Here is a 56,194-nt window from a genome sequence, read left to right as displayed (position 1 = left end):
GTGTTGACCATCGCCCAGGGGATGACCGGCGCCCGCGACTCCAGGGCGAGCCGGGCGACGCCGGTCTTGCCCTTGTAGAGGCGGCCGTCGGGTGAGCGGGTGCCTTCGGGGTAGATGCCCAGGACGTTGTCTTCGCCCAGCACCCGCAGGCCGGTGTTGAGCGCGGCCTCACTGGCCTTGCCGCCCGAACGGTCGATCGGGACGGTGCCGACCCCGGAGAAGAAGGCCCGGCTGACCAGGCCCTTCAGGCCGGAACCGGTGAAGTAGTCGGACTTGCCGAGGGAGATGACCTTGCGGGGCAGGAACAGCGCCCCGAAGAAGTGGTCGGCGAACGACAGGTGATTTCCGGCCAGGATGACCGGCCCCTCTTTCGGCACGTTGTCCACCCCCTCCGCCCACGGGCGGAAGACGAAGTGGAGGAAGGGCCAGAGGATGGCCTTGACCACCCAGTAGAACACTCAGGGGCTCCTTCTCTCGGCATTGCCTGTGCCATCTGTTCGTGTCATCTTGCCACGCCCTCTCCTCTCGCACGACTACGGCTTAACGTGCGACTATCGGGCATATTTCCCATCGGGAGGTGCCATGCCGTTGTTGCCGGGCGCGGAGCCCTACCATCACGAGGGCGGACCGGTCGGGGTGCTGCTCTGCCATGGCTTCACGGGGACGCCACAGTCGCTGCGCCCGTGGGGTGAACACCTCGCGGAAGCCGGGCTGACGGTCTCACTGCCCCGATTGCCCGGCCATGGAACCACCTGGCAGGAAATGAACCGCACCCGCTGGGAAGACTGGTACGCCGAAATAGACCGGGCCTTCACGGTGCTGAAGTCCAAGTGCGCGGACGTTTTCGTGATGGGCCTGTCGATGGGCGGCTGCATGGGCCTGCGGCTGGCCGAGGTGCACGGCCCGGCCGTGCGGGGCCTGGTGCTGGTCAACCCGTCGGTGGTGAACGACAACCCGGCGCTCAACTTCGCGCCCGTCCTCAAGTGGGTGCTGCCCTCGGTGGCGGGGGTGGCCAACGACATCAAGAAGCCGGGGGCGACCGAGCTGGCGTACACGAGGACGCCCGTGAAGGCGGCGGCCACGCTGCCGAAGTTGTGGCGGCTCACCCAGGCCGGACTCTCCAAGATCACGCAACCGGTGCTCGTCTACCGGTCTCCGGAAGATCATGTGGTCAAAGCGGCCAGCGTGGCGTTCCTGCGCGACAGAATGGGAGAGAACCTGGAAATCCGGGAGTGCGCCGACAGCTATCACGTGGCGACGCTCGACAACGACGCCCCGCTCATCTTCTCGGGGAGCCTCGACTTCGTCCGAGCGCACGCCTCGGTACCCTTGACCAAAGACCTGTGACCTGGGATCGATGTGACGCCGCAGAGTGACGAAGACGAGGTCTGGCGTCAAATCGTCGCCTCATTCAACGAGAGCGCCGGAGACGATCCGGCCGACCGGCCCTGGCCCGACCGGGAGAACGTCCCGGACGGCGAGGAGCCGACGTCCAAGCCCACGCCCGAGGAGCTCGACGAGGCCGCCGAGGAGACGGGCGACGAACCGGCCGAGGCCGTCGACGACGACCACGACCACTACGTCCCGCCGCCCCCGCCGCCGCTGCCGAAGGCCGACCTGGTGACCCGGGTGGCCTGGACCGCGCTGTTCGGCGGGCCCGCCTACCTGCTGCTGGCCGCGATGCTGAAGCTGCCGATGGATCCGTGGATCGTCTTCACGGCGGTGGCGTCGTTCATCGGCGGGTTCGTGGCGCTGGTGGTCCGCATGGGCGACGGCCCCCCGAACGACTCGGGCTGGGACGACGGGGCCGTGATCTAGAGGGTCAGCGGACGGTCGAGCCGGCCGCCGGGCCGAAGGTCTCGACCAGATCGCTGTAGTGGTCGTCGGCGAGCACGTGGCCGACGGCCATCGTCACGTCGTCGGCGCGCACGACCGCCTGGAGCCGCACCGACCGGTCGCCGGTCCCGGCGTCGCCGCGCAGCGGCTTCCACTTCCTGTCGGTGTAGCGGAGCAGGAACGCCTCGCCGGGGCGGTCGGCGTCGTAGCCGGACGCCCAGTAGCCGCCCTTGCCGTCGCCGGTCACGCCGTAGAGTTCGGCGTCGCCGTCGGGCAGGGTCTCGCGGTGCCACTTCTTGCCGTCCCAGCGCAGGATCAGCGGGAGGGTGGTGCCGTCGTCGGTGAAGACGCCGCCGACCGCGACCGCGCGCTTGGCGCTGGTGATGTAGACGTCACGCAGGTAGCCGCCCTCGACGCCGGGCAGGTTCACGGGCTTCCACGACCCGCCCGACAGCTTCATGATCAGCGGCTCGTCGCCGTTGTTGCCGACGGCCCAGCCGTCCTTGCCGCGCAGCGCGACGCCGTGGAGCACGCCGTCGGGGCCTTCGTGCACCTTCCAGGCGGGCCCGCTCGTCACCACGAGCACCCGGCCGCCCCGGCTGCCGACGATCACCGCCTTGCCCGGTTCCGCCGCCACGGCGCGCAGCCAGTCGCCCGCCCTGACCTGCGGCACGACGACGCGGTCGATGCCGCCACCGCCGCCGCGCCCGACGTAGGGCACGCCGTCGTGGCCGTCGCCGACCACCCAGACCTCGTTGTCGGAGGCCGCGCTGACCGAGCGCAGCGGCCCGGCCCCGGTGGCGTCGCCCCGCGTGGGCACCTCGGTCCAGGAGGCCCCGTTCCAGCGGGTCACGATGCCGCGGTTGCGCCAGACGTCCCAGAGCCCGGTCTGGCCGACGGCCCAGACCGCCGTGCCGGACACCCCGCTGACGTCGGCGAGCGCGGCGTCCCGGCCCAGGCGCGCCGACGACGCCTGCCGCACGACCTCTTCGGGAACGGTGGCGGACCAGGCGGAGGCGGTGGACACGTGCGCGAGCGATGGTGCGAGCGGGAGCTGGCCGGCCAGCAGACCGGCGAGGAACACACACAACGGCACCGCACACCGCATCAAGCGGCGGGGCATGAACAAATCGTACGGGGAGGCACGGCCCTCGCGGGCGATAGGACGGAAATCCCCCGGTCAAGACCACCCCCGAGGGCCCCCATCGGTCCCTAGATCACCCACCCCAAACCCCCGAACCGTCCAGGGCGGGGCAAGGACTCCGGCAAACGCCGGACGAATGGGCGGCCCGGCGCCCCGGCCTTTATCCGTCATTCGCCGCAACGACGTTCGCGAATACCGCCAAAATAGGACGTAACCAACCGAAGAGGCCTGGTCAGCGGCCCAGGCGCCATATTCGCCGCAACCTGGTCTCCGTTTATCGAATGGGATCGGTGCTCCCCGCGTTATCCGGGTCACTACCATTTACTCGTGCTTCCTGATAAATATCCGACAAAAGCCGTCTTTCTCGATCACAGCGGCCGTCGCCGCCGGTTGATGACGATGGTGTCGATCGGGTCGAGCGTCCCGCTCGTGGCACTGCTCGCGGTCGTCGTCGGGGGCCTGCTGTCCGACACGAGACTCTCCGTGCACGGATGGCCGGGTGAACCACGGGGAGGGTCGGCCGACCTGGCCTCCTCCGGTCCCGCCATGGAGGCCCGGCCGAGCCGGCTCGACCGGCCGTCGCCGTCGGTGACGCGCTCGGCGGTCCGCCCGGCCGTCAGCATCGCCCGCCCGGCCTCGCCCGCGGCGAGCCCGAGCCCGGAGCCGTCACTCAGCCCGGAGCCCTCGCCGAGCCCGGTGCCGGGCCGGGCGGCCGAACCGGCGCCCGCCTCCCCCAGCCCGTCGGCGCCCGAGCTCACGACCGCCCCGACGGCCGAATCCACCCCCGACGTGACCCCCGACCCCGGCGGCGGCGGCCTGATCGACCTGAACCTGACGATCCGATGACGCCGACCGGTTCCGGACCAGGGGGCCGGACCCGGCCGCCGCCCAGAGGCCGCTCACCCCGCCGGCGCGACCGGCCGCAGGCGGCGCGCACCACCACGTCCGGAGCGCCGTCGGGCCCGCGCGGGCACTGGCTGCTGTTCGCCGCCGGCCTGGTGCTGGTCGCCGTCGCGCTGACGCTCAACGGCTACGCCACCAACGTCGTCGGCGAGACCCGGCCGGGCCCGTCCGCCGCCGACCACTCCTCCGCCGAGTCGGCCGAGGTCCGGCGCGGGGGTCCCGTCGTCAACGTCACGGCAGGCCGGCCCGCCAGCCTGCGCCTTCCCGACCGGACCGTCGCGCTGACCTTCGACGACGGCCCCGATCCCGTCTGGACGCCGCGGGTGCTCGACGTGCTCGACGAACACGGCGCGAAGGCCACGTTCTTCGTGGTCGGTTCGAAGGTGGCCGAACACCCCGATCTGACGCGGCGCATCGTCGCCGAGGGCCACGAACTGGGCAACCACACCTACTCCCACGCCGACCTGAGAGAGGTGCCCGGCTGGCGGCTGCGGCTGGAGTCGTCGCTGACGCAGCGGGCGCTGGCGGGCGCGACCGGCCTGCACACGACGCTGGCCCGGCCGCCCTACTCCGGCCCGGCGGCCGAGACCACGGCCCGCCAGTGGGAGGCCATGAAGGAACTGGCCGCCGAAGGCCACCTGATCGTCCTGAGCGACCTCGACGCGAAGGACGGGGACGTGACGGCGGCGCTGCCCGCGCGGAGCGAGGGCGCGGTCGTCACGATGCGCGATTCGGGCGGCGACCGGCAGGCGACCGTCGAGGCCCTCGACCTCGTCCTCGGGATCCTGCACGACCGCGACTACCGGGCCGTCACGGTGACCGAGGCGATCGGCATGCCGTCGGCGCACCGGAAGGCCGGCGGGGTCGACCGGTTCTTCGGCGGCGCGCTGAACCTGGCGCAGCGGGCGTCCGGGACCTTCGTCGACGTGCTGGGCTGGGCGCTGTTCGCCGCCGGGGCGCTGACCCTGGGGCGGTTCGGCTTCTTCATCGTGCTCGCGGCGGTGCACGCGCACCACACCCGAGGGGGCACCCGGCGGAGGCACTCCGTGCGCGTCTGGCCGGGCCCGCCGCCGGTGACCGTGATCGTGCCCGCCTACAACGAGGCGGCGGGCATCCAGGCGACGGTGCGCTCGCTGGTCGCCACCGGCTACCCGGGCGAGGTCGAGATCCTGGTCGTCGACGACGGCTCGACCGACGGCACCGCCGACCTGGCGGCGGGCTTCCCCGGCGTCCGGGTGATCCGCCGCCCCAACGGCGGCAAGTCGGCCGCGCTGAACACCGGCATCGCGCACGCCTCGCACGAGCTGCTCATCATGCTCGACGGCGACACCGTCTTCGAACGGGCCACGATCGGGCGGCTGGTCCGGCGGCTCGCCGACCCGGCGGTCGGCGCGGTGAGCGGCAACACGAAGGTGGGCAACCGGCGCGGCGCGATCGGCCGCTGGCAGCACATCGAGTACGTCATCGGCTTCAACCTCGACCGCCGCGCCTTCGAACTGCTCGACTGCATGGCGACCGTGCCCGGGGCCGTGGGGGCGTTCCGGCGTTCGGCGCTGGAGGCGCTCGGCGGGGTCAGCTCCGACACCCTGGCAGAAGACACCGACCTGACGATGGCGTTGTGCCGGGCCGGCTGGCGGGTGGTCTACGAGGAGAACGCGGTGGCCTGGACCGAGGCCCCGGCGACGCTCGGCCAGTTGTGGAAGCAGCGCTACCGCTGGTGCTACGGCACCCTCCAGGCGATGTGGAAACACCGGCGCGCCGTCCTCGACCGCAACCCGTTCGGCCGCCGCTGCCTGGGCTACCTGGCGCTGTTCCACGTGCTGCTGCCGCTGCTGGCGCCCGTCGTCGACCTGATGGCGGTCTACAGCATCGCCGTGGACGACCCCCTGCCGGTCGTCGCGGCCTGGGCCGGCTTCGTCACGGTGCAGATGGCGATCGGCTGGTACGCCCTGCTGCTCGACGGCGAACGCGCCTCGGCGTTGTGGATCCTGCCGCTGCAGCAGTTCGTCTACCGGCAGCTCATGTACCTGGTGGTCATCCAATCACTGGTGACGGCGCTGCTGGGGGTGCGGCTGCGCTGGCACGGCATCCGCCGGGAGGGCACGTTCAGCGAGCCCGGACGCACGCCGGAGGCTCAGATAGAGCGCAGGTCTGCCACCACGGGCCGGTGATCGGAGGCGGCGTCCAGGTCGGCCTCCCGCGCGGCGGCGACCCCGCGCGCCACCGCCACCATGCCCCGGCCGGTGAAGATCGCGTCGATGCGCTTGCCGGCGAAGGTCGCCCCGTCGCCGCCCTCGGCGTAGCGGGAGGCGAGGTGTTTCCACGCCGCCGCCCCCGGCAGCTCGTTCAGGTCGCCCGCCAGCACCGGGACCGCGTCGAAGCGGGCGGCCACCGACTCGACCCGGCGCACGATCTCCACCGCGTGCGCGAGCCGGGCCCCGGCGTGCAGGTCGAGGTGGAAGGAGGCGGCCGCCACGCGCAGCCCTTCGGCCTCGACGACGGCCATCGCGATCGAGCGGCGTTCGAGGCCGGGGAACCAGCGCAGCCGCCGGTGCTCGGCGTGCAGCACGTGGACGCCGGGCCTGACCAGCACCGCCACCCCCGACAGGCGGGCGTGGCAGGCGAGGTCGAGCCCGGTCAGCCGGGTGACGGCCGCCCCGAGGCCGCGTTCCTGGACGCACAGCACGTCGGCGGCCAGCGCGCGGATCACCCGCGCCAAAGCGGAGCGGGAGTCACGCAGGCCGTGGAGGTTGTAGGTGGCGACCCGGATCAGGGCAGCCGGGCCAGGTCAGCCGCGCCGACCACGCCGGCGGAGGCGCCCAGTTCGGCCAGCCGCACGTCGGCGACGGGGCGGTGGCCCCGGCCGGTCAGGCGTTCGGCGAAGGATTCGCGGGCCCGGTCGAGCCAGAGGTCGGCGGCGTTGGAGACGCCGCCGCCGAGGATGAAGCAGCCGGGGTCGAGGATGGACGCGAGGTCGGCCAGGCCCTGGCCGATCCAGTCGGCCATGTGGGCGAACGCCTCGAGGGCGACCGGGTCACCGGCCCGGCCGGCGTCGGTGATCTCGCGGCCCTCGATGCTCTCGGGGGTGCTGCCTGCGAGCTTGAGCATGGTCGCGGCCCGTTCGGGCTCGGCGGCGGCCATCCGCTGCGCGTCGCGGACCAGGGCGTTGCCGCTGGCGTACTGCTCCCAGCAGCCGAGGTTGCCGCAGCCGCACCGCACCCCGCCGGGCACGGTCTGCATGTGGCCGAGCTCGCCGCCCATGCCCCAGCGGCCCCGGTAGACGGAGCCGCCGAGGATGAGGCCGCCGCCGATGCCGGTGCCGACCGTGACGGCGATGAGGTGGCTCTCGCCCCGGCCCGCGCCGAAGCGGAACTCGCCCCACGCCATCGCGTTGGCGTCGTTCTCGACCACGATGGGCAGGCCGGTCATCTCGGTGAGCTTGCGCTGGAGGGGCTCCTCGCGCCAGGCGAGGTTGGGGGCGAACCGGACGACGCTGCGGGTCTCGTCGATGAAGCCGGCGGCGCCGACGCCGACGGCCTCGACCTCGTAGGAGTCGGCCAGTTCCTTGATCGCCTCGGCCACGGTCTCGGCGACCTTGGCGGGGTTGTCGGCCGGAGTCGGCTTCAGGAGACTTTCGACGATCAGGCCGTGGGCGTCGACGACGCCCGCCGCGACCTTGGTGCCGCCGATGTCGATGCCGATGGTCAGCGCCATGTCGTCTCTCCCGTCAGGCTCAGCCCAGATCTATGTGCTCTACCTTCGAACCACCCGCCGGGTCAGCCGGCCCGCGCGGAGACGGCGGGCGCTGCAGGGAGTCGACCGCCTGCCGGAAGGCCGCGAGCAACTCGCTTCCCGCCGCCATCAGATGGTCACTCACGTCGCCGCCGGCGTCCCGGCGGGCCGCGATCACCCGGCAAACCGGGCAGGCCCGGCAGATGTACTCCTCGTGATCATGCCCTGAAACCGCCTCGCTCCACACATCCTGAGGGGCGGAAGTCGTGCGGGGGCGCTGGGCGGTGCCGGCCACCCCGGAGAAGGCGCCCTTCACGAAGCCCTTGCCGAGCTCCCGGCCGACCCGCTGCTGCAACGCGTCGAGCAGCTTCAGCGCCTCGTCGGCGGCCGAGCCGAAGGGGTCGGGACGTTCGTTGCTTTCCGTCATATCTCGAACCGTACCCGGAGGCGGCCGTCGCGGAGCGCCGCCTGCGCGACCTCTCTGCGGGCCAGCGCGGCGGGCAGCGCGATGACGCGGCGGTAGGGCCCGGCGGTGATGATCAGTTCGTCGGCCTTGCGGCCCAGATCGATGTCGTTCCGGTCGGCCAGCGGCAGCGCGAGCACGACCTCGTCGGCGGTGAAGCGCAGCGGCGGCTCGCCGGTGACCGGTCCGAACGCGTCGGCCGTGCCGTAGAGCTCCTCGGCGACGGCGGCCAGCGCCTCGACGCCGACCGGCTCTTCAGGAAGGTAGGGCACCGGCAGGATCGGCAGCGGCTCGAACGACTCGCGCACCGTCTCCATCTGGCGGGCCTGCGCCTCGACCCATTTGGCCCGCCAGGGGTCGGCTCCCCCGTCGGGGAAGACGCGGTTGGCGATGACGGCGTCGACGCGGTATCCGTACAGGGACAGGGAGGTGAGGGTGCGCCGGGCCTCGGCGACCACCACCGCCTCGGGGGTGAGCACCAGCCTGACCGACGCGTCGTCGCCGGTCAGCAGCGCGCGCACCTCCATCAGGCCCTTGTGCAGCCGCTCGCCGGCGTTGAGCACGCCCTCTTCGGGCGCGCTGACCTTGGCGACGGCGCGCATCACCGGGGCGACGGCGCGCATCACGCGGCGGCCGATCGGCAGCAGCCGGGTCACGTGCCAGTCGAGCGCCTCGGGCAGCGCCAGCAGGCGCAGGGTCTCGGCGGTGGGCGCGCAGTCGACCACGACGACGTCCCAGCGGCCGGTGCGGGCCTGCTCGCGCAGCTCCAGCAGCGCGATGATCTCCTCGGCGCCGGGCAGCACGGTCACCTCTTCTGAGGTGATGGCGTCGAGGCCGAGCTCGCTGAACAGGCCGCGGGCGTATTCCTGCAGGTCGCCCCAGTGGCGTTCCATCGCCTTCTGGGTGTCGACCTGCTGCAGGTAGAGGCCGTGGGCCACCTCGGCGGGCTCGCCCGAGGGGGCGGCCGCGAGCGCGTCGGCCAGCGAGTGGGCCGTGTCGGTCGAGACGACCAGGGTCTTGAGCCCGCGCCGGGCGGCCAGCGTCGCGGTGGCCGCGGCCGCCGTGGTCTTGCCGACGCCGCCCTTCCCCGTGAAGAGGAGGGTCCTCATGCCGATTCGACGCGCTTCTTCAGCCCCTTGAGGGCCGTGTCGATGATGACCTTCTCGGCCTTGCGCTTGATCATGCCGATCATCGGGACCTTCAGGTCGACCGCCAGCTCGTAGGTGACCTCGGTCGAGCCGCCCTTGTCGGCCAGGCGGTAGCTGCCGGTCAGGCCGGACACCATCTTCCCGGCCTCGGCGATCCGCCAGCTCACGACGTCGTCGGTCCAGCTGTAGGCGAGCACGTAGTCGTCGCTGATCACGCCCGCGTCGAGGACGAACCGGACGGTCGCCGGCAACCCGTCGCCGCCGGTCGTCAGGACCTGCGCGGACTTCACCTGACCGGCCCACTCGGGGTAGGAGGGGAAGTCGGCGATGACGGCCAGGATTGTCGACCGGCTCGCGCCGATCACGATGCTCGACGTGGTGCGATCAGCCATGCAGCCGACCTTAGCTCACAGGTCCAGGGTGAACGGTGTCCCGCGGCCCCGGAAATGCCCGACATTCAGGCATTCGGTACGCCCTATTCGTGTCCTGGGCGCCAGAGGTTGGTGGACGTGCCCGAAGAGGGCGTACCGGGGCTGGTGGGTCCGGATGTAGTCGAGGGTGGCCTCGCTGCCCCGCTCGAACCGTTTCGCCACCACGTCGTAGAGCAGGTCGGGGATCGCGGGCGGGATGTGCGTGCAGAGCACGTCGACCGGGCCGAGGGCGGCGACCTTGGCGGCGTAGACCTCGTCGGGGAGCTCGTAGGAGGTGCGGTAGCGGGTCTGCAGCCCGCCGCCGACGAAGCCGAAGGTCAGGCCGCCGATCTCGGCCGTCTCGCCGTCGAGCACGGTCTGCCCGGGGCGCACGTAGTCGGCCCAGAGCGCGGGCACGTCGACGTTGCCGTAGGTCAGGTAGGAGGGCACCGGCATGGCGGCGAACAGGTCGGCGTACTGGGCCCGGACCGCCTTCTCGATGTGCTCGCGGGGGTCGCCCCCGAGTTCGGCCCACAGGACGGCCGACAGGGCCCTTGCCTCGTCGAAGCGTTTCTCGGTGCGCAGCCGGATGTACTCGTCGGCCCGCTCGTGGCCGAACAGGTCGGGGAAGATGCCCTGGGAGGTGTCGGCATAGTCGATGAACAGCACCAGGTCCCCGAGGCAGATCAGGGCGTCGGCGCCCACTCCGGCCTTGGCGAGGGCGTCGGCACGGCCGTGGACGTCGCTCACGACGTTGATGCGCATGGCCGACATGATATTCCCGACCAAACGCTTGGTTCAGATACGGTACCAATGGGCATTCGTACGGTCACGGGCTGATACCTTGCGAATGACCGGATAACGCCTGTGTGACGGCTCTATCCCAACCTCGTGTCACGCGGTAGCGTCCCGGGAAACCTGACCAAGCCGGGTCCTATGAGGAGTGACCGTGCAGGAGTACACCGTTCCCGTGCTGGTGGACGTTCCCTTGTCGGCCAACTGCACCGACGCGGTGTTCCAGCGGGCCGCCGACACCCCCAACGCCGTCGTGATGAAGGTGCAGGACGGCGACGAGTGGAAGCCGGTGACCGCCGGCGACTTCCGGCAGAAGGTCGCCGGAGTGGCGAAGGGCCTGATCGCCACCGGGATCGAGCCGGGCGACCGCGTCGCCCTGATGAGCCGCACCCGCTACGAGTGGACGATCGCCGACTACGCCATCTGGGCGGCCGGCGGCGTCGGCGTGCCGATCTACGAGACCAGCTCCACCGAGCAGGTGCGCTGGATCGTCTCCGACTCGGGCGCGCGGGGCGCGTTCGCCGAGACCGCCAACCACCGCGAGACGCTCGCCGAGGCCGCCCCCGACCTCCCCCACGTCTGGACCTTCGACGAGGGCGCGATCGAGGCGCTGATCGAGGCCGGCAAGGACGTGCCCGACGACGCCCTGGCCGAGCGCCGGGCCTCCCGGGGCGGCCACGACCTGGCCACCATCATCTACACCTCGGGCACCACGGGCATGCCGAAGGGCTGCCAGATCACCCACGACAACCTGCTGTTCACCGCGCGGAACGTGGCGCAGGGGCCGCTGGAGAAGATGTTCTCCATCGACGAGCGGGCCGTGCTGCTGTTCCTGCCGCTCGCGCACAGCTTCGCCCGCATCGTCGAGATCGTGACCGTCGAGACCGGCACGGTCCTGGCCCACACGCCGAACATGAAGAACGTGGCGCCCGACCTGCAGGCGTTCAAGCCGACGTTCCTGCTGGGCGTGCCGCGCGTGTTCGAGAAGGTCTACAACGGCGCCGAGCAGAAGGCCACCGCCGACGGCAAGGGCAAGATCTTCGCCACCGCCGCGCAGGTCGCCATCGACTACAGCAGGGCCAAGAACGACGGCGGGGCCGGGCTCGGCCTGCGGCTCAAGCACGCCGTGTTCGACAAGCTCGTCTACACCAAGCTGCGGGCCGCCACCGGCAGCCGCCTGAGCCACGCCGTCTCCGGCGGCTCGGCGCTGGGCGAGCGGCTCGGCCACTTCTTCCGCGGCGTCGGCATCGAGGTGCTGGAGGGCTACGGCCTGACCGAGACCTCCGCGCCGTCCACGGTCAACATCCCGGGCGCCAACAAGATCGGCACCGTCGGCCGGCCGTTCCCGGGCGTCACGGTCCGGATCGCCGACGACAAGGAGATCCTGGTCAAGGGCCGCCACATCTTCGCCGGCTACTGGAACAACGAGAAGGCGACCGCCGAGGTCATCGACGCGCAGGGCTGGTTCCACACCGGCGACGTCGGCGAGCTCGACGCCGACGGCTACCTGCGCATCACCGGCCGCAAGAAGGAGATCCTGGTCACCGCGGCCGGCAAGAACGTCGCGCCCGGCCCGCTCGAGGACAGCATCCGCGGTCACCGCCTGATCAGCCAGGTCCTGGTCATCGGCGACGACAGGCCGTTCGTGGCCGCGCTGGTCACCCTCGACCCCGAGGCGATGGCGGGCGTCACCCTCACCCAGGAGCAGATCCGGGCCGAGGTGCAGGGCGCGGTCGACAACGCCAACAAGATGGTGTCCAAGGCCGAGCAGATCAAGAAGTTCGTCGTCCTCGACGGCGACCTGACCGAGGAGAGCGGCCACCTGACCCCGTCGCTGAAGCTCAAGCGCAACGTCGTGATGCGCGACTACGCCAAGCAGGTCGACGAGCTCTACGGCTGACCGACCGGCGCCCTCAGCAGTTCGCCGAAGCGGACGGCGACCTGGTCCCAGGTCCACTCCCGCTCGATCCACTCCCGGCCGCGCGCGCCCATGGCCCGCGCGGCCGCCGGGTCGCGCAGCAGCTCGATCAGCGCGGCGGCGATCTCCCGGGCCGAGCTTCCGTCGACCACCAGCCCGGTCTCGCGGTGCCTGACCGCGTCGGGCGCCCCGCCCGACGCGCCGGCGACCACCGGCAGCCCGCTGGCCGACGCCTCCAGGTAGACGATGCCGAGCCCCTCGACGTCGAGCCCGCCCAGGCGGGAGCGGCACGGCATGGCGAACACGTCGCCGGCGTCGTAGTAGGCGGGCAGGTCGCGGTCGGGCACCGGCCCGGTGAACCGGATGCCGGCCCTCCCCCGGGCCGCGCGTTCCAGGGCCGCTCTCCCGGGCCCGCCGCCGACCAGCAGCAGTTCCGCTTCCGGTACGGCCCTCGCCACCTCCGGCCACGCCTCGATCAGCCGGTCCTGCCCCTTCCGGGCGACCAGCCGCGACACGCAGACCACCACGGGCCGGTCGCCGAGCCCGAGCTCGGCCCGCACCCGCTCGCCGCCCGCGCCGGGCCGGAAGACGGTCGTGTCGACGCCGGGGGCCAGCCGCGCCAGCTTCCCCGGCGGGATGCGGGCCGCCAGGTGGCGGCGCGTGTAGTCGCCGAGGTAGGTGACGACGTCGGCGTGGGCCCCGATCCGGCGCAGCAGGCCGCCCGCCAGCGGCAGCCGGGCCCACGACGCCTCGTGGCCGTGGGTCAGCATCACCACCCGCCCGGCCCCGGCCGCCCGCAGCGCGCCGCCGAGCAGCCCGAGGGGCGCGGCGGCCCCGAACACCACGGTCGAGCCCGGGTGGACCAGCTCGCAGGCCCGCCGGGCCACCGCGCGCGTCGGCAGCATCAGGCTCGTGGGGTGGCGCACCACCTCGTAGCCCTGCCGGGCGTCGAACTCGGCGCAGCCCTCCCAGCGGGGGGCGTACACGACGACCGAAGACGCGGGCAGCCGGACGGCCAGGGCGTGCACGAACGACTGGATGCCGCCCGAGCGCGGCGGGAAGTCGTTGGTGACCACCACGACCCGGCTCACGGCACCTGCTGACCGTGGAGGAGCGCCCACGACCGGGCCATCGCGATGCGCTGCGGCGAGGTCGGGTGGGAGGAGTAGAGGACGTACTCCAACGGGCTCGGGCTCAGGTCGGAGATGTTGCGGACGGCCAGGTTGCGCTGCATGGCGGCGAAGGTGACCGGGTCTTCGGTGATCTCCAGCGCGTGGGCGTCGGCGCGGGCCTCGATGTGCCGGCTGACGAGGTTCTGCGCGGGCCCCGAGAGGATCGTGCCGAGCGAGACGAGCCCGACCAGCAGCGCGGCCGCCTTCGGGTCGCCCAGCGACGGCACCCCGGTCCGGCGGCGCAGCAGGTTGCCCGCCACGAACAGCGCGCACGCCCCGAACGCGGCCCCCAGCGCCCCGACGAGGGTGCCGTGGAGCACGTCGTCGGTCTTGGCGTGGCCGAGCTCGTGGGCCACGATCAGCTCGATCTCCGGCTCGGGCACCTTGAGCAGCGTGTCGTAGACGACGATGCGCCGGGTCGCGCCGAACCCCGAGACGTAGGCGTTGAGCGCGGTGGTGCGGCGAGAGGCGTCGGCGACCAGCACGTCGTCGACCGGCACCCCGTCGCGGTCGGCCATCGCCAGCAGGCTCTCGCGGAGCGGCCCCTGCTGGAGCGGGGTGAAGTCGTTGAAGACGGGCTCGACCACGATCGGGTAGACGAACGACAAGGCCAGCGTCAGCGAGAAGGCCCCGAGCGAGGCGGGGATCCACCAGCGGCGCGGCCACCGGCGGGCCAGCGCGATGACGACCACGACCATCACGGCCGACAGCAGCAGCTGCAGGCCGAAGTTCTTCAGCCGGTCGGCGCTCCAGGCGCCCCAGGCCTGGGTCGACAGGCCGTAGTCGCGCAGCACGGTCTCGAACCACATGCCGAGCGGCCACCGGATCGCCAGGGACACGATGGAGATCCCGGCGACGGCGGCGAGCGCCCGGAGCCACCACGGCCCCTTCAGCCGGTCGATCAGCCGGGCCCCCAGCGGGGTCGCCACGAACACCGCCGCGATCAGCACCGTGATCGCCAGCGACAGGTAGGACGGCACGCTGGTGGCGGCGTCGAAGGCGTCGGCGCGGGCGATCTGGGCGGCCCCGAAGTCGCGGACCGGGTCGGGCGTCACCTCGGGCGCGGCCTCGGACAGCGCGTGCCACGGCGTGGTCACCGCCACCACCGCGACGATCGCCACCCCGAGCCCCGCCAGCGCCGCGGCCGCGGCCTTCATCCCCGTACGTTCCACTCCGCCTCCGGAACACTTCGTATCACGTAGTCGCGCCAGGCCGCGGTCAGCTCGGCCTCGCCAACGCCCAGCGTGCGCCGCAGCGCCGTGGCCGGGTCGGCCTGGGCCGCCCGGTAGAGGGCGGTCAGCGCGGCCTCGCCGTAGCGCTCGGCGATGTAGCGGCAGGCGAGCCAGGCCTCCTGGTACGCCTGGGCGACCCGCGCGCCCCCCGCGCGGAAGTCCTCCCGGGCCGGCAGCTCCCGCGGCGGCCGCCGGTCTGCGGCGAGCTCCGCGGCGACCACCCCGGCCGCCAGCCCGCTGTCACGGTAGCCGACGTAGTCGGCGTAGCCCTCCACGAGCCACACGGGCAGGTCGGGACTGGTCGCCGCGCCGGTGGCGACGTGGGTGAGCTCGTGGGCCAGCACGATCACCCGGCCCTGGGCCGACAGCGTGGCCCAGGCGTGCGGCTCGATCACCACGAAGCCGGGGCCGGCCAGCGCGGCCATGCCGGTCACCGGGGCAGGGCGGGCGATCTCGGCGGCCCTCTCGGTCGTGGCGGGCGCCAGCACCGTCGCGGTCACCGGCTCGCCCCACACCCGGGCCACGGCCTCGGCGGCCCGGTCGGCCTCCTCGGCCAGCCCGGGGAAGCGCCCGTCGGCCGCCAGCACCCGGACGTGCTCGCCGCGGACGGCCAGGGGCCAGCTCTGGCCGTACAGGACCTGCGGGGGGTGCCCGGCGGACAGGACGGCCAGCAGCACGCTGACCGTCACCAGGAACCGCATGTCAACGGATGGTACAAACACCGCGGCCCCGCCCGCCGGGAAGGAGGCGGACGGGGCCGATCGGTACTTCGCCGGGACGGCTACATCCCGGGCCGGACCGCGCCCACGAAGGTGCGCTTGCGGTAGGTGTCCAGCTTGTCGATCCGCACCCGCGAACCGGAGTTCGGGGAGTGGACCATCTTGCCGTGGCCGACGTAGATGCCCACATGGCCGCCGCCGCTGGTGAACACGAGATCGCCCGGCTTCATCGCCGTCCAGCTGATCTTCTTCTTCACCGAGCTCTTCTGGGACCAGGTGGTACGGGGCAGTTTGACGCCCGCCTTGCGCCAGGCGAACTGAACCAGGCCGGAGCAGTCGAACGCGCCGGGACCGGTGGCACCCCACCGGTAGGGGTCGCCGATCTGCTTCTTCGCGATGGCGACCGCCTTGCTCGCCAGGACCCGCTGACGCTGGGCCTTGCTGAGCTTCTTGACGCGCTTGGCGGACCTGCTCTTGGTCTGGGTCTTCGCGGCCGAGGGAGCGGCGGGCGCCGCCTCTCCCGTAACCGCACTCGCCGTGCTGTTCGTGACGGTGACCGTCACCTCATCGGCCCGCGCGGGAGGCGCCGCGACCGCTCCGACCGAGGCCGTGAGCGTGACGCCGCCAAGGGAGAGGCGGGCGATGCGGGACAGGCATGCGGGGGTGGTGGACAGGATTGCTCCTTGGGTCTTCCTCTGATGCCTACCGGGTTAGCTGACGGATTCGGGCAGGGAAGTAGCCCTACGGCGCGGAAATTCTCACCGATTCACCCCTGGCTCCGCGGGGGAACCTTTTGGGTCCCCGGTTCCATGCCTCCTGGCTGCATGGATTCGGCTGTGTCGCGTGACGTGCGACACATGGATCTTTATTAAGACATCGGCGCCTACGCACCGGAGTGTCCGCGGACGGCATGGCTTGCTCGTCGCGAAGCCAGAAGTTACCGACTCCGCCATAAGTCGGCAAAGTTTTGGCGAAAGATAAAGATCAGATAAACTCCGGCGCTATTCGAAAACGCCTGCATATCACGGGATTTCGGAGGGTGATGTGACACTGGTCACACCCCTTGGCACAGAACCCGAAAAAAGCCCCAGACGACACTTTGCGTCGCTCAGGGACGCACGGCCTTGTCGGGGTTGTACTGCGCCAGCGGGGTGATCTTCACCACGTCGCCGGTCTGCGGCGCGTGCACCACCGAGCCCTGCCCGGTGTAGAGGCCGACGTGTCCGAAACCGCTGTGCCAGACCAGATCCCCGGCTTGCAGGTCGCTGATCGGCACCTGCCGGTTCTTGCCCCACGCCCACTGCTCGTAGCTGGTGCGCGGCAGGCTCACCCCGCCGGCCCGCCAGGAGGCCTGGACCAGCCCGGAGCAGTCCCAGGCGCCGGGGCCGGTGCCGCCGTACTGGTAGGGCTTGCCGATCTGGGCGAAGGCGAAGTCGAGGGCGGCGCGGGCGTTGCCGGAGGCGGGGCCGGAGTAGACCTGGCCGGTGCTCTCGGGATTGCCCGGGTTGAAGGCGCCCAGCTCGCGGAGCAGCTTCATCTGCTCGTCGACCATCTTGTCGGTCTTCTTCTTCTTGGCCGCCAGGTCGGTGCGGACCTCGGTGGCCTCCTCGAAGGCGGTCTTGCGCTTGTCGCGCTGCTGCTTCAGGCCCGCGATGGCGTCCTCGAACTCGGTCAGCCGGAGCTGGCGGCTGGTGGCCAGCTGGTTGATGACCGCCATGCCGCTGAGGGCGTTCTGGGGGGCCGCGGTGCCGAACATGCCCGAGAGGCTGCGGATGTCGCCCGTCTGGTAGCTGGAGACCGCCAGGCCCACCACATCGGCCCGGAGGGTCTCGACCTTCACGTTCTGCTTCTTGAAGCTGGCGTTGACCAGGTCGTACTGCTTCTTCGACCTCTTGTACTTCTCGTTGGCCTGGTTGTAGTCCTCGACCAGCTGGTCGGCCTGCTTGTTCAGCTTCGCCAGCTTGGCCTTCGCCTGGGGGATGGTCGGCTTCGGATCGGCCGCCGCCCCCGCGATCGGAAGAAGCAGAACGAACGCCGCAAAACCAGCCACGGCCGGTACCCGCCCACGCACGTCCGAAACCCCCTCCATACCGGACAGACCTGGGTCGGGACTTTACTCAGCCGATCATGTACCCTCAACCGATTCGCCGGTATTCGCGCAGGTCATCACGTCTGGCGACGACGTGATCACGCACGGCCAAGACGGCGGAGGAGCAATATGGAAGGAACCGGACGCGCGCCCATCTTTCGGACAGACACCGCGACCTCCCGATCGGACGACACCACCGCGATGGCGCGGCCCGGCGGCTCGATCTGGACCATCTGCCGGATGAGGTCGTCGGCTATCTGACCGGGCGCGCTGAACGCCACCCGCACCCCCCGGGGAGCCGACACCTGGACCGGCCCGTCGAGCTCGGCCCCGTCGAACACGCAGGTGATCTCCACCCGCACCTGGACGGCCAGCCCGCCGAGCCCGGTCAGCAGGCGCTGCCGCTGGTCGGCGAGGGTGAGGGTGCCGTAACCCGACTTGGTCACGTTGTAGCCGTCGATGATCAGGTGGAGGTTGGGTATCGCGAGGAGCTGGTCGAGCAGCTGCGGGTCGTCGTCGGCCAGCGCGCGGGCCGGCACGTCGCGGACCGACGGCGCGGTGCCGCTGACGGCGGTCACGTAGTCGGCCGGCCTGCTGATGGTGGTCGGCAGCGCCAGTTCCTTGCGCAGACCCTTGGCGGCGTCCTCAAGGGCGTCCATGAGCACCCGGATGCGGGCGTCCTCGACCGAGCGGCCCTCGCGGGCGGCCCGGCGGCTGGCCTCCAGGTGCCGCTCTGCCTCGGCCAGGCGCTCCTTGAGGCGGCGCACCTCGGTCTCGGCGGCGGCTCCGGCCCCGGCGACCCGGGCGCGGGCGTCGGCGGTGGCCGCCTCGAGCTCGCCGGCCCGCTGCTCGGCGGCCTTGGCCCGCTCGCGGGCGTCGTGGAGCTTGCGGCGCAGGTCGGTGTTCTCGGCGCGGGCCGCCTTGAGCTGGTCGCGGACCCGGTCGACCTCTTCCTTGGCGGCGGTGCGCTGCTGGGCGAGCTGCTCCTTGAGCCGCCCCTCGGCCTGCTCGCGCTGGGTGTCGAGGGCGGCGGCCTGGTCGAGGTCTTCGCGCGCCAGTTCGACCATCCCGGCCCAGCCGGGCGGCCGGGTCAGATAGGCTGCCGCCGCGACCAGCACGGGCTCGGCGGCGGGCGGAATCGTCTCTTCCGCGAGCGAGGCGACCAGCTCGGGCCACGCCTGGGTGAGCGCTTCTGCGACCAGTTCCCGGAACTTCTTGTCGTTCTCGAGCTGGGCCGCTATCGGGGCCGACCCCAGCCGGGCCCGCTTGCGCGGCTCGAACTTCGCCACGGCGCGCAGCGGCGCGGGCACGCCCGCGGCGGGCATGGTCCCGAGCACCTGCGCCGCCAGTTCGACGACGTGTGTTCGCACCTGCTCGGGCAGGGGACGAGACAGGCCCTCTCCGGCTGAACTCATCCCTGCTGCTCTCTTCCTGTCCTGGTCGTTCATTCAAGGGTACGGCTCTGCGAGTCCACTACATCACGTTCAGCGACGTGAACGGGGAGCAAGTAGGACACGAACCACTTGTCTCATAAATCGCTCACGTTACGTCAAGATCTCCTCACGTGATGTCACAATGACGCACGTGACCATAGCGAGTGACCATCTGCGCCGGCTCGCGGCCGAGATGGAAGAGGTGCTCGACCCCGTGTGGGCGCTGCGGACCTTCCCCAAGTGGACCGGCCCGGCGGCCCGGCGCTTCGACGCCGAGCTGCTCCGCCACCGCGCCCTGCTGGCCGCCCTGACCGCCGAGGCCGCCCTGCTCGCCGCACACCGGGAAAAAGAACTCGCGTGAGTTGTTTGTCCCGCTTTAGTCTGCGCGGATGCTCCGACCCGACCTCCCGATCGAGACCTCCCGCCTGGTCCTGCGGCTCTTCACCCCCGACGACCTGACCGAGCTCCACTCCTTCTACTCGCTGCCCGAGGTCGCCCGCTTCCTCTACTGGGAGCCGCGCGATCTCGTACAGGTGCGCACCGTCCTGACCGACAAGGCGGCCACCGCCGAGCTCACCGACGAGGGGCAGGTGCTGTGCCTGGCGGTCACCCTCCGCGAGACCGGCGCCCTGATCGGCGAGGTCCTGCTGTTCTGGCGCAGCCGCGAACACCGCCAGGGCGAGATCGGGTACGTCTTCCACCCCGGCCACCACGGGAAGGGCTACGCCACCGAGGCGACCGCCGAGGTGCTCCGCCTGGGCTTCGAGGGTCTCGACCTGCACCGGATCGTGGCCCGCTGCGACGGCCGCAACACCGCCTCGACCAAGGTGATGGAGCGGCTCGGCATGCGCAAGGAGGCCCACCTGGTGGAGAACGAGATGGTCAAGGGCGAGTGGACCGACGAGATCGTCTACGCCGTGCTGCGGCGGGAATGGCCGCCGGCCCGCTGAACTGTCGGTCGGGGTCTCTATGGTCGTCTGCGTGGAACAGGGCACGCTGGACGATCTGGGAACGCCCCTCGTCGACGTCACGTTCGTGGTGTTCGACCTGGAGACGACCGGCACCTCCCCCGCCGAGTGCGCCATCACCGAGATCGGCGCGGTCAAGGTGCGCGGCGGCGAGGTGCTCGGCGAGTTCGCCACGCTCGTCGACCCGGGCGGCCCGATCCCCCCGTTCGTCTCCGTCCTGACCGGCATCACCGACGCCATGGTGGTGGCGGCCCCCAAGATGACCGAGGTGCTGCCGAGCTTCCTCGAGTTCGTCAAGGGCGCCGCCCTGGTGGCCCACAACGCCCCCTTCGACATGGGCTTCATCAAGGCCGAGTGCGCCCGCCAGGGCTACCCGCCGCCGGTCAACGCGGTCGTCGACACCGCCGACCTGGCCCGCCGGGTGCTCACCCGCGACGAGACCCCCAACTGCAAGCTGGGCACCCTGGCCCGGTTCTTCCGCAGCCCCACCGAGCCCTGCCACCGGGCCCTGGCCGACGCCCGCGCCACGGTCGACGTGCTCCACGGCCTGATCGGCCGGGTCGGCAACCTGGGCGTCCACTCGCTGGAGGAGCTCCGCGGCTTCGTCCGCATGCCCACCCCCGAACAGCGGAGCAAGCGCCACCTGGCCGACGGCGTGCCCGACAAGCCGGGGGTGTACGTCTTCGAAGACGCCCGCGGCGAGGCGCTCTACGTCGGCAAGAGCTCCAGCCTGCGCACGCGTGTCCGCAGCTACTTCACCGCCAGCGAGACCCGGCCGAGGGTGCGCGAGATGATCGGCATCGCCGAGCGGGTGCGCCACATCGTGTGCGCGACCCCGCTGGAGGCCGAGATCCGCGAGTTACGCATGATCGGCGAGACCAAGCCCCGCTACAACCGGCGCTCCCGGTTCCCCGAGCGGGTGGTCTGGCTGAAGCTGACCGACGAGCCGTTCCCCCGCCTGAGCATCGTGCGCGACCTGAAAGACGACGGCGCCACCTACCTCGGCCCGTTCGGCAGCAGCCGCACCGCCGACGACGCCCGCACCGCCATCCACGAGGCCCTCCCGCTGCGCCAGTGCACCGAACGCCTGTCGCTCACGGTCCGGCGCAGCGCCTGCGCGCTGGCCGAGATCGGCAGGTGCGGCGCCCCCTGCGAAGGCCGCGAGAGCCTCGACGAATACGCCCGCCACGTCGCGGCGGCCCGCCACGCCATGCTGCTCGACGGCAGCTCGGTCTTCTCCGCCGTCGAGGCCCGCATGGACCGCCTGTCGGCCGAGCAGCGCTACGAGGAGGCCGCCGTCGACCGCGACCGGCTGGCCGCCTACGTCCGCGCCGCCGCCCGCATGCAGCGGCTCACCGCCCTGACCTCCCTCACCCAGATGGTCGCCGCCAGCCCCGGCAAAGACGGCGCCTGGGACATCCACGTCATCCGCCACGGCCGGCTGACCGCCGCCGGGGTGATGCCGCGCGGCGCCCACCCCGTCCCCTACGTCGAGGCCCTGGTCGCGACCGCCGAGACCGTGCAGCCCGGCCCCGGCCCGATCCCGGCCGCCAGCGCCGAGGAGACCGAGACGATCCTGCGCTGGCTCGAGTCGCCGGGGGTGCGGCTGGTGCGGGTCGAGGGCGGCTGGAGCCTGCCCGCCCAGGGGGCCGCCCGGCTCAAGCAGCGCATCGACCGGGCGTACGACCAAGGGGGTTCCCGCTCAGTGAGGGAGGGCAGACCGCTGCGATAGGTTGGGGCCCTCGGAAAGGAGCACGTTTTGGTCACCGCGATCGTGCACATCAAGGCCGACGTCAGCCGGATCCCCGAGGTCGCCCAGGCGATCGCCGGGCTGGCCGGCGTCAGCGAGGTCTACTCGATCACCGGCGAGTTCGACCTGATGGCCATGGTCCGGGTCGCGCGCTACGAGGAGATCGCCGAGGTCGTGCCGGGGCGGCTCAACAAGATCGAGGGCGTGCTGGCGACCGACACCCACATCGCCTTCCGCACCTACAGCCGCCACGACCTGGAGGCGGCCTTCTCCATCGGCCTGCCCGACGCCGACTAGATTCCTGACCGTCCCCCCGACGCCGAACCTCGGAGGGACCATGGACTTCACCGGCCGGACCGTCATCGTCACCGGCGCGGGCTCGGGCATCGGCCGCGCCGCCGCGCGGTTGTTCGCCGGGGCGGGCGCGCTCGTATTGGGCGTCGGCCGCCGCAGGGAGGCCCTCGCCGAGACGGCGGGCCGCGACGAGGCGATCAGCGTCCACGTCGCCGACCTGCGCGAACCCGGAGCCCCCGAGGAGGCCGTCGCGGCGGCCGTGGCCCGCTGGGGCCGTCTCGACGTGCTGGTGAACAACGCCGGGGCCACCAGGATCATGCCGCTGGCCGAGACGACCGCCGACGCCGTCGCCGACCTGTTCGCCCTCAACGTCACCGCCCCGAGCCTGCTCGCCCGCCACGCCCTGCCGCACCTGCGGACCTCGACGGGCTGCATCGTGAACGTCTCCAGCACCTACGGCCACCGCCCCCTGCCCGGAGGAGCCCACTACGCCGCGTCCAAGGCGGCCGTGGAGCACCTGACCCGCAGCTGGGCCCTGGAACTGGCCGCCGAGGGGGTCCGGGTGAACGCCGTCGCCCCCGGCCCCACGGAGAGCGAGGCGCTCACCGCCGCCGGCCTGCCCGCCGCGACCGTCGAACAGATCAAGTCCGACGAAACCGACCGCATCCCACTGGGCCGCCGGGGTGACCCGGACGAGGTCGCGACGTGGATCCTGAGACTCGCCGACCCGGCGGCGACCTGGCTGACCGGCCAGATCCTCACGGTGGACGGCGGCCTGGAACTCATCTGACACCCCGGCTCGCAGAAGCCAGACGCAGGTCAAGGCCCTCGCGAAGCCCGGCGGCCATCGGGCGTCAGGCCGTGCGTTCTCCGCTCAGAGCCCGCGTCCGGCCGCCCGTCAGCAGGCGGGCGCGGACCTCGAAGCCGCCGCCCACCGGGCCCGCCGTCACCGAGCCGCCGAACAACGCCGCGCGTTCCCAGATGCCCAGCAGGCGTTCCCTGGGACCGCCGTCGTCGCGGACCGCCACCTCGATCAGGCCGCTCTGCCAGCGCAGGGTCACCTGGGCCTTCCGCGCCGAGCCGTGCTCTAGGGCGTTGACCAGCGCCTCCTCGACGATGCGGTAGGCCGACAGCTCCAGCACCGGGCCGGGACGCCGGCGGCCCTCCTCCGCGAAGCCGACCGCCAGGCCCGCCGACCGGAACCGGTCGAACAGGGCGGGCAGGGCGGCCAGGGTCGGCTGGGGGCCGGTGGTCGTGGCGCTGCCCGACCGGAGCAGGCCCGCCACGCGTTGCAGGTCGGTCAGGGCCTGGCGGCCGGCCTCCTCGGCGTCGCGCAGCGTCTGGCGGGCGCGTTCGGGGTCGCGGTCCATGATGACCCGGCCCGCGCCCACGCCCAGGGTGAGCACGCTTAGGTCGTGGGCCACGACGTCGTGGAGCTCCTCGGCGATCCTGAGGCGTTCCCTGGTCACGGCGTCCGCCGGGTCCGGTGACCGGCGGCGGGTCACGCGGGCCGTCACTCGGGCCGTCACTTGGGCCAGGCGGGCGATGAGGCGCGTCATGCGGGCACGATAGGCCGCCGCCCGGCCCGTGGGCGTCCTCCCAGGAGGTGAACGCGGATCAGCCCAGAGGGTTACCCGCGCAGGCTCTGGGAGACCTCGATCCAGCGGTCGAGCAGGGTCGCGGCGGCCCCGGAGTCGACCACCTGGCCGACCGTGACGTAGGCGGCGGCGACACGCTCGGCCAGGTCGTCGCTGGTGGGGCCCTCGTGGGCGACCAGCGCGGCGGCGGCGTTGAGCAGGACCGCGTCGCGGATCGGGCCGGTCTTGCCGCGGACCAGGTCGTGGACCGCGCCCGCGTTGAAGACCACGTCGCCGCCCTTCAGGTCGCCGGGCTGGGAGCGGGCGATGCCGATGTCGGCCGGGTCGAAGGCGGTCTTGACGGCGCGGCCGTCACGGACGACGTACACGACCGAAGGGGCCGCGGTGGACAGTTCGTCGAGGCCGTCGTCGCCGCGGAAGACCAGGGCCGAGACCCCGCGCTCGGCGAAGACGCCCGCCACGACCGGCAGCATGCGCTCGTCGAACACGCCGATGGCCTGCGCCGACGGGCGGGCCGGGTTGGTCAGCGGGCCGAGGAAGTTGAAGACCGTCGGGACGCCGATCTCCTTGCGGGTCGGGCCCGCGAAGCGCATCGACGGGTGGTAGACCGGCGCGAAGCAGAACGCGATGCCGGCCTCCTCGGCCACCCGGGCGGTCGCCGCGGGCGACAGGTCGATCACGACGCCGAGGTGTTCGAGCACGTCGGCGGCGCCGCACTTGGAGGAGGCGGCCCGGTTGCCGTGCTTGACGACCCGGGCGCCCGCCGCGGCCACCACGATGGCGGCCATCGTCGAGACGTTCACCGTGTGGGCCCGGTCGCCGCCGGTGCCGACGACGTCGACCGCCGGGCCGTCGATCGCGAGCGGGGTGGCGATCGACAACATGTGCCCGGCCAGGCCGGACACCTCGGCGACGGTCTCCCCCTTGGCGCGCAGCGCGACGACGAACGCCGCGATCTGCGACGGGGTGGCCGCGCCCGACATGATCTCGCCCATCGCCCACGAGGTCTCGTCGGCGGTCAGGTGCTCACCCGCGAGCAGCGCGTTGAGCAGCGAGGGCCAGGTGGTACGGGCGTCCATGGCGGTCCTTCGGGATCGTGGATGTCAGGAGACGGCGGGCAGCCGCCCGCGCATCAGCCCGGCGATCGTCTCGGCGACGACCATCGGGTCGAGCGGCTGGGAGATCACGGCGTCGGCGCGCGACCAGTTGGCCAGCCAGCGGTCGTCACGACGGGCGATGATCAGGCAGATGGGCGGGCAGTCGTGCACCTCGTCCTTGGCCTGCTTGGCGATGCCCATGCCCCCGGCCGGCGCGGCCTCGGAGTCGAGGATCGCGATGTCGATCTCCCCCGAGTCGAGCTTGCGGACCACGGCGGCCTGGGTCGCGCACTCGACGATCTCCACCAGCGGCAGGTCGGCCGCGGGACGGCGGCCCAGGGCCAGCCGCACCTTCTCGCGGGTGGCCGCGTCGTCGCTGTAGACGAGAACCTTCATGTCGCTTACTCCAGTCACCGGGTAGGGTCCACCAGGGATGCTATCGGCCCGGAGCGGCCGTCGACATCCCGGCTCGCACCCCCTATCGGGGGGCCGTGCGGCGACCCGGCCCTGCGAGCCGCAATAATGACGGGCGTGGCGACAGCATCCGCAATTACTACGACGACGACAGCCCACTCGTCGCGCCGGCCCAACCTGGTCAGCGTAGGGACGATCATCTGGCTGTCCTCTGAGCTCATGTTCTTCGCGGCGCTGTTCGCGATGTACTTCACCATCCGCTCGGTGAGCGTCGGCCAGGACCCAGCAAGCTGGCCCGGCGCCCACCTGAACGTCCCGTTCGCGACGGTCAACACGATCATCCTGGTGCTGTCCTCGGTGACATGCCAGTTCGGCGTGTGGGCCGCGGAAAAGGGCCAGGTCAAGAAGCTCCGGTTCTGGTATTTCGTCAGCTTCCTCATGGGCGCGGTCTTCGTCGCCGGGCAGCTGATCGAGTACAACGAGCTGGTGCACGAGGGCACGACCCTCTCCTCCGACGCCTACGGCTCGGTGTTCTACCTGACCACGGGCTTCCACGGTCTGCACGTGACGGGTGGTCTGATCGCGTTCCTGTTCCTCCTGGGACGCACGTACGCCGCGAAGCGCTTCACGCATGAGCAGGCCACCAGCGCGATCGTCGTGTCCTACTACTGGCACTTCGTCGACGTCGTCTGGATCGGCCTTTTCGCGACCATCTACATCATCAAATGATCGGAACGGGGATTTCGGTGAACTCCATCACCGCGCGACGGCGGCGGCATCCCCTCGCGCGCCTCGCGGTCGTGGCGCTCGCGCTGGGCCTGCTGGGCGGCGGATACGCCGCCGCGGCGCCCAGTGACAGCACCGCCGACGCGGCGGTCGCGTCGGGCAAGGCCGACGACGTGGCCGAGGGCAGGAGCTTGTTCGTGGCTCACTGCGCCAGCTGCCACGGACTCAGCGCCGAGGGCACCTCCATGGGCCCCACCCTTGTGGGCGTGGGCGCCGCCGCGGTCGACTTCCAGGTCAGCTCGGGCCGCATGCCCGCCGCCGACCCGAGCGCGCAGGCTCCGCGCAAGCCGCTCGGCGAGTGGGTCACTCCCGAAGCGGTCCGGCAGCTCGCCGCCTACGTGCAGACCCTCGGTGGCGGTCCCACGATCCCCACCAAGGAGATGGTCTCCGGAGGCGACGCGGCCAAGGGTGGTGAGCTGTTCCGCGCCAACTGCATCCAGTGCCACAACTTCGTCGGCGCCGGTGGCGCGCTCACCTACGGCAAGTACGCCCCCGACCTCAACGAGTCGACGCCCGAGCAGATCTACGAGGCGATGGCCACGGGTCCGCAGGCGATGCCGGTCTTCAACGACTCCGTCGTCAAGCCGGAGAACAAGGCCGACATCATCGCCTACATCACCCAGGTGCGCGGCCAGGTCGACCCGGGCGGTTTCGGGCTCGGCCGCATCGGCCCGGTCACCGAAGGTCTCGTCGTGTGGGTCGCCGGCATCAGCTTCATGTCCCTCGCCGCCATTTGGATCACCGCCAAGAAGCGTAAGAGAACATCAAAATGACAGATAACGAGCTTCCCGGCCCCGATGACGAGGCGCGCGTGCCGCGTCGCGTCATCGGCACCCCGGCTCAGGGAACCGCCGTACTCGGCACCCGCCCGGTCGAGACCGAGGTGGAGACGCCCGGCGTGACGCTCCCCGACCCCGCCGACGCCCGCAAGGCCGAGCGCACGGTCACCCTGCTGTTCTTCGTCGCCTTCCTGGCCGGCATCGCCTTCATCGCCTCGTACGTCGTCTTCCAGGTCGGCAGCCTCGACAAGACGGCCGTGTCGAACGCGGCGCTCGGCGGCACCCTCACGGTGGCGCTGCTGGCGCTGGCCGCGGGCGTCGTCGTCTGGGTCCGGCGGATCATGCCGAAGTACAACCTGGTCCAGGAGCGCCACGACATGCGCTCCGACGACGACACCCGCGGCTACGTCGACGAGACGTTCCGCGCGGGCGCCAGCGAGAGCGGCTTCGTCAAGCACAAGATGATGCGCCGCACGCTGCTGCTGGCGGCGGCGCCGCTCGGCCTGGCCCCGCTCGTGCTGCTGAAGGACCTGGGCCCGTTGCCCGGCACCTCGCTGCGCCATACGGTGTGGAAGAAGGGCATGAAGCTGGTGGTCGAAGGCACCGGTCAGCCGATCCTGGCGGCCGACTTCGACTCGCCGGGCGGCATCCTGTCGGTCGTGCCCGAAGGTTACGAGCACGACCTCAACGCCCTCGCCAAGGCCACCCTGATCCTGATCAAGTTCCGTCCTGAAGACCTCAAGTCGGGCACGATCAAGAACTGGACCTACGACGGCATCGTCGCCTACTCGAAGATCTGCACCCACGTGGGTTGTCCCGCGGCGCTCTACGAGCAGACGACCCACCACATCCTGTGCCCCTGCCACCAGTCGACGTTCGACGCGACCGACGGCGCGAAGGTCATCTTCGGGCCGGCCGCGCGGCCGCTGCCGCAGCTGCCGATCGGCGTCGACGGCCAGGGCTACCTCATCGCCCAGGCCGACTTCGACGTCCCCGTCGGTCCCAGCTTCTGGGAGCGCGGCGACGCCGAGGCCGAGGCCCGGGAAGCCAGGGGGAACCAGTCGTGAACGAGACTCCGAAGCCCATCGCGGGCACCGCGTCCTACCTCGACGACCGGCTCGGCGCGGGCAGCTTCCTGAAGCGCAACCTGCGCAAGGTCTTCCCCGACCACTGGTCGTTCCTGCTGGGCGAGATCGCCCTCTACTCCTTCATCATCCTGCTGCTGACCGGCACGTTCCTGACGTTCTGGTTCAAGCCGAGCATGGGTCACGTCGAATACCAGGGCGTGTACGAGCCCCTCAAGGGCGTCATGATGTCGGAGGCCTACGCCTCGACGCTCCACATCAGCTTCGAGGTCCGGGGCGGTCTGCTGATCCGGCAGATGCACCACTGGGCGGCCCTGCTGTTCGTGGCCGGCATGATGGTCCACGCGCTGCGGGTGTTCTTCACCGGCGCCTACCGCAAGCCGCGTGAGCTCAACTGGCTCATCGGCGTGCTGCTGCTGACGCTGGCGCTGGCCGAGGGCCTCACCGGCTACTCCCTCCCCGACGACCTGCTCTCCGGCGCCGGTCTGCGGATCACCGAGGGCGTGGCGATCTCGCTGCCGATCGTGGGCACGTACATCACGTTCTTCCTGTTCGGCGGGGAATATCCGGGTGTCGACGTCATCTCGCGCTTCTACACCCTGCACATCCTGCTGATCCCGGGCATCCTGCTGGCGCTCATCTCGGCCCACATGGTGCTGATGTGGGTGCAGAAGCACACCCAGATGCCCGGCCCGGGCCGCACCGAGCACAACGTGGTGGGCGCGCCGTTCTACCCGGCCTTCATGGCCAAGGCGGGCGCCTACTTCCTGTTCACGTTCGCGTGCATCGCCGGTCTCGGCACGTTCGCCCAGATCAACCCGATCTGGTTGTTCGGACCGTACACACCGGCCGACATCTCGGCAGGTTCACAGCCCGACTTCTACATGGGCTTCCTGGAGGGCGCGCTGCGTCTGATGCCCGCCTGGGAGATCAACTTCCTGGGTCACACGCTGCCTCTCAGCGTGCTGATCCCGGCGCTGGTCCCGATGGGCATCATCATGACGGGCCTGGCGCTCTACCCGTTCGCCGAACAGTGGATCACCGGCGACCGTCGTGAGCACCACCTGGCCGACCGTCCCCGCAACGCCCCGGTCCGCACCTCGATCGGCATGGCGGCGGTGACGTTCTACGGCATCCTGTGGCTGCTGGGCGCCAACGACGAGATCTCGACCCACTTCCACATCGGTCTCTACGAGACGACGATCATCGGCCGGTTCGCCATCTTCCTCGGCCCGGCGATCGCCTACTGGATCACCTACCGGATCTGCATCGGCCTCCAGCGTCGTGACCAGGACATCCTGTCCCACGGCGTGGAGTCGGGCGTGATCAAGCGGCTGCCGCACGGTGAGTACATCGAGGTCCACACGCCCCCGGCGGAGGACATCGCCGAGCACATGCGCGGCAAGAAGCAGATCCAGATCGTCCCGGGCGACGACGACAAGGACGGCATCCCGCCGAAGGGCGTGCGCGGTCCGATCGGCAAGCTGCGGGCGAAGGCCAGCAAGTTCTACGGCACCGACCACGTCCCGCTCGACGGCGACGGCCATCATGACGGCCACGCCGACGAGCACGCCGCGGTGGGCGCGGGCGACAAGCCCCGCGAACTGCACTGACACGCTCTCACTGAAGAGACCCGGAGCCCGCGCTCCGGGTCTTTTCGTCTTCCTGGACGATCACACGGTGACCCACCGCGTGCAGGCGACGGCCCCGCCACGGGCCTGGCCGCAGGCCCGCAGGCTCTGGTAGCGGTCCCACATCGGCGGCGTGACCGCGCCCGTCACGAAGGGCTGGACCCGGGTCGGCCCGAGCTGGATCCAGGTGACGCCGGTGTTCCAGGAACGGTCCACCCAGACCGTGTCGCCGGGGGCCGCGCCGCTGAGCCGCCCCACGGCGAACGGCTCGTCGGCCCCGACGTAGAGCCGCACGACCCTGCCCGCCGGCCCGACCGCGGAGGCGGCCGGGTGGACCCGCCCGACCCCGCGCACCAGCCCGTGCAGCACGCGCCCCTCCCCCCGGCAGCCCACGCCCCGGAAGGCCTCCCAGCCCCGGTAGCGCGCGCAGAGGGCCGTCACGTCGGCCAGCAGCTGGTCGTCGATCTTGGCGCGCCCTTCGGGGGTGAGCCGGCCCTGCTCCCGGTAGTTCCGGTAGCCGAAGTCGTGCCGCCGGCAGGCGTCGGCGAAGCCGAACCCGCCGTCGCCCCCGGCGAAGGAGCAGTCGCCGGCGCTCCAGACGAGCTCCTGGTCCTCGTCCTCGGCCCGCTCCACGAAGTCGGCGAGGGGGATCTCGAACAACAGCCAGTCGGTCTTCTCCAGCGGATCGTCGGGCTCGTCGTCGGCCCCTGCGAGGGCGGTCCCAGGCCCGCCCACGAGGAACAGCGCGGCCGTGATCGTCATGGCGGCCGCGCGCAGCAGACCCCGGGTCGAACGGGTCATGTCTCTCCTCCGATGGACGGACGGGGCACCCGGTGCGACCGGATTCCGGGACCGTTCCACATCCGTCCCAGCCGACGGCACCTCGCACCTGACCTGCCACCCACCCCGCCGAGGCGTTCGAAGCCTGCGCGAAAGGGCGCTCACGGCCGGCTCGTGAGGAGTCGGCCCGCAGCGCCCCTTGGCGTTTTCGCCGACCGAAATCGGATCGACTTTCGCAATACAGTGGAAATACGCCGTTTTCGAAATGTGGCGATCACTCGCCGCCAGACGGCCCGGGAGCTCCAGACGGCCGTCGCCACCCCCCTTGACATGGCCCGGAGTCTACGCCGGAATTCACGTCAATTGAGGTGACAATCCAGCCATGAATTGCTATTCCATGATTTCGTCCACAAATCTGTAGTTGGCACTCCGCATTACCGGGGCGCGACGTGCCCGATGCGGAACAGGTTCCCCGGGTCCACCCGGTTCCTGATCTCGGCCAGCCGCCGCCGGGTCGCCTCCGGCCAGGCCCGGTCCGCCGTCGTCAGGTCGGAGCCGTGCATGTTGATCAGGGACCCGCCGGTCGACCACGGCGCCAGCGCCCTCACGACCGCGCCCGGGTCGCTGCCGGGCAGCCCGATCGCCAGCACGTTGAAGGCCGCCTCGCGCCCGCCGACGGCGTTGGGCTCCTTCGGCTCGCGGGCCAGCGCGCCGCCCAGGTGCCGGATCTCCACCACGGGGATCGGCAGCTCGACCGAGGGCCCGGCGACCGTGAGCAGCGTCTCCACCGCCTCGGGGGTCAGCGCGCGCAGCAGGGTGCTGCGCTCGACCGCCGGCATCGGGTCGGCCGGGTCGTCGTGGACGCGGTCGAGCTGCGTGTACGGCAGCTCCCCCACCCCGCCGAGCACCGGCTCGGCCACCCCGAGCATCGGCGCCAGGAGGGCCTCCTGGGGCGTCGCGGAGGCCACCCGCAGGTGGGCGACGAACTGCCCGCGCAGCGGCGGCGGCAGCTGCGGGAGCGGCGGCAGGCGGAGGAAGGCGAGCGAGGTGGTCAGCGTCTCGGGCAGGCCGGGCGCCCACCGCTGGTAGGCGCGCAGCACGGCGGGGGCGTCGGCGGCGGCGAAGTAGAGGCCGCCGCCCCACACGGTGGCCAGCGGGAACAGGTCGACGGTCAGCGAGGTCACCACGCCGAAGCCGCTCTTGCCGCCGCGCAGCGCCCAGAACAGGTCGGGCTCGCTGCCGGGGTCGGCGACCCTGACCGCGCCGTCGGGGGTCACGACGGTCAGCGACCGGACGTGGTCGGCCGCGAACCCGTAGGTGCGGGCCAGCGGGCCGATGCCGCCGCCGAGGGTGAAGCCGACCGCGCCGACCCCGGAGGCCGAGCCGGACAGGGGCGCGAGCCCGAAGGGGGCCGCCGCCCGCACGACCTCGGCCCACGTGCAGCCGGCGCCGATGGTCGCGGTGCGCGCCTCGGGGTCGACCGACAGGGAGCGCATCCGGGAGGTGAGGATCAGGACCGCGCCGTCGGCGGCCTGGACGGCCCCGTGGCCGGTCGCCTGGACGGCCGCCGGCAGGCCGTGGGCGGCGGCGTGGGCGAGGGCTTCGGCGACGTCGGAGGGGGTCTCGACCTCGGCGACGAGGGCGGGGTGGTGGCGGACCGCGAGGTTGAATCCGGTGATTTCGTTCATGGGAGAGGTTGTCCCATGATGTCCTCGTATGCGGCTGAGGCGGCATCCTAGTGTGGTCCTAGTCAAGGGGGAGGAACGGCGATGCGGCACGACTTCCGGGTCCTCGGGCCCGTGGAGGTCCTCAGCGAGGGGCGGGCCGTCGACCTCGGGCCGCGCAAGCAGCGGGCGGTCATGGCGCTGCTGCTGACGCACGCCCCGAGGGTCGTGGCGCTCGACCAGATCATCGACGCCCTCTGGCAGGACGAGCCGCCCTCCAGCGCGACCGGAACGCTCCAGGCGTATATCTTCCAGCTCCGCAAGGCCCTGGAGCCCGAGCGCAGCCCGCGCACCCCGGCGCGGGTCCTGCGCACCCGCGAACCCGGCTACCTCCTCGACATCGACCCCGATCAGATCGACTCCCACCGGTTCCTGCGGGCCATGGAGCAGGCCGAGGCCGCGCCGCCCGACCAGGTCGAGAAGATCCTCACCCCGGCGCTGGCGTCGTGGCGCGGGGAGCCGTACACGGGGCTGCAGGACGAGGAGTACCTGCGGCCGACCATCGCCCATCTCACCGAGGCCCGGCTGACGGCGCTGACCACCCGAGCCGAGGCGCGGCTGGCCCTGGGTCGCGCCGCCGAGGTGGCGCTGGAGGTCGAGCGGCTGCTGGAGGCGGCGCCGTACCGGGAAGGGCTCTGGTCGCTGCTCATCCGGGCGCTCTACACCGATCGTCGGCAGGCCGACGCGCTGGGCGCCTACCAGCGGTGCCGGACGCTGCTCGACGAGGAGCTCGGGCTGCTGCCGGGCCCGGAGCTGCGGACGCTGGAGCAGGCGGTGCTGCGGCAGGAGGAGCTGCCGCCCTCCCGGGTCGCGGTGGTCGCCGCGCCCGCGCCCGCGCAGGTCGAGCTGCCCCGGTTCGTCGGCCGGGCGGCTCAGCGGCGGCGGGTGCAGGACCGGGTCGCCGACGCCGCGAAGGGCTCGGGCGGGGTGCTGCTGATCGGCGGCGAGGCGGGCATCGGGAAGACCACCCTGGCCGAGGCCGCCGCCGAGCTGGCGTCCCGGCAGGGCTTCACCGTCACGTGGAGCCGCTGTGCCGAGGACGCCCCCGCCTTCTGGCCGTGGATCCAGGCCCTGCGGCTGCTCGACCCGCCCACCGCCGAACGCCTGGCCGCCCCCGGCGAGGCCGCCGACCCCGACGCCGCCCGGTTCCTGCTGCACGACGCGGTCGCCCGGGCCCTCGAACGGCGCGCCGCCCAGGGCCCGCTCATGATCGTGCTGGAGGACGCCCACTGGGCCGACGCGGCCACCCTGAAGCTCCTCACCTTCCTCGGCGCCGACCTGCACCGGGTCCCGCTCCTGGTGGTCGTGACGGTACGCCACCACGACGCCCCCCAGCCGGTCGACGTGTTCGCCGAACTCGCCCGCCAGCGCGGCACCGAACGCCTCACGGTCGGCCCGCTCACCACCGCCGACGTCGCCGACTACCTCGACGGCCGCGACCCCGGCCTGCGCGAGCACGTGGCCGTGCTGCACGACCGGACCGGCGGCAACCCCTTCTACCTGGGCGAACTGCTCCGCCTGGCGGCCTCGACCCGGTCGGCCGACATCGCGGCCCTACCGGTGCCCGACGGGGTGCGCGACGTCATCGCCCAGCGCGTCTCCCGCCTGCCCGAGGAGACCCAGGCCCTGCTGCGCACCGCGTCGGTGGCCGGCCGGGACGTCGACTCCGACGTGCTCGCCGGGGCCGCCGGCATCGACCCGGCCCGGCTGCTCCAGCTGCTCGAACCGGCCGTCGCGACCGGCCTGCTCGTCGAGCTCGACGGCGGCTGGGACTACCGGTTCTCCCACGCCCTGGTCCAGGAGTCCCTGTACGGCGAACTCACCCGCCTCCAGCGCGCCCAGCTGCACGGGAGGATCGGCGAGGCGGCCGAGTCGTTCGGCGGCGGCGACCTCGACCGCGTCCCGGTGCTGGCCCACCACTTCGCCCAGGCCGCCCGCGTCGGCCACGCCGAGAAGGCCGTGAGCTACGCCGTGCGGGCCGCCGAGCAGGCCGCCGCGAGCCTCGCCTACGACGAGGCGGTGCGCTACTGGGAGCTGGCGCTGGCCTCCCACGGCCCGGCGGGCACCTCCCGCCGCTGCCGCCTGCTGATCGAGCTCGGCCGGGCCAGACGTGTCACGGGCGACGTGCTGGGCGCCCGCGCGCCCCTCGACGAGGCGGTCGACCTAGCCACCCGCCTGGGCGAGCACGACATGGCGATCGAGGCCACCAGCGTCTTCGGCGGCGTCACCTTGTGGAACTGGTGGTCCTACGGCGTCGTCAACCCGCGCATGGTGAACGTGCTGCGCGACCAACTGGCCCGGCTGCCCGAAGGCGACCTGGCCCGCCGCGCCGCCCTGCTCGGCACCCTCGCCGTGGAGCTCTACTACGGCCCGCGCGAGGAGGCCCTGGAGTGCGCCGCCGAGGCCGTCGCCCTGGCCCGGCGGACCGGCGACCCGCAACTGCTGGCCCGGACCCTGAACAACTACGTCATCGCCGCCTGGTCGCCCGAGCACGACACCGAGCGCTTCACCGCCGCGGCCGAGATCCTCACCCTCCCGGGCCTGCCGAAGCTCACCGAGGTCATCTCCCGCCTGCACCGCATGCAGGGCCTCATGCAGGACGGCCTGATCGCCGAGTACGACGCCGAGCTGGCCCGCTGCCTGCGGCTGACCGGGGAACTGCGCATCCCCGAGATCACCGCCCAGGTCAACTACGCCGCCTCGGGCCGGGCGATCCTGCACGGCGACTGGGCCGAGGCCCGGCGCTACAGCGCGCTGGCCGGGGAGTGGTACCGCCGCACCAGCCTGTGGGGGCCCGACTTCGTCGACCTGCAGAGCGAGTTCTACATCGGCTGGGCGCGGAACGCGGTGCCGGCCTCGCTGGTCGCCACCCTGGTCGAACGCGCCGACGACCCGTCAGACCGGCTGCTGCGCCCCACGGCGATCCTGGCCGTGTGGGAGTCGGGCGACCAGACGGGGGCCAAGGAGCTGCTCGACCGCTGGGGCGTCAGCCTCGAACGCAACTGGGCCTGGCAGTTCTCCGCCTGGCAGTGGGCGCTGGTCGCGGCCCGGCTGGGCCGTCCGGCCCCGGAGGAGATGCTGGCGGCCCTGCTGCCGGTCGCCGACCAGATCGCCACCCTGGGCACCGGCTGCGTCTCGTGGGGCTCCATCCACGAGGCCGTCTCGGAGTTGTACGAAGCCGTCGGCGACCGGGACCGCGCCCGCGAGCACGCGCGGCAGGCGGCCCGGGTCCACCGCAGGCTGGCCGTGCCCCATCTGGAGCGCCGCAGCGCGGCGCTCCTGGAGCGGCTCGGTTAGGCCATCGGGTCGGTCGTGGCGTCGCGCAGGCGGCTCCACTTGAGCCAGTCCTTCCACTTCGGCTGCCAGTGGCCCCAGCCGTTGGTGGTCTCGAGCTGGCGCGGCGAGCCGGTGAGGATGATCGGGTCGCCGATCAGGGTCTCGTCCTTGTACCACTGGGCGTTCGACGGGCTGATGTTCACGCAGCCGTGGCTGACGTTGGAGTTGCCCTGCGAGCCGACCGACCAGGGCGCGCCGTGGACGTACTCGCCGCTGTTGGAGATGCGGACGGTGTCGTAGACGGTCTGCTGGTAGTAGCCCGCCTGGCCGGGGCCCGCGTCGGGCGAGGTCATGACGGTGACGTCCTCGCGCGACATGGCCAGGTGGATGCCGCTGGTGGTGTGGTACTTCCACACGCCGCCCTTGCCGGCGCTGAACGGGATGGTCCGGATGACCTTGCCGTCGCGGATCACGTCCATCGTGTGCTTGCTGATGTCTCCCTTGGTGATCTGGGAGCGGCCGATGGTGAAGTCGCGCACGACGTCCTTGCCGCCGTAGAGGCCGTTGTCGCCCCGGACGCCGGCCATGCGGGCGGTGACCCGGACCTTGGTCCGGGGCGGCCAGAACTTCTTGGGCCGGTAGGCGATCGTCTTGTCGTCGAACCAGTGCCAGGCGCCCTCGACCGGCTTGGACGCCTGCACGAGCAGGTTGCGCTCGATCGACACCCGGTCCTTCACCGCCGTGTTGAAGCTGATCATGATCGGCATGCCGACGCCGACCGTCAGGCCGGTGTAGTCCTTGTTCGGCAGCAGCGTGTCGATCTCGAACGTCTTGGCGGCCTTGAGCGTGGAGAACGAACTGCTCCCCCGGGCCGACCCGGCGGTCGCCGCGACCGTGTAGTGGGTGCCCGGCATCATCGGCCGCACGCTGCGCCACATCGTGCGGTCGGCGCTGAAGACCCCCTCGACCGGTTTGCCGCCCTCGGCGGTGACGGCGACCGAGCCCAGCGGGGCGCCGGCCGCGTAGATCTTGATGGGGAGCTCCGGCGGCAGGTTCGCGGCCCCGTTGGACGGAAAGATCATGACCGATTCGGCCGCCTTACGCTGGGTCGTGTCCTCCCCTGCTGTGGCGGTAGTGGCACAACCGGTCACCATCAGTAGGGCCAACGCCCCCGCACCACGACTTCGCACGCGGATCTCCCCCCGGGTCACCTTGATCACTATCTCTGAGTTATTACCCGATTACGGAGAGTTCGGTCGCACGACACTCCTTTCGAAGGCAAAGAAAAAGTCCCGGCCCGCCAAAGGCGAACCGGGACCAAGCTGCGGGAACTAGTGCGAGAAGTGCCCGCGGTAGTACTGGAAGACGAAGCCGATCGTGCTCATGATCACCGCGAAGACGCCGATCATGAAGAGCCACCAGCCGATGACGAAGCCGAAGAACGTCAGCGCGGCCGACAGGCACACGAACAGCGGCCACCACGAGTGGGGGCTGAAGAAGCCCAGCTCACCCGCGCCGTCACTGATCTCGGCCTCCTTGTCGTCCTCCGGCTGGTCACCGATGCGACGGGCCGTGAACAGCAGGTAGTAGCCGATCATGAAGGCGAGGCCCACCGAGATCGCCATCGCGGTGGTGCCGGTCACCTCCTTGGACCAGAACCAGTAGACGATGTCGGCGGCGGCGAAGAACGCGCCGGTGAGGATGAACATCCATCCCTGGACCTTCACGACTTGACCTCCTGGATCTCCGGCTGGGCCTGACCAGGCGTGATGTGCGGGTACTTGAGGTCGAACGCCGGGCGCTCCGACCGGATGCGGGGCAGCCGGTGGAAGTTGTGCCGCGGCGGCGGGCAGGAGGTCGCCCACTCGAGCGAACCGGCGTAGCCCCACGGGTCGTCGACCGTGACCTTGGGCGCGTTGCGCCAGGTCGTCCAGACGTTCCAGAGGAACGGCAGGGTGGACGCGCCGAGCAGGAAGGCGCCGACCGAGCTGATCATGTTCAGGTCGGTGAAGCCGTCGACCGCCGCATAGTCGGCGTAGCGGCGCGGGAAGCCGATGACGCCCAGCCAGTGCTGCACCAGGAACGTCAGGTGGAAGCCGAAGAACAGGGTCCAGAAGTGGACCTTGCCGATCTTGTCGTTCAGCATCTTCCCGGTGAACTTCGGCCACCAGAAGTAGAAGCCGGAGAACATCGCGAACACGACCGTGCCGAACACCACGTAGTGGAAGTGGGCCACCACGAAGTAGGAGTCGGAGATCGAGAAGTCGAGCGGCGGCGAGGCCAGGATGACGCCGGTCAGGCCACCGAAGAGGAAGGTGACCAGGAAGCCCACCGCGAAGAGCATCGGCGTCTCGAAACTGAGATGCCCTCGCCACATCGTGCCGATCCAGTTGAAGAACTTCACCCCGGTCGGCACCGCGATGAGGAACGTCATGAAGCTGAAGAACGGCAGCAGCACCTGTCCGGTGACGAACATGTGGTGCGCCCACACCGTCACCGACAGGCCGGCGATGGCGATGGTCGCGCCGACCAGGCCGATGTAGCCGAAGATCGGCTTGCGGCTGAAGACCGGCAGGACCTCGGTGATGATGCCGAAGAACGGCAGGGCGATGATGTAGACCTCGGGATGGCCGAAGAACCAGAAGAGGTGCTGCCACAACATCGCGCCGCCGTTGGCGGCGTCGAAGACGTGGGCGCCGAGCTTCCGGTCGGCCTCCAGCACCAGCAGCGCCGCCGCCAGCACCGGGAAGGCCAGCAGCACCAGGATGCTGGTGAGCAGGATGTTCCAGGTGAAGATCGGCATGCGGAACATCGTCATGCCGGGCGCGCGCATGCAGATGATCGTGGTGATGAAGTTGACCGCGCCGAGGATCGTGCCCAGGCCCGACAGGGCCAGACCCATGATCCACAGGTCGCCGCCGATGCCCGGCGAGGTGACCGCGTTCGACAGCGGCGCGTAGGCGGTCCAGCCGAAGGCGGCCGCGCCGCCCGGGGTGAAGAAGCCGCCGACGGCGATGATGCTGCCGAACAGGTAGAGCCAGTAGCTGACCATGTTCAGACGCGGGAACGCCACGTCGGGGGCGCCGATCTGGAGCGGCATCAGCTCGTTGGCGAAGCCCGCGAACAGCGGGGTCGCGAACATCAGCAGCATGATCGTGCCGTGCATGGTGAACAGCTGGTTGAACTGCTCGTTCGAGACCACCTGCATGCCCGGCTGGGCCAGCTCGGCGCGCATGACCAGGGCCATGACGCCGCCGATGAGGAAGAACACGAACGAGGTCATCAGGTAGAGATGACCGATGATCTTGTGGTCGGTCGTCGTGAGCCACTTCACGACGACGGAACCCTTGCGGTAAGGCGGCCGCGGCGGGATCGCCCCGGTCTCGCTGTGCGCGGTCACTGTGCGCCTCCCGCGGCGGACTGGGTGGTCATGTACTGGTCGAACTCCGCCTGCGGGACCAGCTTGACCGAGAACAACATCTTGCTGTGGTCGACGCCGCACAGCTCGGCGCACCGTCCGAAGAACACCCCGGTCTTGTCGAGGGTGTCGAGCTCGAACTTGTTGTGCACGCCCGGGATCACGTCCTGCTTGAAGAGGAACGCCGGCACCCAGAACGAGTGGATGACGTCGGGCGACTCGAGGGCGAACTCGACCTTGGTGCCGACCGGCAGCACCAGCTGCGGGCCCTGCGGGTTGGTCGTGCTCTGCTTCGACAGGTCGACCGGGACGCCGGCCACCGTCGCCGTCTTGCCCTGCGCCTCGGTCGTGAAGCGCCAGCTCCACTGGTAGCCCTCGACCTTGACCTTCACCGGGGCGGTGCCGGAGACCTTGATGATCTCGGCCTCGTCGCGCGCGGTGAAGTAGAAGAAGACCGCCACCATGACCAGCGGAACGAGCGTGTAGAGCATCTCGATCGGCAGGTTGTACCGCACCTGGGGCGGCAGCTGCTGGTCGGAGTTCTTCCGCCGGCGGTGGAACAGCACCGACCACACGATCAGGCCGAAGACGACGACGAACGTCGCGAAGGCGGCCACCCACGAGCCCAGCCACAGGTCGAGCATCAGGTTGCCCTGCCGCGTCTGCGGCTCGGGCTGGGCCAGCCGGGACCACTGGTCTGCTGCCTCGGAACTACACGCCGACGCGGACGCGACCAGAACCGCCACACCGGCGAGACTGGGCAGCCGGCGGCGGGCCAACGATCGCCGTGTCGTACGGCGGGTCGGACTCACGGATCGCCTACCCCACACTTGAAGCCCATGGGGCACACCCCTGGGCGGTTTTCGAGGATTCCACACAGCCGGGGGAATCTTCTCCCCCGCTTTACTTGATTCACTTCAATGCCGAGACACTTTAGCGCGGACCGGCACCGGTCCTCGTTCCAGCCCCCGTTAATGTCCTCACTGTGGCGTACCTCGACGCGGCCTCGACCGAGCCCCTCCACCCAGCGGCCCGTGAAGCCCTGCTCGCGGCCCTCGACGTGGGGTGGGCCGACCCCGCCCGGCTCTACGGTTCGGCCCGCCGGGCGCGGCTGCTGCTCGACCAGGCGCGGGCCGAGATCGCCGAGGTGCTCGGCGCGCGGCCCGACGAGCTGTCGTTCACCACGTCGGGCACGCAGGCCGTCCACCTGGGCGTCCTCGGCGTGTCGCAGGCCCGGCGGCGGGCCGGGCGGCACCTGGTGGTGAGCGCGGTGGAGCACTCCAGCGTGCTGCACGCCGCGGGCGTCCACGAGGGCGCCGGGGGCAGCGTGCAGACGATCGGGGTCGCGCTCTCCGGGCGGGTCGACCTGCCGGCCTTCGCCGAGGCGGTGGCCGCCGAGGGGGTCGCCGCGGCGGCGCTCCAGACGGCCAACCACGAGGTGGGCACCCTCCAGCCGGTGGCCGAGGCCGCCGAGGCGTGCCGGGCGGCGGGGGTGCCGCTGGTGGTCGACGCGGCCCAGTCGGCCGGGCGGCTGCCGATTCCGCCGGGCTGGTCGGTGCTGGCGGCCAGCGCCCACAAGTGGGGCGGGCCGGCCGGGGTCGGGGTGCTGGCGGTCCGCAAGGGCACCCGCTGGCGCTCGCCCTATCCGGAGGACGAGCGGGAACTGCGCCGGGTGCCGGGCTACGAGAACGTGCCCGCCGTGGTGGCCGCCGCGGCGGCGCTGCGCGCCCGCGCGGCCGAGTCGGCGGCCGAGAACGCTCGCCTGTCGGCGCTGGTCGACCGGATCCGCGCCGAGGTCCCGCGCCGCGTCCCCGACGTCGAGGTGATCGGCGATCCGGTCGACCGCCTCCCGCATCTGGTGACCTTCTCGTGCCTGTACGTCGACGGCGAGGCGCTCCTGACCGAATTGGACAAGGCCGGTTTCGCCGTCTCGTCAGGAAGTTCGTGTACGGCGAGTACGCTTCGTCCATCACACGTGCTGGAGGCGATGGGCGTGCTTACGCATGGAAACGTCCGGGTATCGCTGCCCCGTGGGATTCCCGAAGACGATGTCGACCGGTTCCTCACGGTCCTCCCCGACATCGTGCGTCGCGTCCGCCAGCGTCTGGGGGTGCAGTGATCTGGCGTAAGAAGTCGCCCGAGCCGCCTGCCGAAGCGCCCGCGCCGGTGGTGCCGCCGGCCGCGCTGACCATCGACGCACTGGGCCGCAAGTGCCCGATACCGATCATCATGCTGGCCGAGCGCGTCGGCGAGGTGCCCGTCGGGGCGGTGATCTCGGTGCTGGCCGACGACCCGGCCGCGTTCACCGACATCCCGGCCTGGTGCCGCCTGAAGTCGCACCAGCACGTCGAGAGCTACGAGCTGCCCCGGGGCGGCTGGTCGATCCACGTCCGCCGGCAGTACTGAAAAAGGCCGCCCCGAGGGGCGGCCCTTTCGCGCGCGGCTACGGGCGCAGGCAGCGCAGGTGGGCGCCGACCTCGGCGGCGGCGTCCTTGCCGTAGCAGGCGCCGAAACGCTCGAGGAAGTCGGCCTGGCCGAGCTCGTACTCCTGGCCGCCGACGCGCTCCAGCACGTGGGTGGCGGTGAGGTTGCCGATCTGGGCGCAGCGCTCCAGGCTCAGGCCCCAGGTCAGGCCCGCCAGGAAGCCCGAGCGGAACGCGTCGCCGACGCCGGTCGGGTCGGCCTTGCCGCGCTCGGGGGCCGGGGAGACGTGGATCGAGGGCTCGCCCTTGCGGTCGATGCGGGAGCCCTTGGGGCCGAGCGTGGTGACCCGCACGCCGACGCGGTCGAGGACCTCTTCGTCGGACCAGCCGGTCTTCTGCTCGATGAGCCCCTTCTCGTAGTCGTTGGAGAAGAGGTAGGCCGCGCCGTCGATCAGCTCGCGGATCTGCTCGCCGGGCATGCGGGCGAGCTGCTGCGAGATGTCGGCGGCGAAGGCGATGCCGCGCGACCTGCACTCGGCGGTGTGGCGCAGCATGGCGTCGGGGTCGTTGGGGCCGACGAGCACGAGGTCGAGGCCGCCGACGCGGGCCGCGATCGGGCCGAGCTCGATGTTGCGGGCCTCGGCCATCGCGCCGGTGTAGAACGAGGCGATCTGGTTGTGGTCCTGGTCGGTGGTGCACAGGAACCGCGCGGTGTGGTGGAGCTCGGAGATGTGGACGGAGTCGCAGTCGACGCCGTGACGCTCCAGCCATGACCGGTAGTCGGCGAAGTCGTCGCCGACCGCGCCCACGAGGATCGGCCGCAGCCCCAGGCCGCCCATGCCGAACGCGATGTTGCCCGCGCAGCCGCCCCGCCGGATCTCCAGCTCGTCGACGAGGAACGACAGCGAGACGCGGTCGAGCTGCTCGGCGATGAGCTGGTCGCCGAAGCGGCCGGGGAACGTCATCAGATGGTCGGTCGCGATGGAGCCGGTGACGGCGATGCGCACGGGGTGATCTCCTCGTTGTCAGCAGCGCGTGGAACGCCCGCCGGATCGCGAGCCCCGCAAGAATACGCGATATTCCGGCCGACCCGGGACATGACGAGACACCCGCGCGCCTGACCAGGTGCGCGGGTGTCTGACCTGGCGCTCCTTAGTTGAAGGAGTCGCCGCAGGCGCAGGAACCCGTGGCGTTCGGGTTGTCGATCGTGAAGCCGGACTTCTCGATCGTGTCGACGAAGTCGACGGTCGCACCGATCAGGTAGGGGGCGCTCATCCGGTCGGTCACGACCGAGACGCCGCCGAAGTCGGAGACAACGTCGCCGTCCATCGAGCGGTCGTCGAAGTAGAGCTGGTAACGGAGGCCGGAACAGCCCCCCGGCTGCACGGCGACGCGGAGGTGGAGACCCTCCTCGCCCTGCTGCTCCAGCAGGCTGCTGACCTTGGCGGCGGCCGCGTCGGTCAGGTTCAGTCCCTGCTTCGTGGTCTCGCTGCTCTCAACCGACATCTTGGTGACTCCCAGCGTCTGTATCTGACGTCCTTCTAGAACGTTAGCAACACGTTGGCCCTGTCCCTACATTCCCGGTCCGGACACCCCAGGGGAATACCTCCCAAAGCGGATGTGTAATTATTAGTCGTCAGTTCGACGATAAGTCCCCGAAGGGGGTGTGGTCGTGACGACCACGAGTCTTCCGCTCTTCGTCCTCGGGCAGGGCGTCGACCCGCACAGTGAGCGCGGTGTCGACTGCCCCGGTGAGCTGCCCCCCGCGTCCGACCCGGAGCTGGTGGCGCGGGCCCGCAAGGCCAAGGAGGCGCTCGGCGACCGGCTGTTCGTGCTGGGCCACCACTACCAGCGTGACGAGGTCATCCAGTTCGCCGACGTGACGGGCGACTCCTTCAAGCTGGCCCGCGAGGCGGCGGCCCGGCCCGAGGCCGAGTTCATCGTGTTCTGCGGCGTCCACTTCATGGCCGAGTCGGCCGACATCCTGACCTCCGACCGGCAGAAGGTGATCCTGCCCGACCTGGCCGCCGGGTGCTCCATGGCCGACATGGCCACCTTCGACCAGGTCGAGGAGGCCTGGGAGGTGCTGGAGGACGCCGGGATCGCCGGGGTCACGGTGCCGGTGACGTACATGAACAGCAGTGCCGACATCAAGGCGTTCTGCGGGCGGCACGGCGGCGCGGTGTGCACCTCGTCCAATGCCAAGAGGGCCCTCGACTGGGCCTTCGAGCAGGGCGAGAAGGTGCTCTTCCTGCCCGACCAGCACCTCGGCCGCAACACCGCCGTGCTGGAGATGGGCCTGTCGCTGGACGACTGCGTGGTCTACAACCCGCACCGGCCCAACGGCGGCCTGACCGACGAGCAGCTCAAAAACGCCAAGATGATCCTCTGGAAGGGTCACTGCTCGGTGCACGGCCGCTTCACCGCCGAGAACGTCGACGACGTGCGGGCCCGGGTGCCCGGCGTGAACGTGCTGGTGCACCCCGAGTGCCGCCACGAGGTGGTCACCAAGGCCGACTACGTCGGCTCGACCGAATACATCATCAAGCAGCTGGAGGCGGCCCCGGCCGGCTCGACCTGGGCCGTGGGCACCGAGCTCAACCTGGTGCGGCGGCTGGGGACGATGTTCCCCGACAAGACGGTCATGTTCCTGGAGAAGACCGTCTGCTACTGCTCGACGATGAACCGCATCGACCTGCCCCACCTGGTGCGCTCGCTGGAGTCGCTGGCGGCGGGACAGGTCGTGAACCAGATCACGGTCGACCCCGAGACCACCCACTGGGCCAAGGTCGCGCTCGACCGCATGCTGGCGCTGCCGTAGCGGCTAGCGGAGCTGGAAGACGACCGTGACGTTGACGCCCACCGACTGGCGGCCCGGCGAGATCGACTTGTCGGCCGCCATGAGGTGGACGCCCTCGAACGGGATCGGGGCCCGGCCCTCGCCGTCTTCGTGGACGCTCACCACCCGGCCGAGCCGGCGGCCGGTCAGCCGGGCGTACTGCCGGGCCTTGGCCGCGGCGTCCTTGTAGGCGGCGTCGCGGGCGGCGGCCAGCGCCTTGGCAGGGTCGCCGATCTCGAAGGAGATGCCGCTCAGGCGGGCCTCCTCCCCGGCCGAGGCCACCGCGTCGACGACCCGGTCGGCGCGGTCGAGGTTGCGGACGAGCACCTCGACGCCCTGTCCGGCGCGGTAGCCGGAGACCTTCGGGTAGTCGTCGTATTCGGGGCCGAGCGAGATCTCGCTGGTGCGCAGGTCGTCTTCGTCGACGCCGGCGCCGAGCAGGGCGGCGCGCAGCTTCGCGGCGGCCTTGCGGGCGTCGCCGAACGCGGCCCCGGCGGTCGCGCGCCGGACCTCGACGCCCGCCTGGAGACGCATGCGGTCGGGGGCCGCCGAGACGGCGCCGTTGCCGATGACGGTGATCTTCGCGTCGTCTGCCACGAACCCGGCATACCCGGCCGGCGTGGAGGCGAACGCCGCCGGGGTCGACAGCAGTCCGGCGGCGAGGAAGGCGGCCGCGGTCGCGTACCTGATGGTGATCATGCGCGCGATCCCATCACCGGCCCGGCCCGCGCGGGCGTCGCGCCACGCGTCCTTGGTCACATCCTGGGTCACATCGTGGAGTTGTCGGCCCACCGCTTGAGCAGGGCGGAGTCGCCCTCGACGGAGTAGTCGCCGTAGCCGCGCCGCCCCCACATCAGCAGCAGGATGTCGGCCGCCGTCGAGGTGCGGACGGTGACCTCGCCGGGCATGGCCGACGGCTCGTAGGTGAAGCCGTCGGGGTAGAGGGTGACCAGGAAGCCCGCCCCGGTGTCGGACTGCCACGACAACCGCTCGCCGTCGCCGGTCAGGTCGCGCGGCTTCCAGTCGGCGTGGGGGAGGTTGTCGAGCAGCTCGCTCACCCCGTCGGCGGCCACGGCCTCGTCGATCTGCGGGGTGTGGCCCAGGGCGATGGCCGCGTCGGCGCCGTGGACGGCGTTCTCGCAGAGCTGGCGGCGGGCCCACCAGAGCACGGGGCGGGGGCCGGCCCACGTCCAGACGACCGTCGAGGGGTCGTGGGCCAGCAGGGCCGCCTTCAGAGGTTCGGCGCCGGCCGCGAACCAGTCGGCGTAGCCGCCGTCGCCGGCGGGCAGCCCCAGGTCGACCGACGCCCGGTCGAGCCGCTCCTGGCGGGCCTCCCCGGCCACGATCGCGGCCCTGCGGTGGGTGCTCCCGGTGTGCTCGACCAGGTCGCGCAGGGTCCAGCCGGGGCAGGTCGGCACCGGCCTGGACAGGTCGTGACCTCTGACGGCGTCGGCCATGCGGGTGATCTGCGCGGCGACCGCGTCGGCGTACTCCCGTTGCTCCACTGGCTCCCCTACAGTCCGGGCGCCCCCCACACCGCGAACCAGCGGGACAGGTCGGCCTCGATGGGCAGGTCGCCCGCGAGCGTGCCGCGCGCCTGCAGTTCCAGGGCGTTGTCGCGCCGCTGGCCCGGCAGTGGGGCGAACGGGTAGAACGTGCCCTGCTTGTAGAGATATACCAGGGCGAGCCGTCTCCCGGCGGGGTCGGCGAAGACGACGGTCGTACACAGCAGGGCCGAGCCGAACCCGGCGCCCTCCAGGCTGGAGTTGGCCCCGTGGAGGTTGGTCACCAAAGACGACACGTCGTCGTCGCGCACGGTCAGCCAGGTGAAGCCGTAGTCGTCCTGGGTGATCTCCGGGCTGCCGACGAGCGCCCGCACGTCGTCCTGGAGCCGCGCGAACGCGGCCCCCTCGGCGGCGCGGAAGCAGACCGAGCCCACCCCGGCGGGCCCGAACGCGGTCGCGACCTGCAGCGTCACCGCGGCCGACGGCAGCGCGAACAGCGCGTCGAGATCGGGCCTGGCCTGCTTCGACCGGCCGAGCAGCGCGTCGAACCAGCCCATCAGGCCTCCCTGCCGAGTTCGCCGGAGATCCGGGCGAGCTGTTCGAGCCGCTTCTCCAGCGGCGGGTGGGTGGCGAACAGGCTCGCCACGCTCGCCCGGTTCAGCGCGGGCGCGAAGTAGAACGCGTTAAACGACTGCGCCTCGCGCAGGTCGCGCGTCGGGATGCGGGCGATCTCGCCCGACACCTTGGTCAGGGCGCTGGCCAGCGCGGACGGGCGCTGGGTGAGATAGGCCCCGGCCCGGTCGGCGGCCAGTTCGCGGTAGCGCGAGAGCATTCTGGTCAGCACGAAGCTGACGCAGTAGACGATCGTGGAGACCAGCACGATGATCAGGCCGATCGGCAGGCCGCCCTGGTTGTCGCGGTTGCGGCCGAGGCCGGCGTACAGGGCGAACCGGGTCATCAGCCCGGCCACCACGCCGAGGAACGAGGCGATCGTCATGACCGCGACGTCGCGGTGGGCCACATGGGACATCTCGTGGGCCAGGACGCCTTCGAGCTCGGGCGGATCGAGCCGCCGGAGCAGGCCGGTCGTCACGCAGACGACGGAGTTCTTCTGGTTGCGCCCGGTGGCGAACGCGTTGGGCACGTCGCTGTCGGCGACGGCCACGCGAGGTTTGGGCATGTCGGCCAGGGCGCTCAGGCGGTCGATCACGGCGTGGAGCTCGGGGGCCTCCTGTGGCGAGACCTCTCTGCCGCCCATCGCGTACAACGCGATCTTGTCGGAGAAGAAGTACTGCACCAGCAGGAAGCCCGCGGCGATGACCAGGACGACGACCGCCCGCGCCCCGACGGCGATGAGCACCGCCACGAACACGACGTAGAGCAGGCCGAGCAGGAACATGGTCAGGACCATGCGGCGGGTCAGCCCAGAGTCGGGCTTGAACCGGGACACGGCGCTAACCCGGGATGAGCCCCTGGTCGCCCAGCATCTCCCGGACCTCGTCGATCGAGGCGTCCGCGGGGGGCAGAATCAGCTCAGACGGTTCAAGGGCATCGTCCGCGAGGGGCTTCCCGACATGGCGAACCTTGTCGAGGAGCGCGTGCAGCGCGGATCGGAACGTGGTCTCGTCGTCGGCCTCGATGGCCGACTCGAGTTCGGTGTCGAGGTCGTTGAGCACGCCGAGATCGCCGTCGGCGATCTGGACCTGCCCCTCCCCCATGATTCGCACGATCACTACTGTGCCTCCCCCGGCTGACGGTATTGCTGGGTGTGCTGGGGCTGCGGCTGCGCCGCGGGCTGCCCCTGCTCGATGGCGCTCTTCGGCGCCGGGCCCTGGCCCAGCTCGGCCTTCATGCGGGCCAGCTCCAGCTCCACGTCGCCCCCGGCGCCCATGCGGTCGAGCTCCGACTGGATGTCGTCGCGCTGACCGGTGTAGTCGTCGAGCGCGCCGCTGGCCAGCAGTTCGTCGATGGCGCCCGCGCGGGCCTGCATCTGGGCCGTCTTGTCCTCGGCCCGCTGGATCGCCAGGCCGACGTCGCCCATCTCCTCGGAGATGCCGGAGAAGGCCTCGTTGATCCGGGTCTGCGCCTCGGCCGCGGTGTAGGTGGCCTTGATGGTCTCCTTCCGGGTGCGGAAGGCGTCGACCTTGGACTGGAGGCGCTGGCTCGCGAGGGTCAGCTTCTCCTCTTCGCCCTGCAGGTTGTTGTACTGGATGCGCAGGTCGGCCACCTGGGCCTGAATGGCGGTGCGGCGCGAAAGGGCGTCGCGGGCGAGGTCTTCGCGACCGGCGGCCAGGGCGCTCTTCGCCTGCGATTCACGCTTGGCGGCCTCAGCCTCGGCCTGGTTGATCTGCAATTCGACCCGCTTGCGGCTGGTCGCCACATCGGCCACGCCGCGCCGTACCTTCTGGAGCAACTCGAGCTGGCGCTGATATGAGTAGTCCAGGGTCTCCCGCGGATCCTCCATTTTGTCCAGGGCCTTGTTGGCCTTGGACCTGAAGATCATGGAAAGTCTCTTCATCACGCTCATGCGCGTCGGCCGTCCCCTTCTTAGGTTGTGCGTGGGTAACCCCAGCCGTTTCAAGCCCCGCAAAGGCGGCCAAGGCCGCCTGGGTTCACCCTACGCATAACGCACGGGGGCGTCACTAAGTTGCACTCCCGGTACGCTGGACAACGTGTTCCGACGTCGTACCCAGACCACCACGGACGCTACCCCCGTCCCTGATGTTGATCCTAAGCCTGTGACGACCCCGGCGAAGGGCCGTCCGACGCCGAAGCGCGCGGAGGCCCAGGGGCGCCGGCGGTCACCTGTCACCGCGCCGAAGAACCGCAAAGAGGCCTATCGCCAGGCCCGCGAGCGTGACCGGTTGCTCCGCGACAAGGCCCGTGAGGGCATGATGCGCGGTGAAGACCGGTATCTCCCGGCTCGTGACCGCGGCCCGATCAGGAAGTTCGCCCGCGACTTCGTCGACGCGCGGCGGCTCCCGGGGCAGTACTTCCTGCCGGCCGTGCTGGTCATCATGCTGCTGTCGATGATCCCCTTCCCGATCGAGATCAGGAAGTGGGTGCTGACCGTCTACACGATGTCGCTGCCCGTCGTCCTGGTGCTCGTGGTCGGCAGCTCCTTCTACGTCGCGGGCAGGGTGAAGAAGCTCGCGGCCGAGCGTTTCCCCGGCGAAGACCTGAAGGGCGTGGGCTTCTACGCGGCCATGCGGTCGTCGCAGATCCGGCGGCTGCGCTTCCCGAAGCCGACCGTTCGGCCTGGTGGCGCACCGGTTCCCGACAGCTCCCCCAAGAAATAGAACTTCGTTCTGGTTGTCTAGAGTTGGCCCATGGAATTCCGCCATTTGGGCCGAAGTGGCCTCGTCATCAGCGAGATCAGCTATGGCAACTGGATCACCCACGGCTCCCAGGTCGAAGAGGAGGCCGCCCGCGCTTGCGTGAAGGCCGCCCTCGACGAGGGCATCACCACCTTCGACACCGCCGACGTCTACGCGGGCACCCGCGCGGAGGAGGTGCTGGGCCGCGCCCTCCAGGGCGTGCGCCGGGAGTCGCTGGAGATCTTCACGAAGGTCTACTGGCCGACCGGGCAGGGCCGCAACGACCGGGGCCTGTCGCGTAAGCACATCATGGAGTCGATCAACGGCTCCCTGCGCCGCTTGCAGACCGACTACGTCGACCTCTACCAGGCCCACCGCTACGACGTGGAGACCCCGCTCGAGGAGACGCTGCGGGCCTTCGACGACATCGTGCGCCAGGGCAAGGCCCTCTACATCGGCGTCAGCGAGTGGACCGCCGACCAGATCGCGGCCGCGCTGAAGCTGGCCGACGAGATGGGCTTCGACCGCATCGTCTCCAACCAGCCGCAGTACTCCGCGTTGTGGCGGGTCATCGAGGGCGAGGTCGTGCCGCTGTCGGAGAAGGAGGGCATCGGCCAGATCGTGTTCTCGCCGATCGCCCAGGGCGTGCTGACCGGCAAGTACCTGCCCGGCCAGCCGCCGCCCGAGGGCTCGCGGGCCCTCGACCCCAGCGGCGGCAACTTCATCCAGCGCATGATGGACGACGACCTGCTGACCCGCGTCCAGGAGCTCAAGCCGGTCGCCGCCGACCTCGGCCTCTCGATGGCCCAGTTCGCGGTGGCGTGGGTGCTGCAGAACGCCAACGTCTCGTCGGCGATCATCGGCGCCTCGCGGCCCGAGCAGGTGCGCGACAACGTCAAGGCGGCCGGGGTCAAGCTCGACGCCGACGTCATGAAGAAGGTCGACGACATCCTCGGCCCGGTCGTGGTGAGCGACCCCTCCCTCACGAGTACCAACGCCCCCAAGAAACGCCCCTGAAAACAAAAGGCCCGCCGTCATCGGCGGGCCTTTTTCATTCCTGTGGACGCAATGACATTCCCTGGTATTCAACCCGGTCGCCGTCGAGTAGCGTCACCTGTTCGACTCCGGATTCCAGCAGGTCACGCCAGCTTTCGCCGAGCCACGACTCCGCGTCGGCCTGACTGGGAAATACCTCGCGCGACAAATCGGCGGCGGATACCTCACCACCATTAGCGTTTTCATAACGCCAGCGCCATGTCATGCCTATGCTCCTGTTCGCGGCCGGTCGTTCCCTCAAGGGGAAATCCGAAGGGTGCCTGGGAACCCTATCTCCCCGAGCCTCATCACCCGAGCACGGAGGCCATTCCATGCTGCCCTCACACCCTCGCAAAACACTGATCCGCGTCCTACTCGGCGCGCTGGTCGTGGCCGCGCTCTCGGCGTTCGCGCCCCAGCCTGGCCCCGACACCCCGCGCCAGTGGACCTTCTGGCAGAGCGACGGCCTCGCCTGGCTCGCGCCGGAGGCCGGCGCGGTGCCGGCCGACGGTTCGGTCATCGGCTGGCGCTTCGGCGTCGCCCCCGACGGCGCCGGCACCGACTCGCCCCGCGAGGTCCCCGCCTTCGACGACGTCTGCGGCGCACAGGCCGCGGGATCGGGACAGAAGCGCGTCGTCCTGGCGGTCGACTTCGGCGACGGCGAGGTCGACGCCTACCCCGGCGACACCCCGCCCCAGAGCACCGTCACCTGCGTCGTGGCCCCGTCGGCGGCGACGTCCCTGCAACTGCTGTCGTCGGAGACGACCCGTCCGAGGGTCGACGACACCGGCAACGTCCTGGCCGTCAGCGGCTACCCGGCCAAGAACACCACGACGGGCAAGGAACTCCCGATCAGCCAGGCCGCCGGCGCCGCTGCCGCCCCGTCGGAAGAGGGCGGCGCTCCGGTGCTGCTCATCGCGGGGGGCGTCGTCGCAGTCGCGGCGGGCGTCGGCGTCTTCTTCCTGCTGCGCCGCCGATCGAGCTGAAACCTGTTCCCCCAGCGCCGCACCCGCGCACGGCGACCGCCGCCCGGCCCTTTAGGGTTTCGGGCGGCGGTCCCGTTTCCGGTACGGATCGCGCGACGGCCCGGAGGTTTCCAGGCGGATTCATGGGGTTCGGCGGATGAAGGGGATACGGGTTGAAGGTCGAGTTGAGCGGGACTGGAGGGCCCGAGGGGTGGCCCTCCGATGGGTGTGCCTCGTGTCGGTCGGTGCGGCGGGAGCGGCGGCCGCTCTCGGTGGTCGTCGACGACCACGCTCCGCTCGACGGCTACGAGCTGGCCCGGACCGATGACGGTGATGTCGTCGTCGGGCCCGATGGAGGCAGTCTGCTGTTCGCCAACGGGGGCGGCGGGAGCGGGCCTGGGCCGGCGTTCGATCTGGTGCTGATCGATCTGCTCGACGATCCCTTCCGGCTGGGGGCGCTGCGGGCGCGGGGGCTGGTGAACCGGGCGACGCGGGTGGTGGCCGTGGGGGTCGACCACCGGGTCAGGTCGGAGGCCGAGTTCGAGCGGCGGCTGGGCTACTGGGGGGCGACGCAGGTGCCCGACGGGGCGGTGCTGGAGACGTCCGAGCGCGTGGGCCACGACTTCGCCCGCCCCCATCGCACGATCGTGCTGGGGGGCACCCGCTCCGGGAAGTCGGAGGAGGCGGAGATGCGGCTCGCCGGGGAGGCCGATGTGCTCTACGTCGCCACCGGCGACGTCCACGGCGATGAGGAATGGACGAACCGGATCGCCGCCCATCGGGACCGACGTCCGGCCCACTGGCGGACCCGGGAGACGCGCGACCTGGAGGACGTGCTGGCGGGCGAGACCGGCGCGGTGCTGATCGACGGGCTGGGCACCTGGCTGGCGGGCGTGTTCGACGACCTCGCCGCCTGGGAGGACCCGGGGCGGATCCGGGGCGCCTGCGACGGGCTGGTCGCGGCCTGGCGGGGCACCCGGGCCCGGGTGGTGATGGTCAGCGACGAGGTGGGGCTCGGCGTGATTCCCGACCACGCCTCGGGGCGGATCTTCCGCGACGCCCTGGGCGAGCTGAACCGGCGCCTGGCCGACGAGTCGGAGGAGGCGGCCCTGGTCGTCGCGGGGCGCGTCACCCCGTTGCCGTGATCCTCCGGAGCTGGGCGAGCGCCTGGTGGCTGGCCGTCTCGCTGCTGAGCGTGCTGCCGGTGCCCCGGCACGCGCCGGTCGACGCGCGGGTCGCCGGGCGGGCGATGGTGCTGGCGCCGCTCGTCGGGGTGCTGCTCGGGGTGGTCGCGGCGCTGGTCTTCCAGGGGGCCTGGTGGCTGGGGCTGGGGCGTACGACGTCGGCGCTGCTCGCCATCGGGACCCTCGCGGTATTGACGCGGGGCCTGCACCTCGACGGGCTCGCCGACCTGGCCGACGGGCTGGGCAGCCGCAAGGGCGCGTCCGAGGCGCTGGCGATCATGAAGCGGTCGGACATCGGGCCCTTCGGGGTGGTCACGCTGATCTTCTGCGTGGGGCTCCAGGTCAGCGCGCTGGGTCAGGTGGGGCCCCATGTTCTGTGGGCGCTGCCCGTGGCCGTCGCGACCGGAAGGCTGGCCGTCACATGGGCGTGCACGCCCCGATTCCGGGCAGCGCGAGAGGAGGGGCTGGGCAGCCTCGTCGCGGGAACAGTGCGGGTGCCGGCGGCGTTGGCGTCTACTGGCACCTTGGTGATCGTCGCTATGATCGCGTTTCGCGACGTTCCAGTGCTGGTCAGCGCGGTGCCAATCGGGCTGGCCGTCGCCTGGGTCATCCTCGCCACCGCCGTCAGGCGGCTCGGGGGGATCACGGGGGATGTGCTCGGAGCGCTCGTCGAGGTCGCGACCGCGGCGTGCTTGCTCGCCAGTGCGGTGACGTTCACCGGCCCGTAAACATCCCCCAACCTATTGGTAGGACGAACCCGAGTTTATGAGTACGGAGAAAGCACAGCTAGCATCGGCTCACGTGACCACAGTGCGCGTCAATGCATCTGACACGGTCTCCATAGAGACCGATGCCCTCGTTATCGGCATCCACGCCACCCCGCAGGGCCCACAGGCCGCGGCCGGGGCCGCCGGGGTCGACCAGGCCCTGGGCGGACGGCTCGCCGCCACGCTGACCGCGATGGGTTTCGCGGGCAAGCCCGAGGAGATCGCCAAGTTCCCCACGTTCGGCGCGATACCGGCGCCGCTCGTCGTGGCGGTGGGGCTCGGCGCCCCGCCCGCCGACGGCGGGTCCCTGGAACTGGAGACCCTCCGCCGGGCCGCCGGCTCGGCCGCGCGCGCGCTGGCCGGCACCGCGTCGGCCGCCGTCGCGCTGCCCGCCACCACGGCCGAAGAGGTCGAGGCGGTGGCGATCGGCAGCCTCCTGGGGGCCTACGTCTTCAGCCGCTACCAGACCAACGGCCAGCAGAAGGCGCCGCTGGCCGAGGTGGAGCTGGTCACCTCCGCCCCCGAGGCCGAGAGCGCGGTCCGACGCGCCGCCACGCTGGCCGACTCGGTCACGCTGGTCCGCGACCTGGTGAACACCCCGCCGTCCGACCTGTGGCCGGCCCGGTTCGCCGAGATCGCCGAGGAGATCGGCGGCAAGAACGGGCTGACCGTCGAGGTGCTCGACGAGATCGCCCTGAAGGAGAACGGCTACGGCGGCATCGTCGGCGTGGGCCAGGGCTCGTCCCGGCCGCCGCGGCTGGTCCGGGTCGCCTACTCCCACCCGCAGGCCGCCAAGACGCTCGCGTTCGTCGGCAAGGGAATCACGTTCGACTCCGGCGGGTTGTCACTCAAGCCGTCCGCGTCGATGGACTGGATGAAGTCCGACATGGGCGGCGCGGCCGCCGTGCTCGGAGCCCTGCTGGCGGTCTCCCGCCTCGGGCTCCACGTCAACGCCGTCGGCTACCTGTGCCTGGCCGAGAACATGCCCTCGGGCACCGCCCAGCGGCCCTCCGACGTGCTGCACACCTACAGCGGCAAGACCGTCGAGGTCCTCGACACCGACGCGGAGGGACGCCTCGTGCTCATCGACGGCATCGCCCGCGCCGCCGAGGACTCGCCCGACCTGATCGTCGACGTCGCCACGCTGACCGGCGCGCAGATCGTCGCCCTCGGGTGGCGTACCGCCGGGGTCATGACCAACGACGACGACCTGCGCGGCGCCGTGGTCGAGATGGCCGGGGCGCAGGGCGAGAGCGTGTGGGGCATGCCCCTGCCCGGCGAGCTGCGCAAGGGGCTCGACTCGCAGGTGGCCGACATCGCCAACCTCCACCCCGAGCGGTGGGGCGGCATGCTGGCGGCGGGCGTGTTCCTGCGCGAGTTCGTCCCCGACGGGGTTGACTGGGCCCACATCGACATGGCGGGACCGGCCTTCAACAAGGGCGAGCCCTACGGTTACACCCCCAAGGGCGGCACCGGAGCCATCACCCGCACGCTCGTCGCCATCGCCGAGCGCTATGCGGGCTGAGCGCACGATCATCCAAGACAAGTGAAAAGATGCCGTACCACGGCAGTATTCATTAGGGAGCTTTCCAGTGGCTGAAGGCAGCGGCCCCTTCGACATCGTTGTCCTAGGCGGCGGTAGCGGCGGCTACGCCTGCGCCCTGCGGGCGGCCGAGCTCGGCAAGAGCGTCGTTCTCATCGAGAAGGCCAAGGTGGGCGGCACCTGCCTCCATCAGGGCTGCATCCCCACCAAGGCGCTGCTGCACGCCGCCGAGCTGGCCGACCAGGCGCGCGAGGGCGAGTCGTTCGGCGTCAAGACCCGGTTCGACGGGATCGACGTGCCGGGCGTGCTCGCCTACAAGGACAAGGTGATCAGCGGGCTCTGGAAGGGCCTGCAGGGCCTCATCAAGAGCAAGAAGATCACCGTGGTCGAGGGCGAGGGCCGGCTCACCGGTCCCAACCAGGTCACCGTCAACGGCGAGGTCTACACCGGGCGCAACGTGGTGCTCGGCACCGGCTCGGTGCCCAAGTCGCTGCCGGGCCTCGACATCGACGGCCAGCGGGTCATCACCAGCGACCACGCCCTGGTCCTCGACCGGGTGCCGTCGTCGGTGATCATCCTGGGCGGCGGCGTCATCGGCGTCGAGTTCGCCAGCGTGTGGCGCTCCTTCGGCGCCGAGGTGACCATCGTCGAGGCGCTTCCCCACCTGCTCCCGCTTGAAGACGAGTCCAACTCCAAGCTGCTGGAGCGGGCCTTCCGCCGGCGCGGCATCAAGTACGAACTCGGTCAGCGCTTCGAGAGCGTCAAGACCACCGACACCGGGGTCGTCGTCTCCCTGGAGGGCGGCAAGACCCTCGACGCCGAGCTCATGCTGGTGGCGGTCGGGCGCGGCCCGGTCTCCTCCGGTCTCGGCTACGAGGAGCAGGGGATCTCGATGGACCGGGGCTACGTCCTGGTCAACGAGTTCTGCCAGACCAGCGTCCCGGGCGTCTACGCCGTGGGCGACCTCATCCCCACGCTGCAGCTGGCCCACGTCGGCTTCGCCGAGGGCATCCTGGTCGCCGAGCACATCGCGGGCCTGCCGGTCGTGCCGATCGACTACGACGGCGTGCCGCGCATCACCTACTCGGAGCCCGAGGTGGCCTCGGTCGGCATCAGCACCGCGACCGCGCGCGAGCGCGGCCACGACGTGGTCGAGCTGAGCTACAACCTCGCGGGCAACGGCCGCAGCAAGATCCTGCAGACCCAGGGCGAAGTCAAGGTCGTCGCCGAGCGCGACGGGCGCGTGCTGGGCGTGCACATGGTCGGCGCGCGGGTCGGCGAGCTCATCGCCGAGGCCCAGCTGATCTACAACTGGGAGGCCACGGCGACCGACGTGGCCCAGCTCATCCACCCTCACCCGACGCAGTCCGAGGCCCTCGGCGAGGCCATGCTGGCCCTGGCCGGCAAACCCCTCCACGTCCACAACTAACTGCCCTCTAAGGAAGACGAAGACTCACCATGCCTGTCTCCGTAACCATGCCCCAGCTCGGCGAGAGCGTGACCGAGGGCACCGTCACCCGCTGGTTGAAGTCGGAGGGCGACCACGTCGAGGCCGACGAGCCGCTGCTTGAGGTGTCGACCGACAAGGTCGACACCGAGATCCCCTCGCCCTCGGCCGGGTACCTGACGAAGATCCTGGTCTCCGAGGACGAGACCGTCGAGGTCGGCGCCGAGCTCGCCGTCATCGACTCCAACGCCGCCAACGGCGGCGCGCCGGCCGCGCAGGAGGAGCCGCCCGCCGCGGCCCCCCAGCCGGAACCGGAGCCCGAGCCGGAGCCCGAGCCCGAGCCGGTCCAGGCCGCCGCCCCGCAGCCCGCGCCCCAGCCGGCCCCGCAGCCGCCCGCGCCCGCTCCGCAGCCGACGCCGATCTCCTCGATCCCGCAGCCCGCTCCCCCGGCCGCGCCGCAGAACTACCAGCCGGCCCCGGCCGCTCCGCAGGCTCCGGCCGCCCCGGCTCCTTCGGGTGACACGCCCTACGTCACCCCCCTGGTCCGCAAGCTCGCCTCCGAGCACGGCGTGAAC

The 56,194-nt window shown here is 71.2% G+C and carries 58 protein-coding genes and 1 riboswitch (1 of these 59 cut by a window edge); of the genes, 26 read left to right on the top strand and 32 right to left on the bottom strand.

The features are described 5' to 3' along the window. On the bottom strand, positions 1–458 hold the 5' portion of the coding sequence (locus tag AW274_RS37010) for a lysophospholipid acyltransferase family protein (RefSeq protein ID WP_062443327.1). The gene continues 250 nt to the left of window position 1, outside the view; 458 of the gene's 708 nt are visible here — the first part of the coding sequence; its start codon is at positions 456–458; its stop codon lies beyond the left edge, outside the window. Between the two features lie 124 nt (positions 459–582). Between AW274_RS37010 and AW274_RS37005 the strand changes: the two genes are divergently transcribed. Beyond that, positions 583–1,347, top strand: a complete 765-nt coding sequence (locus tag AW274_RS37005; RefSeq protein WP_062443324.1) for an alpha/beta hydrolase — start codon at positions 583–585, stop codon at positions 1,345–1,347. Between the two features lie 12 nt (positions 1,348–1,359). Continuing rightward, positions 1,360–1,818 (top strand): hypothetical protein, encoded by a 459-nt coding sequence (locus tag AW274_RS37000; protein WP_062443321.1) that lies wholly within the window; start codon positions 1,360–1,362, stop codon positions 1,816–1,818. A 4-nt stretch (positions 1,819–1,822) separates the two neighbouring features. On the opposite strand, the gene AW274_RS40925 is transcribed toward AW274_RS37000, so the two are convergent. Further along, the gene (locus AW274_RS40925) at positions 1,823–2,959 is read right to left on the bottom strand and encodes a hypothetical protein (protein WP_062443318.1); all 1,137 of its coding nucleotides are present in this window, start codon (positions 2,957–2,959) and stop codon (positions 1,823–1,825) included. Positions 2,960–3,409: 450 nt separating this feature from the next. Between AW274_RS40925 and AW274_RS36990 the strand changes: the two genes are divergently transcribed. Beyond that, a complete protein-coding gene (locus tag AW274_RS36990; RefSeq protein WP_157520930.1) occupies positions 3,410–3,826 on the top strand; it encodes a hypothetical protein in 417 nt (138 codons plus the stop codon). Continuing rightward, positions 3,823–6,054, top strand: a complete 2,232-nt coding sequence (locus AW274_RS36985) for a bifunctional polysaccharide deacetylase/glycosyltransferase family 2 protein (protein ID WP_083975450.1) — start codon at positions 3,823–3,825, stop codon at positions 6,052–6,054. The genes AW274_RS36990 and AW274_RS36985 overlap by 4 nt, the downstream gene beginning before the upstream one ends. On the opposite strand, the gene AW274_RS36980 is transcribed toward AW274_RS36985, so the two are convergent. From AW274_RS36980 to AW274_RS36955, 6 genes are read right to left on the bottom strand one after another with little or no spacing between them, the layout of a single operon-like run. Further along, positions 6,018–6,593, bottom strand: coding sequence for an endonuclease/exonuclease/phosphatase family protein (locus AW274_RS36980; protein WP_232320672.1), 576 nt, complete (start codon positions 6,591–6,593; stop codon positions 6,018–6,020). The genes AW274_RS36985 and AW274_RS36980 overlap by 37 nt on opposite strands. A 59-nt stretch (positions 6,594–6,652) precedes the next feature. Continuing rightward, a complete protein-coding gene (locus tag AW274_RS36975; RefSeq protein ID WP_062443309.1) occupies positions 6,653–7,597 on the bottom strand; it encodes an ROK family glucokinase in 945 nt (314 codons plus the stop codon). 19 nt (positions 7,598–7,616) lie between these two features. Beyond that, on the bottom strand, positions 7,617–8,042 hold the full coding sequence (locus AW274_RS36970; RefSeq protein ID WP_062443306.1) for a DUF5304 family protein: 426 nt from the start codon (positions 8,040–8,042) through the stop codon (positions 7,617–7,619). Then, entirely contained in the window at positions 8,039–9,187 is a 1,149-nt protein-coding gene (locus tag AW274_RS36965; protein WP_062443303.1) for an ArsA family ATPase, read from the bottom strand. Before AW274_RS36965 ends, AW274_RS36970 begins: the two co-directional genes overlap by 4 nt. Beyond that, positions 9,184–9,618: an SRPBCC family protein gene (locus tag AW274_RS36960; protein ID WP_062443300.1), complete on the bottom strand. Its 435-nt coding sequence runs from the start codon at positions 9,616–9,618 to the stop codon at positions 9,184–9,186. Before AW274_RS36960 ends, AW274_RS36965 begins: the two co-directional genes overlap by 4 nt. 15 nt (positions 9,619–9,633) lie before the next feature. Continuing rightward, positions 9,634–10,401, bottom strand: coding sequence for a metallophosphoesterase family protein (locus tag AW274_RS36955; RefSeq protein WP_083975471.1), 768 nt, complete (start codon positions 10,399–10,401; stop codon positions 9,634–9,636). Between the two features lie 184 nt (positions 10,402–10,585). On the opposite strand from AW274_RS36955, the gene AW274_RS36950 reads away from it, so the two are divergent. Further along, positions 10,586–12,331, top strand: a complete 1,746-nt coding sequence (locus AW274_RS36950) for an AMP-dependent synthetase/ligase (protein WP_062443471.1) — start codon at positions 10,586–10,588, stop codon at positions 12,329–12,331. Here AW274_RS36950 and AW274_RS36945 read toward each other — a convergent pair. The 6 genes from AW274_RS36945 to AW274_RS36920 form a co-directional block, all read right to left on the bottom strand. Next, positions 12,322–13,440 (bottom strand): glycosyltransferase family 4 protein, encoded by a 1,119-nt coding sequence (locus AW274_RS36945; protein ID WP_062443295.1) that lies wholly within the window; start codon positions 13,438–13,440, stop codon positions 12,322–12,324. The two genes, AW274_RS36950 and AW274_RS36945, sit on opposite strands and share 10 nt — an antisense overlap. Beyond that, positions 13,437–14,678, bottom strand: coding sequence for a M48 family metallopeptidase (locus tag AW274_RS36940; RefSeq protein ID WP_062443292.1), 1,242 nt, complete (start codon positions 14,676–14,678; stop codon positions 13,437–13,439). Before AW274_RS36940 ends, AW274_RS36945 begins: the two co-directional genes overlap by 4 nt. Beyond that, a complete protein-coding gene (locus AW274_RS36935; RefSeq protein WP_062443290.1) occupies positions 14,675–15,454 on the bottom strand; it encodes a gluzincin family metallopeptidase in 780 nt (259 codons plus the stop codon). The genes AW274_RS36940 and AW274_RS36935 overlap by 4 nt, the downstream gene beginning before the upstream one ends. Positions 15,455–15,534: 80 nt before the next feature. Beyond that, positions 15,535–16,035 (bottom strand): C40 family peptidase, encoded by a 501-nt coding sequence (locus AW274_RS36930; protein ID WP_062443287.1) that lies wholly within the window; start codon positions 16,033–16,035, stop codon positions 15,535–15,537. Positions 16,036–16,156: 121 nt separating this feature from the next. Then, positions 16,157–16,318, bottom strand: a riboswitch (cyclic di-AMP (ydaO/yuaA leader). A gap of 262 nt (positions 16,319–16,580) precedes the next feature. Continuing rightward, complete coding sequence (locus AW274_RS36925) at positions 16,581–17,522, bottom strand: C40 family peptidase (protein WP_232320671.1); 942 nt, start codon at positions 17,520–17,522, stop codon at positions 16,581–16,583. Positions 17,523–17,659: 137 nt separating this feature from the next. Then, a complete protein-coding gene (locus tag AW274_RS36920) occupies positions 17,660–18,976 on the bottom strand; it encodes an NYN domain-containing protein (protein ID WP_062443284.1) in 1,317 nt (438 codons plus the stop codon). 169 nt (positions 18,977–19,145) lie between these two features. Here AW274_RS36920 and AW274_RS36915 point away from each other — a divergent pair, with 169 nt between their 5' ends. From AW274_RS36915 to AW274_RS36895, 5 genes are read left to right on the top strand one after another with little or no spacing between them, the layout of a single operon-like run. Beyond that, the gene (locus AW274_RS36915; RefSeq protein WP_157520928.1) at positions 19,146–19,355 is read left to right on the top strand and encodes a hypothetical protein; all 210 of its coding nucleotides are present in this window, start codon (positions 19,146–19,148) and stop codon (positions 19,353–19,355) included. Positions 19,356–19,383: 28 nt separating this feature from the next. Further along, positions 19,384–19,944 (top strand): GNAT family N-acetyltransferase, encoded by a 561-nt coding sequence (locus AW274_RS36910; RefSeq protein ID WP_062443278.1) that lies wholly within the window; start codon positions 19,384–19,386, stop codon positions 19,942–19,944. Between the two features lie 19 nt (positions 19,945–19,963). Then, positions 19,964–21,694, top strand: a complete 1,731-nt coding sequence (locus tag AW274_RS36905) for a DEDD exonuclease domain-containing protein (protein WP_062443276.1) — start codon at positions 19,964–19,966, stop codon at positions 21,692–21,694. Between the two features lie 27 nt (positions 21,695–21,721). Next, entirely contained in the window at positions 21,722–22,009 is a 288-nt protein-coding gene (locus tag AW274_RS36900) for an Lrp/AsnC family transcriptional regulator (RefSeq protein ID WP_030450459.1), read from the top strand. A gap of 40 nt (positions 22,010–22,049) precedes the next feature. Then, entirely contained in the window at positions 22,050–22,796 is a 747-nt protein-coding gene (locus AW274_RS36895; protein ID WP_062443273.1) for an SDR family NAD(P)-dependent oxidoreductase, read from the top strand. A gap of 64 nt (positions 22,797–22,860) precedes the next feature. Here AW274_RS36895 and AW274_RS36890 read toward each other — a convergent pair whose 3' ends face one another. From AW274_RS36890 to AW274_RS36880, 3 genes are all read right to left on the bottom strand, one after another. Further along, positions 22,861–23,565: a sensor histidine kinase gene (locus AW274_RS36890; protein WP_062443271.1), complete on the bottom strand. Its 705-nt coding sequence runs from the start codon at positions 23,563–23,565 to the stop codon at positions 22,861–22,863. 71 nt (positions 23,566–23,636) lie between these two features. Beyond that, positions 23,637–24,683 (bottom strand): anthranilate phosphoribosyltransferase, encoded by a 1,047-nt coding sequence (gene trpD, locus AW274_RS36885; protein ID WP_062443268.1) that lies wholly within the window; start codon positions 24,681–24,683, stop codon positions 23,637–23,639. Positions 24,684–24,707: 24 nt separating this feature from the next. Beyond that, entirely contained in the window at positions 24,708–25,097 is a 390-nt protein-coding gene (locus tag AW274_RS36880) for a response regulator transcription factor (protein WP_030450462.1), read from the bottom strand. Positions 25,098–25,223: 126 nt separating this feature from the next. On the opposite strand from AW274_RS36880, the gene ctaE reads away from it, so the two are divergent. Genes ctaE through qcrB form a run of 4 tightly spaced genes read left to right on the top strand, consistent with a single transcriptional unit; the run spans position 25,224 to position 29,378 of the window. Further along, entirely contained in the window at positions 25,224–25,844 is a 621-nt protein-coding gene (gene ctaE / locus AW274_RS36870) for an aa3-type cytochrome oxidase subunit III (RefSeq protein WP_083975448.1), read from the top strand. Between the two features lie 17 nt (positions 25,845–25,861). Beyond that, positions 25,862–26,674: a cytochrome bc1 complex diheme cytochrome c subunit gene (gene qcrC / locus AW274_RS36865; RefSeq protein ID WP_157520927.1), complete on the top strand. Its 813-nt coding sequence runs from the start codon at positions 25,862–25,864 to the stop codon at positions 26,672–26,674. Continuing rightward, positions 26,671–27,747 carry a cytochrome bc1 complex Rieske iron-sulfur subunit gene (gene qcrA / locus AW274_RS36860; RefSeq protein ID WP_062443258.1) on the top strand — a complete coding sequence of 359 codons (1,077 nt, stop codon included), beginning with the start codon at positions 26,671–26,673 and terminating at the stop codon, positions 27,745–27,747. Before qcrC ends, qcrA begins: the two co-directional genes overlap by 4 nt. Next, complete coding sequence (qcrB, locus tag AW274_RS36855) at positions 27,744–29,378, top strand: cytochrome bc1 complex cytochrome b subunit (RefSeq protein ID WP_062443255.1); 1,635 nt, start codon at positions 27,744–27,746, stop codon at positions 29,376–29,378. Before qcrA ends, qcrB begins: the two co-directional genes overlap by 4 nt. A gap of 60 nt (positions 29,379–29,438) precedes the next feature. On the opposite strand, the gene AW274_RS36850 is transcribed toward qcrB, so the two are convergent. After that, on the bottom strand, positions 29,439–30,197 hold the full coding sequence (locus AW274_RS36850; protein WP_062443251.1) for a phospholipase A2: 759 nt from the start codon (positions 30,195–30,197) through the stop codon (positions 29,439–29,441). A 413-nt stretch (positions 30,198–30,610) separates the two neighbouring features. Then, positions 30,611–31,864, bottom strand: a complete 1,254-nt coding sequence (locus tag AW274_RS36845) for an FAD-binding oxidoreductase (protein WP_062443249.1) — start codon at positions 31,862–31,864, stop codon at positions 30,611–30,613. An 81-nt stretch (positions 31,865–31,945) separates the two neighbouring features. On the opposite strand from AW274_RS36845, the gene AW274_RS36840 reads away from it, so the two are divergent. Next, a complete protein-coding gene (locus AW274_RS36840; protein WP_062443247.1) occupies positions 31,946–35,197 on the top strand; it encodes an ATP-binding protein in 3,252 nt (1,083 codons plus the stop codon). Here the strand turns inward: AW274_RS36840 and AW274_RS36835 are convergent. From AW274_RS36835 to ctaC, 4 genes are all read right to left on the bottom strand, one after another. Further along, on the bottom strand, positions 35,194–36,258 hold the full coding sequence (locus AW274_RS36835; RefSeq protein ID WP_232320670.1) for a L,D-transpeptidase: 1,065 nt from the start codon (positions 36,256–36,258) through the stop codon (positions 35,194–35,196). The genes AW274_RS36840 and AW274_RS36835 overlap by 4 nt on opposite strands. A 249-nt stretch (positions 36,259–36,507) precedes the next feature. Continuing rightward, positions 36,508–36,903 (bottom strand): cytochrome c oxidase subunit 4, encoded by a 396-nt coding sequence (locus AW274_RS36830; protein ID WP_062443241.1) that lies wholly within the window; start codon positions 36,901–36,903, stop codon positions 36,508–36,510. Then, the gene (gene ctaD, locus AW274_RS36825) at positions 36,900–38,576 is read right to left on the bottom strand and encodes an aa3-type cytochrome oxidase subunit I (RefSeq protein WP_062443239.1); all 1,677 of its coding nucleotides are present in this window, start codon (positions 38,574–38,576) and stop codon (positions 36,900–36,902) included. Before ctaD ends, AW274_RS36830 begins: the two co-directional genes overlap by 4 nt. After that, positions 38,573–39,340 (bottom strand): aa3-type cytochrome oxidase subunit II, encoded by a 768-nt coding sequence (gene ctaC / locus AW274_RS36820; RefSeq protein WP_231515278.1) that lies wholly within the window; start codon positions 39,338–39,340, stop codon positions 38,573–38,575. The genes ctaD and ctaC overlap by 4 nt, the downstream gene beginning before the upstream one ends. A gap of 239 nt (positions 39,341–39,579) precedes the next feature. On the opposite strand from ctaC, the gene AW274_RS36815 reads away from it, so the two are divergent. Both AW274_RS36815 and AW274_RS36810 read left to right on the top strand, forming a co-directional pair. After that, the gene (locus AW274_RS36815; RefSeq protein ID WP_062443237.1) at positions 39,580–40,713 is read left to right on the top strand and encodes a cysteine desulfurase family protein; all 1,134 of its coding nucleotides are present in this window, start codon (positions 39,580–39,582) and stop codon (positions 40,711–40,713) included. After that, on the top strand, positions 40,710–41,000 hold the full coding sequence (locus tag AW274_RS36810) for a sulfurtransferase TusA family protein (protein WP_439648808.1): 291 nt from the start codon (positions 40,710–40,712) through the stop codon (positions 40,998–41,000). Before AW274_RS36815 ends, AW274_RS36810 begins: the two co-directional genes overlap by 4 nt. Positions 41,001–41,037: 37 nt before the next feature. Here the strand turns inward: AW274_RS36810 and AW274_RS36805 are convergent, their stop codons facing one another. Both AW274_RS36805 and erpA read right to left on the bottom strand, forming a co-directional pair. Next, complete coding sequence (locus AW274_RS36805) at positions 41,038–42,024, bottom strand: carbohydrate kinase family protein (RefSeq protein WP_062443235.1); 987 nt, start codon at positions 42,022–42,024, stop codon at positions 41,038–41,040. 145 nt (positions 42,025–42,169) lie between these two features. Beyond that, positions 42,170–42,523 carry an iron-sulfur cluster insertion protein ErpA gene (erpA, locus tag AW274_RS36800; RefSeq protein ID WP_062443232.1) on the bottom strand — a complete coding sequence of 118 codons (354 nt, stop codon included), beginning with the start codon at positions 42,521–42,523 and terminating at the stop codon, positions 42,170–42,172. Positions 42,524–42,683: 160 nt separating this feature from the next. Between erpA and nadA the strand changes: the two genes are divergently transcribed. Beyond that, positions 42,684–43,838, top strand: coding sequence for a quinolinate synthase NadA (nadA, locus tag AW274_RS36795; protein WP_157520926.1), 1,155 nt, complete (start codon positions 42,684–42,686; stop codon positions 43,836–43,838). A 3-nt stretch (positions 43,839–43,841) separates the two neighbouring features. Here the strand turns inward: nadA and AW274_RS36790 are convergent, their stop codons facing one another. The 6 genes from AW274_RS36790 to AW274_RS36765 are packed head-to-tail and all read right to left on the bottom strand — an operon-like array spanning position 43,842 to position 47,888. Beyond that, positions 43,842–44,627, bottom strand: a complete 786-nt coding sequence (locus AW274_RS36790) for an SIMPL domain-containing protein (RefSeq protein ID WP_232320669.1) — start codon at positions 44,625–44,627, stop codon at positions 43,842–43,844. After that, entirely contained in the window at positions 44,624–45,361 is a 738-nt protein-coding gene (locus AW274_RS36785) for a maleylpyruvate isomerase family mycothiol-dependent enzyme (protein WP_062443230.1), read from the bottom strand. The genes AW274_RS36790 and AW274_RS36785 overlap by 4 nt, the downstream gene beginning before the upstream one ends. Before the next feature lie 8 nt (positions 45,362–45,369). After that, positions 45,370–45,918, bottom strand: a complete 549-nt coding sequence (pspAB, locus tag AW274_RS36780; RefSeq protein WP_062443226.1) for a PspA-associated protein PspAB — start codon at positions 45,916–45,918, stop codon at positions 45,370–45,372. After that, positions 45,918–46,811: a zinc metalloprotease HtpX gene (gene htpX, locus AW274_RS36775; RefSeq protein ID WP_269750652.1), complete on the bottom strand. Its 894-nt coding sequence runs from the start codon at positions 46,809–46,811 to the stop codon at positions 45,918–45,920. The genes pspAB and htpX overlap by 1 nt, the downstream gene beginning before the upstream one ends. 4 nt (positions 46,812–46,815) lie before the next feature. Then, positions 46,816–47,094, bottom strand: coding sequence for a PspA-associated protein PspAA (pspAA, locus tag AW274_RS36770; protein WP_062351547.1), 279 nt, complete (start codon positions 47,092–47,094; stop codon positions 46,816–46,818). After that, the gene (locus tag AW274_RS36765) at positions 47,094–47,888 is read right to left on the bottom strand and encodes a PspA/IM30 family protein (RefSeq protein ID WP_083949962.1); all 795 of its coding nucleotides are present in this window, start codon (positions 47,886–47,888) and stop codon (positions 47,094–47,096) included. The genes pspAA and AW274_RS36765 overlap by 1 nt, the downstream gene beginning before the upstream one ends. A gap of 211 nt (positions 47,889–48,099) precedes the next feature. On the opposite strand from AW274_RS36765, the gene AW274_RS36760 reads away from it, so the two are divergent. After that, positions 48,100–48,660, top strand: coding sequence for a DUF3043 domain-containing protein (locus AW274_RS36760; protein ID WP_232320668.1), 561 nt, complete (start codon positions 48,100–48,102; stop codon positions 48,658–48,660). A gap of 30 nt (positions 48,661–48,690) precedes the next feature. Further along, complete coding sequence (locus AW274_RS36755; protein ID WP_062443218.1) at positions 48,691–49,695, top strand: aldo/keto reductase family protein; 1,005 nt, start codon at positions 48,691–48,693, stop codon at positions 49,693–49,695. A gap of 34 nt (positions 49,696–49,729) precedes the next feature. Here the strand turns inward: AW274_RS36755 and AW274_RS39875 are convergent, their stop codons facing one another. After that, positions 49,730–49,939: a hypothetical protein gene (locus AW274_RS39875; protein ID WP_081898196.1), complete on the bottom strand. Its 210-nt coding sequence runs from the start codon at positions 49,937–49,939 to the stop codon at positions 49,730–49,732. 106 nt (positions 49,940–50,045) lie between these two features. Here AW274_RS39875 and AW274_RS36750 point away from each other — a divergent pair, with 106 nt between their 5' ends. From AW274_RS36750 to AW274_RS36725, 6 genes are all read left to right on the top strand, one after another. Beyond that, the gene (locus AW274_RS36750; protein WP_157520925.1) at positions 50,046–50,699 is read left to right on the top strand and encodes an SCO2322 family protein; all 654 of its coding nucleotides are present in this window, start codon (positions 50,046–50,048) and stop codon (positions 50,697–50,699) included. 224 nt (positions 50,700–50,923) lie between these two features. Beyond that, positions 50,924–51,823: a bifunctional adenosylcobinamide kinase/adenosylcobinamide-phosphate guanylyltransferase gene (locus tag AW274_RS40920; protein ID WP_063813885.1), complete on the top strand. Its 900-nt coding sequence runs from the start codon at positions 50,924–50,926 to the stop codon at positions 51,821–51,823. Further along, the gene (locus AW274_RS40915) at positions 51,820–52,590 is read left to right on the top strand and encodes an adenosylcobinamide-GDP ribazoletransferase (protein WP_369408697.1); all 771 of its coding nucleotides are present in this window, start codon (positions 51,820–51,822) and stop codon (positions 52,588–52,590) included. The genes AW274_RS40920 and AW274_RS40915 overlap by 4 nt, the downstream gene beginning before the upstream one ends. 37 nt (positions 52,591–52,627) lie before the next feature. Further along, on the top strand, positions 52,628–54,154 hold the full coding sequence (locus AW274_RS36735) for a leucyl aminopeptidase (RefSeq protein ID WP_083975446.1): 1,527 nt from the start codon (positions 52,628–52,630) through the stop codon (positions 54,152–54,154). Positions 54,155–54,221: 67 nt separating this feature from the next. Beyond that, entirely contained in the window at positions 54,222–55,601 is a 1,380-nt protein-coding gene (gene lpdA, locus AW274_RS36730) for a dihydrolipoyl dehydrogenase (protein ID WP_062443209.1), read from the top strand. A gap of 29 nt (positions 55,602–55,630) precedes the next feature. After that, positions 55,631–56,194: biotin/lipoyl-containing protein (locus tag AW274_RS36725; protein WP_304608165.1), on the top strand; the 564-nt coding region annotated here is incomplete at its 3' end.

The sequence above is a fragment of the Herbidospora daliensis genome, assembly GCF_001570585.1.
Lineage (GTDB): Bacteria > Actinomycetota > Actinomycetes > Streptosporangiales > Streptosporangiaceae > Herbidospora > Herbidospora daliensis.
The sequence above is the reverse complement of the archived record's forward strand: the minus strand, read 5'-3'. Positions and strand labels throughout refer to the sequence as shown.

Bases quoted from the DNA above. Each gene is read 5' to 3' on its own strand.
- AW274_RS37005 (WP_062443324.1), top strand. From the start codon at position 583: ATGCCGTTGTTGCCGGGCGCGGAGCCCTACCATCACGAGGGCGGACCG.
- AW274_RS40925 (WP_062443318.1), bottom strand. From the start codon at position 2,959: ATGCCCCGCCGCTTGATGCGGTGTGCGGTGCCGTTGTGTGTGTTCCTC.
- AW274_RS36985 (WP_083975450.1), top strand. From the start codon at position 3,823: ATGACGCCGACCGGTTCCGGACCAGGGGGCCGGACCCGGCCGCCGCCC.
- AW274_RS36975 (WP_062443309.1), bottom strand. From the start codon at position 7,597: ATGGCGCTGACCATCGGCATCGACATCGGCGGCACCAAGGTCGCGGCG.
- AW274_RS36970 (WP_062443306.1), bottom strand. From the start codon at position 8,042: ATGACGGAAAGCAACGAACGTCCCGACCCCTTCGGCTCGGCCGCCGAC.
- AW274_RS36965 (WP_062443303.1), bottom strand. From the start codon at position 9,187: ATGAGGACCCTCCTCTTCACGGGGAAGGGCGGCGTCGGCAAGACCACG.
- AW274_RS36960 (WP_062443300.1), bottom strand. From the start codon at position 9,618: ATGGCTGATCGCACCACGTCGAGCATCGTGATCGGCGCGAGCCGGTCG.
- AW274_RS36955 (WP_083975471.1), bottom strand. From the start codon at position 10,401: ATGCGCATCAACGTCGTGAGCGACGTCCACGGCCGTGCCGACGCCCTC.
- AW274_RS36940 (WP_062443292.1), bottom strand. From the start codon at position 14,678: ATGAAGGCCGCGGCCGCGGCGCTGGCGGGGCTCGGGGTGGCGATCGTC.
- AW274_RS36935 (WP_062443290.1), bottom strand. From the start codon at position 15,454: ATGCGGTTCCTGGTGACGGTCAGCGTGCTGCTGGCCGTCCTGTCCGCC.
- AW274_RS36920 (WP_062443284.1), bottom strand. From the start codon at position 18,976: ATGAGTTCAGCCGGAGAGGGCCTGTCTCGTCCCCTGCCCGAGCAGGTG.
- AW274_RS36910 (WP_062443278.1), top strand. From the start codon at position 19,384: ATGCTCCGACCCGACCTCCCGATCGAGACCTCCCGCCTGGTCCTGCGG.
- AW274_RS36905 (WP_062443276.1), top strand. From the start codon at position 19,964: ATGGTCGTCTGCGTGGAACAGGGCACGCTGGACGATCTGGGAACGCCC.
- AW274_RS36895 (WP_062443273.1), top strand. From the start codon at position 22,050: ATGGACTTCACCGGCCGGACCGTCATCGTCACCGGCGCGGGCTCGGGC.
- AW274_RS36890 (WP_062443271.1), bottom strand. From the start codon at position 23,565: ATGACGCGCCTCATCGCCCGCCTGGCCCAAGTGACGGCCCGAGTGACG.
- trpD (WP_062443268.1), bottom strand. From the start codon at position 24,683: ATGGACGCCCGTACCACCTGGCCCTCGCTGCTCAACGCGCTGCTCGCG.
- AW274_RS36880 (WP_030450462.1), bottom strand. From the start codon at position 25,097: ATGAAGGTTCTCGTCTACAGCGACGACGCGGCCACCCGCGAGAAGGTG.
- ctaE (WP_083975448.1), top strand. From the start codon at position 25,224: ATGACGGGCGTGGCGACAGCATCCGCAATTACTACGACGACGACAGCC.
- qcrA (WP_062443258.1), top strand. From the start codon at position 26,671: ATGACAGATAACGAGCTTCCCGGCCCCGATGACGAGGCGCGCGTGCCG.
- AW274_RS36850 (WP_062443251.1), bottom strand. From the start codon at position 30,197: ATGACCCGTTCGACCCGGGGTCTGCTGCGCGCGGCCGCCATGACGATC.
- AW274_RS36845 (WP_062443249.1), bottom strand. From the start codon at position 31,864: ATGAACGAAATCACCGGATTCAACCTCGCGGTCCGCCACCACCCCGCC.
- AW274_RS36840 (WP_062443247.1), top strand. From the start codon at position 31,946: ATGCGGCACGACTTCCGGGTCCTCGGGCCCGTGGAGGTCCTCAGCGAG.
- AW274_RS36835 (WP_232320670.1), bottom strand. From the start codon at position 36,258: ATGATCTTTCCGTCCAACGGGGCCGCGAACCTGCCGCCGGAGCTCCCC.
- erpA (WP_062443232.1), bottom strand. From the start codon at position 42,523: ATGTCGGTTGAGAGCAGCGAGACCACGAAGCAGGGACTGAACCTGACC.
- pspAB (WP_062443226.1), bottom strand. From the start codon at position 45,918: ATGGGCTGGTTCGACGCGCTGCTCGGCCGGTCGAAGCAGGCCAGGCCC.
- AW274_RS36765 (WP_083949962.1), bottom strand. From the start codon at position 47,888: ATGAGCGTGATGAAGAGACTTTCCATGATCTTCAGGTCCAAGGCCAAC.
- AW274_RS36755 (WP_062443218.1), top strand. From the start codon at position 48,691: ATGGAATTCCGCCATTTGGGCCGAAGTGGCCTCGTCATCAGCGAGATC.
- AW274_RS39875 (WP_081898196.1), bottom strand. From the start codon at position 49,939: ATGACATGGCGCTGGCGTTATGAAAACGCTAATGGTGGTGAGGTATCC.
- AW274_RS36750 (WP_157520925.1), top strand. From the start codon at position 50,046: ATGCTGCCCTCACACCCTCGCAAAACACTGATCCGCGTCCTACTCGGC.
- AW274_RS36735 (WP_083975446.1), top strand. From the start codon at position 52,628: ATGAGTACGGAGAAAGCACAGCTAGCATCGGCTCACGTGACCACAGTG.